General features: G+C 69.8%; 45 protein-coding genes and 1 pseudogene (1 of these 46 running past the window's edge). 20 read left to right on the top strand and 26 right to left on the bottom strand.

Annotated features, from left to right (window positions below):
* The 5 genes from AB0915_RS16515 to AB0915_RS16495 all read right to left on the bottom strand — a co-directional run.
* Positions 1-2,542: the 5' portion of a DEAD/DEAH box helicase gene (locus AB0915_RS16515; RefSeq protein ID WP_366691761.1), read on the bottom strand. It extends 251 nt beyond the left edge of the window; only the first 2,542 of its 2,793 coding nucleotides appear in the window; the start codon lies at positions 2,540-2,542; the stop codon falls past the left edge of the window.
* A gap of 153 nt (positions 2,543-2,695) precedes the next feature.
* Positions 2,696-4,936 carry a plasmid pRiA4b ORF-3 family protein gene (locus AB0915_RS16510; RefSeq protein ID WP_366691754.1) on the bottom strand — a complete coding sequence of 747 codons (2,241 nt, stop codon included), beginning with the start codon at positions 4,934-4,936 and terminating at the stop codon, positions 2,696-2,698.
* The gene (locus tag AB0915_RS16505; protein WP_366691760.1) at positions 4,894-5,361 is read right to left on the bottom strand and encodes a hypothetical protein; all 468 of its coding nucleotides are present in this window, start codon (positions 5,359-5,361) and stop codon (positions 4,894-4,896) included. The genes AB0915_RS16510 and AB0915_RS16505 overlap by 43 nt, the downstream gene beginning before the upstream one ends.
* A gap of 59 nt (positions 5,362-5,420) precedes the next feature.
* A complete protein-coding gene (locus AB0915_RS16500; RefSeq protein ID WP_366691753.1) occupies positions 5,421-9,590 on the bottom strand; it encodes a carboxypeptidase regulatory-like domain-containing protein in 4,170 nt (1,389 codons plus the stop codon).
* 99 nt (positions 9,591-9,689) lie between these two features.
* A complete protein-coding gene (locus tag AB0915_RS16495; RefSeq protein ID WP_366691752.1) occupies positions 9,690-9,911 on the bottom strand; it encodes a hypothetical protein in 222 nt (73 codons plus the stop codon).
* A gap of 262 nt (positions 9,912-10,173) precedes the next feature.
* Between AB0915_RS16495 and AB0915_RS16490 the strand changes: the two genes are divergently transcribed.
* Positions 10,174-10,695 (top strand): transposase, encoded by a 522-nt coding sequence (locus tag AB0915_RS16490; protein WP_366691751.1) that lies wholly within the window; start codon positions 10,174-10,176, stop codon positions 10,693-10,695.
* 77 nt (positions 10,696-10,772) lie between these two features.
* Here AB0915_RS16490 and AB0915_RS16485 read toward each other — a convergent pair whose 3' ends face one another.
* Positions 10,773-11,738 carry a LuxR C-terminal-related transcriptional regulator gene (locus AB0915_RS16485; protein WP_366691750.1) on the bottom strand — a complete coding sequence of 322 codons (966 nt, stop codon included), beginning with the start codon at positions 11,736-11,738 and terminating at the stop codon, positions 10,773-10,775.
* A gap of 293 nt (positions 11,739-12,031) precedes the next feature.
* On the opposite strand from AB0915_RS16485, the gene AB0915_RS16480 reads away from it, so the two are divergent.
* Both AB0915_RS16480 and AB0915_RS16475 read left to right on the top strand, forming a co-directional pair.
* A complete protein-coding gene (locus tag AB0915_RS16480) occupies positions 12,032-13,249 on the top strand; it encodes a hypothetical protein (protein ID WP_366691749.1) in 1,218 nt (405 codons plus the stop codon).
* Between the two features lie 123 nt (positions 13,250-13,372).
* Positions 13,373-13,723, top strand: coding sequence for a hypothetical protein (locus AB0915_RS16475; RefSeq protein WP_366691748.1), 351 nt, complete (start codon positions 13,373-13,375; stop codon positions 13,721-13,723).
* 21 nt (positions 13,724-13,744) lie between these two features.
* On the opposite strand, the gene AB0915_RS16470 is transcribed toward AB0915_RS16475, so the two are convergent.
* Entirely contained in the window at positions 13,745-14,407 is a 663-nt protein-coding gene (locus tag AB0915_RS16470; protein ID WP_366691747.1) for a response regulator transcription factor, read from the bottom strand.
* Complete coding sequence (locus AB0915_RS16465) at positions 14,404-14,928, bottom strand: ATP-binding protein (protein WP_366691746.1); 525 nt, start codon at positions 14,926-14,928, stop codon at positions 14,404-14,406. The genes AB0915_RS16470 and AB0915_RS16465 overlap by 4 nt, the downstream gene beginning before the upstream one ends.
* Here AB0915_RS16465 and AB0915_RS16460 point away from each other — a divergent pair.
* The 4 genes and pseudogenes from AB0915_RS16460 to AB0915_RS16445 form a co-directional block, all read left to right on the top strand.
* Positions 14,888-15,250: pseudogene (locus tag AB0915_RS16460) on the top strand (ABC transporter ATP-binding protein); the annotation flags it as partial. The gene AB0915_RS16465 and the pseudogene AB0915_RS16460 sit on opposite strands and share 41 nt — an antisense overlap.
* Positions 15,247-16,086, top strand: a complete 840-nt coding sequence (locus AB0915_RS16455) for an ABC transporter permease (protein ID WP_366691745.1) — start codon at positions 15,247-15,249, stop codon at positions 16,084-16,086. The pseudogene AB0915_RS16460 and the gene AB0915_RS16455, both read left to right, overlap by 4 nt.
* A 76-nt stretch (positions 16,087-16,162) precedes the next feature.
* The gene (locus AB0915_RS16450) at positions 16,163-16,540 is read left to right on the top strand and encodes a hypothetical protein (RefSeq protein WP_366691744.1); all 378 of its coding nucleotides are present in this window, start codon (positions 16,163-16,165) and stop codon (positions 16,538-16,540) included.
* 126 nt (positions 16,541-16,666) lie between these two features.
* Positions 16,667-17,548, top strand: coding sequence for a Tn3 family transposase (locus tag AB0915_RS16445; protein ID WP_366691759.1), 882 nt, complete (start codon positions 16,667-16,669; stop codon positions 17,546-17,548).
* Here AB0915_RS16445 and AB0915_RS16440 read toward each other — a convergent pair.
* The 4 genes from AB0915_RS16440 to AB0915_RS16425 are packed head-to-tail and all read right to left on the bottom strand — an operon-like array spanning position 17,491 to position 21,060.
* Positions 17,491-18,696, bottom strand: a complete 1,206-nt coding sequence (locus tag AB0915_RS16440) for an ABC transporter permease (RefSeq protein WP_366691743.1) — start codon at positions 18,694-18,696, stop codon at positions 17,491-17,493. The genes AB0915_RS16445 and AB0915_RS16440 overlap by 58 nt on opposite strands.
* On the bottom strand, positions 18,693-19,388 hold the full coding sequence (locus tag AB0915_RS16435) for an ABC transporter ATP-binding protein (RefSeq protein ID WP_366691742.1): 696 nt from the start codon (positions 19,386-19,388) through the stop codon (positions 18,693-18,695). Before AB0915_RS16435 ends, AB0915_RS16440 begins: the two co-directional genes overlap by 4 nt.
* A complete protein-coding gene (locus tag AB0915_RS16430) occupies positions 19,385-20,524 on the bottom strand; it encodes a peptidoglycan-binding protein (RefSeq protein WP_366691741.1) in 1,140 nt (379 codons plus the stop codon). Before AB0915_RS16430 ends, AB0915_RS16435 begins: the two co-directional genes overlap by 4 nt.
* Positions 20,521-21,060 (bottom strand): hypothetical protein, encoded by a 540-nt coding sequence (locus tag AB0915_RS16425; RefSeq protein ID WP_366691740.1) that lies wholly within the window; start codon positions 21,058-21,060, stop codon positions 20,521-20,523. The genes AB0915_RS16430 and AB0915_RS16425 overlap by 4 nt, the downstream gene beginning before the upstream one ends.
* 171 nt (positions 21,061-21,231) lie before the next feature.
* On the opposite strand from AB0915_RS16425, the gene AB0915_RS16420 reads away from it, so the two are divergent.
* Positions 21,232-21,888 carry a response regulator transcription factor gene (locus AB0915_RS16420; protein WP_366691739.1) on the top strand — a complete coding sequence of 219 codons (657 nt, stop codon included), beginning with the start codon at positions 21,232-21,234 and terminating at the stop codon, positions 21,886-21,888.
* Positions 21,885-23,177: a HAMP domain-containing sensor histidine kinase gene (locus AB0915_RS16415; protein WP_366691738.1), complete on the top strand. Its 1,293-nt coding sequence runs from the start codon at positions 21,885-21,887 to the stop codon at positions 23,175-23,177. The genes AB0915_RS16420 and AB0915_RS16415 overlap by 4 nt, the downstream gene beginning before the upstream one ends.
* Positions 23,178-23,204: 27 nt before the next feature.
* On the opposite strand, the gene AB0915_RS16410 is transcribed toward AB0915_RS16415, so the two are convergent.
* Together AB0915_RS16410 and AB0915_RS16405 are read right to left on the bottom strand one after the other, a co-directional pair.
* Positions 23,205-24,872 (bottom strand): amidohydrolase, encoded by a 1,668-nt coding sequence (locus AB0915_RS16410; RefSeq protein ID WP_366691758.1) that lies wholly within the window; start codon positions 24,870-24,872, stop codon positions 23,205-23,207.
* A gap of 88 nt (positions 24,873-24,960) precedes the next feature.
* On the bottom strand, positions 24,961-26,298 hold the full coding sequence (locus AB0915_RS16405) for an MFS transporter (protein WP_366691737.1): 1,338 nt from the start codon (positions 26,296-26,298) through the stop codon (positions 24,961-24,963).
* A 164-nt stretch (positions 26,299-26,462) separates the two neighbouring features.
* Between AB0915_RS16405 and AB0915_RS16400 the strand changes: the two genes are divergently transcribed.
* Complete coding sequence (locus tag AB0915_RS16400; protein WP_366691736.1) at positions 26,463-27,401, top strand: LysR family transcriptional regulator; 939 nt, start codon at positions 26,463-26,465, stop codon at positions 27,399-27,401.
* A gap of 301 nt (positions 27,402-27,702) precedes the next feature.
* On the opposite strand, the gene AB0915_RS16395 is transcribed toward AB0915_RS16400, so the two are convergent.
* A complete protein-coding gene (locus AB0915_RS16395) occupies positions 27,703-28,515 on the bottom strand; it encodes a hypothetical protein (protein WP_366691735.1) in 813 nt (270 codons plus the stop codon).
* A gap of 288 nt (positions 28,516-28,803) precedes the next feature.
* Complete coding sequence (locus AB0915_RS16390) at positions 28,804-32,619, bottom strand: S8 family serine peptidase (protein WP_366691734.1); 3,816 nt, start codon at positions 32,617-32,619, stop codon at positions 28,804-28,806.
* 592 nt (positions 32,620-33,211) lie between these two features.
* Between AB0915_RS16390 and AB0915_RS16385 the strand changes: the two genes are divergently transcribed.
* Both AB0915_RS16385 and AB0915_RS16380 read left to right on the top strand, forming a co-directional pair.
* A complete protein-coding gene (locus tag AB0915_RS16385; RefSeq protein ID WP_366691733.1) occupies positions 33,212-35,026 on the top strand; it encodes an ABC transporter ATP-binding protein in 1,815 nt (604 codons plus the stop codon).
* Between the two features lie 162 nt (positions 35,027-35,188).
* Positions 35,189-35,734 carry a DUF1697 domain-containing protein gene (locus AB0915_RS16380; protein WP_366691732.1) on the top strand — a complete coding sequence of 182 codons (546 nt, stop codon included), beginning with the start codon at positions 35,189-35,191 and terminating at the stop codon, positions 35,732-35,734.
* A gap of 207 nt (positions 35,735-35,941) precedes the next feature.
* Here the strand turns inward: AB0915_RS16380 and AB0915_RS16375 are convergent, their stop codons facing one another.
* The 4 genes from AB0915_RS16375 to AB0915_RS16360 all read right to left on the bottom strand — a co-directional run bounded on the left by AB0915_RS16375 (position 35,942) and on the right by AB0915_RS16360 (position 39,075).
* A complete protein-coding gene (locus AB0915_RS16375; RefSeq protein ID WP_366691731.1) occupies positions 35,942-36,397 on the bottom strand; it encodes a MarR family transcriptional regulator in 456 nt (151 codons plus the stop codon).
* A 138-nt stretch (positions 36,398-36,535) separates the two neighbouring features.
* Positions 36,536-37,243, bottom strand: coding sequence for a polysaccharide deacetylase family protein (locus AB0915_RS16370; protein WP_366691757.1), 708 nt, complete (start codon positions 37,241-37,243; stop codon positions 36,536-36,538).
* Between the two features lie 89 nt (positions 37,244-37,332).
* A complete protein-coding gene (locus AB0915_RS16365; RefSeq protein WP_366691730.1) occupies positions 37,333-38,199 on the bottom strand; it encodes a DMT family transporter in 867 nt (288 codons plus the stop codon).
* Positions 38,200-38,241: 42 nt separating this feature from the next.
* The gene (locus tag AB0915_RS16360) at positions 38,242-39,075 is read right to left on the bottom strand and encodes an SDR family oxidoreductase (RefSeq protein ID WP_366691729.1); all 834 of its coding nucleotides are present in this window, start codon (positions 39,073-39,075) and stop codon (positions 38,242-38,244) included.
* A 244-nt stretch (positions 39,076-39,319) separates the two neighbouring features.
* Between AB0915_RS16360 and AB0915_RS16355 the strand changes: the two genes are divergently transcribed.
* Positions 39,320-40,429, top strand: coding sequence for a galactosyldiacylglycerol synthase (locus AB0915_RS16355; RefSeq protein ID WP_366691728.1), 1,110 nt, complete (start codon positions 39,320-39,322; stop codon positions 40,427-40,429).
* A 102-nt stretch (positions 40,430-40,531) separates the two neighbouring features.
* Here AB0915_RS16355 and AB0915_RS16350 read toward each other — a convergent pair whose 3' ends face one another.
* Entirely contained in the window at positions 40,532-41,431 is a 900-nt protein-coding gene (locus AB0915_RS16350; protein WP_366691727.1) for a YihY/virulence factor BrkB family protein, read from the bottom strand.
* 385 nt (positions 41,432-41,816) lie between these two features.
* Between AB0915_RS16350 and AB0915_RS16345 the strand changes: the two genes are divergently transcribed.
* A complete protein-coding gene (locus tag AB0915_RS16345; RefSeq protein ID WP_366691726.1) occupies positions 41,817-42,236 on the top strand; it encodes a PPOX class F420-dependent oxidoreductase in 420 nt (139 codons plus the stop codon).
* Between the two features lie 433 nt (positions 42,237-42,669).
* Here AB0915_RS16345 and AB0915_RS16340 read toward each other — a convergent pair whose 3' ends face one another.
* Together AB0915_RS16340 and AB0915_RS16335 are read right to left on the bottom strand one after the other, a co-directional pair.
* A complete protein-coding gene (locus tag AB0915_RS16340; protein WP_366691725.1) occupies positions 42,670-44,115 on the bottom strand; it encodes a glyceraldehyde-3-phosphate dehydrogenase in 1,446 nt (481 codons plus the stop codon).
* Between the two features lie 385 nt (positions 44,116-44,500).
* A complete protein-coding gene (locus tag AB0915_RS16335) occupies positions 44,501-44,794 on the bottom strand; it encodes a hypothetical protein (RefSeq protein WP_366691724.1) in 294 nt (97 codons plus the stop codon).
* A 406-nt stretch (positions 44,795-45,200) separates the two neighbouring features.
* On the opposite strand from AB0915_RS16335, the gene nhaA reads away from it, so the two are divergent.
* On the top strand, positions 45,201-47,090 hold the full coding sequence (nhaA, locus tag AB0915_RS16330) for a Na+/H+ antiporter NhaA (RefSeq protein WP_366691723.1): 1,890 nt from the start codon (positions 45,201-45,203) through the stop codon (positions 47,088-47,090).
* Between the two features lie 277 nt (positions 47,091-47,367).
* Here the strand turns inward: nhaA and AB0915_RS16325 are convergent, their stop codons facing one another.
* On the bottom strand, positions 47,368-48,393 hold the full coding sequence (locus AB0915_RS16325; RefSeq protein ID WP_366691722.1) for a zinc-binding alcohol dehydrogenase family protein: 1,026 nt from the start codon (positions 48,391-48,393) through the stop codon (positions 47,368-47,370).
* Positions 48,394-48,606: 213 nt separating this feature from the next.
* Here AB0915_RS16325 and AB0915_RS16320 point away from each other — a divergent pair, with 213 nt between their 5' ends.
* The 3 genes from AB0915_RS16320 to AB0915_RS16310 all read left to right on the top strand — a co-directional run bounded on the left by AB0915_RS16320 (position 48,607) and on the right by AB0915_RS16310 (position 52,488).
* Positions 48,607-49,680, top strand: coding sequence for a zinc-dependent alcohol dehydrogenase family protein (locus AB0915_RS16320; protein ID WP_366691721.1), 1,074 nt, complete (start codon positions 48,607-48,609; stop codon positions 49,678-49,680).
* A gap of 19 nt (positions 49,681-49,699) precedes the next feature.
* Entirely contained in the window at positions 49,700-50,380 is a 681-nt protein-coding gene (locus tag AB0915_RS16315) for a pyridoxamine 5'-phosphate oxidase family protein (RefSeq protein ID WP_366691720.1), read from the top strand.
* A gap of 392 nt (positions 50,381-50,772) precedes the next feature.
* A complete protein-coding gene (locus AB0915_RS16310; protein ID WP_366691719.1) occupies positions 50,773-52,488 on the top strand; it encodes a GAF domain-containing protein in 1,716 nt (571 codons plus the stop codon).
* Between the two features lie 34 nt (positions 52,489-52,522).
* On the opposite strand, the gene AB0915_RS16305 is transcribed toward AB0915_RS16310, so the two are convergent.
* Positions 52,523-53,236 (bottom strand): response regulator transcription factor, encoded by a 714-nt coding sequence (locus AB0915_RS16305; RefSeq protein WP_366691718.1) that lies wholly within the window; start codon positions 53,234-53,236, stop codon positions 52,523-52,525.
* A 107-nt stretch (positions 53,237-53,343) separates the two neighbouring features.
* Positions 53,344-53,802, bottom strand: a complete 459-nt coding sequence (locus AB0915_RS16300; RefSeq protein WP_366691717.1) for a cyclic nucleotide-binding domain-containing protein — start codon at positions 53,800-53,802, stop codon at positions 53,344-53,346.
* Between the two features lie 501 nt (positions 53,803-54,303).
* Between AB0915_RS16300 and AB0915_RS16295 the strand changes: the two genes are divergently transcribed.
* Complete coding sequence (locus AB0915_RS16295) at positions 54,304-55,062, top strand: HAD-IA family hydrolase (protein ID WP_366691716.1); 759 nt, start codon at positions 54,304-54,306, stop codon at positions 55,060-55,062.
* Positions 55,062-57,524 carry a glycosyl hydrolase family 65 protein gene (locus AB0915_RS16290; RefSeq protein WP_366691715.1) on the top strand — a complete coding sequence of 821 codons (2,463 nt, stop codon included), beginning with the start codon at positions 55,062-55,064 and terminating at the stop codon, positions 57,522-57,524. The genes AB0915_RS16295 and AB0915_RS16290 overlap by 1 nt, the downstream gene beginning before the upstream one ends.
* The last annotated feature ends 147 nt before the right edge of the window (positions 57,525-57,671 follow it).

The raw sequence follows: 57,671 nt of genomic DNA, 5'->3' as shown, positions 1-57,671 counted from the left end.
CGACGTGGGTGGCGCGGGTGAGGTTGAGGCCGGTGCCCGCGGCCTTCAGGGAGAGCAGGAACACCGGCACCTCGCCGCGCTGGAAGCGATCCACCATCTCCTCGCGCGCGGTGACGGGGGTGCCGCCGTGCAGGAAGAGGGTGGGGACGCCTCGTTCCGCGAGGTGCTTCTCCAGCAGGGTCGCCATCTGTTTGTACTGTGTGAAGACCAGCACCGACTCGCCTTCGGCGGTGATGGTGTCGATCAGTTCGTCGAGCAGGTCGAGCTTGCCGGATCGGCCGTGCAACGGTGTGGACTGGCGCAGGTACTGGGCGGGGTGGTTGCAGATCTGCTTCAGCGCGGTGAGGAGCTTCAGGATCAGGCCGCGGCGGGCGATGCCCTCGGCTTCGGCGATCTTCGCCATGGTTTCGCGGACCACCGCCTCGTACAGACTTGCCTGCTCGGCGGTCAGTGGTACGACACGGTCGGTTTCGGTCTTGGCGGGCAGTTCGGGCGCGATGCCCGGGTCGGACTTCCTGCGGCGCAGCAGGAACGGGCGGACGAGACGGGACAGCCGTTCGGCGGCCCGCGGGTCCTCGCCCGACTCGATCGCTCGGGCGTGCCGGTCGCGGAAAACCGTGAGCGGGCCGAGGAGTCCGGGGGTGGTCCAGTCGAGGAGCGCCCACAGTTCGGAGAGGTTGTTCTCCACGGGGGTGCCGGTGAGGGCGACGCGGGCGCGGGCGGGCAGGGCGCGCAGCTCGCGGGCGGTGACGGCGTAGGGGTTCTTGACGTGCTGGGCCTCGTCGGCGGCGATCAGCGACCAGGCGTTGTCGGTGAGGGTCTCCCGGTCGCGGCGCAGGACGCCGTAGGTGACCAGGACGATCTCGTCGTCGGCGAGGTCCTTCAGGTGGCGGTCGCCACCGTGGTAGCGGCGCACGGGGATGGATGGTGCGAACCTGGTCGCCTCGCGCTGCCAGTTGCCGAGCAGGGAGGCGGGGCAGACGACGAGCGTGGGGCCGGCGGTGGCGGGGTCGGTCTGGCGGTGCAGATGCAGGGCGAGCAGGGTGATGGTCTTGCCCAGGCCCATGTCGTCGGCGAGACAGCCGCCGAGGCCGAGCTCGCACATCTCGGCCAGCCAGGCGAGGCCCCGCTTCTGGTAGTCGCGCAAGGTGGCTTTGAGCGCGGCGGGCTGGGCGGTGGGGGTGCGGGATTCGGGGTCGCGGATACGGGCGACGAGGTCGGCGAGCGGTCCGACCGGTGCGCAGCGAAGAGTCTCCCCGTCCCGCTCCACCTCGCCGGTCAGCGCGGCGCCCAGTGCCTCCATGGGAGTGAGCGGTTCCATCCTGCGGCGCCTGGCGCGGGCCACCAGCTTCGGGTCGGCGACCACCCACTGGTCGCGCAGCCGGACGAGGGGGCGGCGAGCCTCGGCGAGGGCGTCCATCTCGGTGTCGGTGAGCGGGTCGCCGCCGAGCGAGAGCTGCCAGCGGAAGTCGAGGAGGGTGTCGGCGTCGAGCGTGCCGGCCGCGCTGGAGCCAGGCGCGGTGCGATGCCCGATCTCCGCGGTCGCGGTGAGTGCCTTGACCAGCTCGCGTGGCCAGTGCACGTCGATACCGGCGGCGCGCAGTGTGTCGGTGGCGTCGCCCAGCAGGTCGAGGGCCTCGTCGTCGGTCAGCCGCAGCTGGTCCGGAGCCGCGTCCTTCAGCAGCCGGTCGAGCGGTGACCAGACGCGGGCGCCGCGGCGCAGCGCGAGCAGCGTCTCGGTCTCGGCGCGCGGGCCGAGCAGCCGCTCCACTTCGGCCGGTTCGGTCCACAGCCGTGCGGCCTCCACGACGAGGGCCGGATCCGCCGCGGTGTGCAACTGCAGGACGGCCCGGAACTGCCGACGTCGCCCCTCGGGTACGTCGACCCGCAGCGAGACCCTGACGTCGGCGGTGAACGCGGCGGCGGTCTCCTCGGCCCACTCACGCAGGGCGGGCACGGCACGCGTCTCGCGCCAGGCGTACGGCAGGGCTCCCACGGCGAGCGCAGCGGCGGGGGTGCGGACCAGTTCGTCGGCGACCGCGTCGCAGAACTGGCGTACCAGCGCGGCTGGTTCGGCGATCCGCAGTGGTGTGGGCCCGGGCTCGGGCAGGCAGTGGGCGTGGGGCGGGAAGGCGGCGGCGAGGGCGTCCAGAGTCTGCCGCTGGGCGGCGGTGAAGGGGCCCGCCTGCCAGGTGTCGTAGCCGGCGGGGGTGAGGGCCGGGTGGAGGCGGCCGTCGGCGAGCAGCCGGAGCGCGAAGCGGCAGGCGGCCTGCCAGGCGGTGGCGGAGGGATGCGGCGGCTGTGCCCCGGACAGCGCGGCAACGGCGAGGGCGACGGGCAGCGCGTAACCCTCCACCCTGCGCCGCCTGACTGAGCGGCCGTGCGGCAGCACGAGCTCCGCGGCCTCGGTCTCGACGCCCGTGGGTGCGATGCCCTCGGCGGCGGCTGCTCCGGCGGGCTGCCAGAGCAGCAACCGGCCGAGGCGGGCAGGCTCGCCGGGCAGGAACACCGCCGCCCAGCCGCCGTCGAGCAGACCCCGCACCCAGGCAGCCGACTCCGGTGCGGCCAGTGGTGGCACGCTCCTCGTGCCCGTGTCCTGCTCCCGTACGAGGGCTCGTGTCACTCTCTTTCGCCTCACCGTCGTCCAGGCGGCCTTCGCCGCGCCTTCGTCCACCAGCAGGTTCCGACCCTGCTGTCACCAGCGGGAGTGGGCCTTGTTCGCCGCGGTACGCATGCGTTTGGCCAGCCGCTTGTCGACGGCGCGCAGGCCCTCACCCAGTTCGGCGAGCACGTGGGCGGTGGCTGGGTGCTCCACTCGCCACAGGTCGTCCACCCGCTGTTCGAGCGCCTCCGGTACCGTGTTCCAGTTCTCCAGGAAGCCCCGGGTCAGCTCCTCGCTCTTCTGAGCACCGGCGAGGACCGACAGGCCGTCGATGAGCAGCCACAATCCGGCCTCCTCCGCCCGCGCCGGGTCCATGTGTGCTTCTGCCTCAAGGCGTGCGCCCAGGGTCGTGGTGGCTACCTGGCGGCACCCCTCGACGTCGGAGTCCGCTGCCTTGCGCAGCACGCGCAGTGCCCGCGGGTCGTCGAGGTCGGCCAGCACCAGTTGGGCGACGGCGCGTTTCGCCGCTGCCTCGGAGCCGTCTCCAGCGCATGCGTCGAGCAGCCCAACTGCGGCATCCGCTGCCGAGCGGTGCTCCAGCCACCCTTCGACCTCCCGGCGCATCTCCTCGGGGGAGTAGCCCAGGAGCCCCTGGAGCAGAGCGCCGGCGTCCGCTTCGGCGTACTCACCGAGCAGGGGCGCGGGCACACCGCACTGCATCAGGTAGGCGCGGAGCCCGTAGCGGCCGAGTGGAGTGAGCCGCATGCGGTGTCGGCACTTGCCGTCCCACGACCGGTCCGACGCCGCCGTCGAGCTTCCCGAACCGCCGCCCAGCTCCTGTCCGACCATGGCGAGGAGCGTGCGCAGAGTCTCCTCGGCCGAATCGTCGCTGTCACCGGGCTCGTACTCCACCGCGCCCAGCAGGGCGAGCCCTTTCCCGAGCTCCCGGAAGGACGCCGCGAACAGCGCCTGGAAGAGATCGAACTCCGGCCCGTTCTCGCCCACCTCACGGGCCTTCGCACGCAGGTCCTCGACATCCACCCAGGCGTCGTCCGGGGCGTCGTACAGCAGGCCGACCAGTCCGTCGGCGATCTCGGCCGTCAGCTCGCCCAGCTCACCGTGCCACCCGTCCAGCACCCCCGTCTCACCGATCTCCTCCAGCAGATCGCCCAGCGTGGCGGCCCAGAACTCCAGAAGGTCCGCGTCGGCGAAGCCGGTTGTCGCGCAGCCCCACGCGCGGCCCCCGCTGATCGTGATCATCCCGCCATCCACGGCGAGCCACCACGAATCATTGAGAACGGCCACGTCCTTGGCGCTGCGCAGGGATTTCAACGCACGAGCCCGCGCGACGGCATCGGCATACGGCGAGTCGTCGCCGGCCAGCTTCCACAGCTGGAGCTCCTCGACGGCCTCACGGGCGAGCGCGGGCCGCAGCACCCGGCCGGCGGTGACCTGCCGTCCCTCGCGGCACCAGGCGGTGAGTCGCAGCGCCGCGTCGAAGAGCGGAACACCCCGCACGGCAGCGACAAGGTCCTCCTGCGGAGCCAGGGTCACCGGGCGCAGCACAGGCACATCCTCGGCCGGTCCGCCGACTTCGGCATCGATCGGATCGCCCACCCCGCACTGCCCGCAGGTACACAACGCCACGTTCTCGGCGGTCAGCCGTCGGACACCGCCGCGCCCCGCCCGATCACCGGCGGGCGGCTTCGCTTTTCCGGACACCGTGTCCGGCGTCAACCGGGTCAGCCTCGCGGTGATCCCGTCCCGGTCGAAGGCCGCCGGATCGTAACCGGCCGCCCGCAGCTCGGCGACAAACTCACCGTACGGGCCATCCCCGGCCCCGTCGGGGGCGTCGAGACACTCCAGCACCTCGGCCAGCCCCCACACGCCGCCGATGTCCTCGGCCGGTACATCGGCGCGACGCCCGCCGACGCAGCGCACTGTCCGCTCCGCCCCGACCGGGCGCGGCAGTGTCTTCTCCAGCGTGATGCCGTGTTCCCAGTCATCGCCGAAGTCGTAGACGTAGCGCAGCCGTGTTCCCTCCTCGGCCAGCACGTCGCCGAGCGCGGTGGCGTCCTCGTCGCCGACCCCGCGACCGAAGCCGAGATCGATGTCGGTGAGTCGGGCCGCATCGCCGTACCCCCGGCCGAACTCGTCGGTGAAGAGGTGCAGATGGCCACCGTGCCATCCGAAGGCGACCTGGATGGCATCGTGCAGCGTCCCGAGCGAGGTATCGGACGGCAGCACCAGGCGCCGCCACAGGGGCGGTCTCGTGCCGTGCAGCACAATCTTCAGCTGGAGATCGGACGGGGCCGTCTTCCCGTCTTGCCGCATCTGTTGCTCCACCGTACCGGGGCTACTTGAACGGCCCCATCATGGCGTTGTCGGTGTGCCAGCTCAAACCCGGTTGTGGCGGCCACCGTCCTTTGCCGGGAGGCGAGCTGCGGAGAGGCGTCTTCCCACACGGTGCGACCGACCAGGGTGCGCAGCACCGGCCACATCTGGAGGAGCAGATCCTGGTCGAGGTAGCGGGGCAGGTCGTCGCGCAGGCCCTCGTGCGGGACGGCACGATACAGGCCCATGCGCTGGCGAGGCTTGCTCATCTCGTACGCGGTCATCCCCGACCAGGCGATGTGCAGCGGCAGCTCCACGACCCCCTGGGCCGGGCCGTGCAACTCGTCCAGCGACTCCGGCAGACGCCGCAGAGACTTCTCCTGTAAAGCCGACGTGCTCCGAGAATGACGGCCCCGCCATCGGATCGGTGGCGGGGCCGTCAGCTGCCAGTGCGGGCCGGGCCCCGGCCCGCACGAGCGTGAGATCAGGTGCAGGTCGGGTCGGGTTTGAGAGAGAAGTCGGCCGCCGTCGCCTCGCGCGGCTCAACCTCGGCCGATGCGGTCTGCGACGCCCAGCCGTCCTTGGACGCGGTCACCGTGAGCGGGTTGCTTCTGACGTCGAGCCAGAGCGAGTAATGACCGTTCTGGTCGGTCTTCAGCGTGTAGTTCGCCGTCTTCTTCGAGGTGATCTGCACGGTTGCTCCGGCCAGCGGCGTCGGCGTTCCGGTGCAGTCGGTTCCGGTGACCGTCCCGGTGATCTTCCCCCAGGTCTTGGGCGGGTTCACCACGAACGTCACCGGCACCGGCGCGATCCCGTACGGGGTCTTCGCGCTGATCAGGAGCTGCGCGGTGAACGTACCGGGTTGGGTGATCTCGGCGAGGTTCGCGTCGAAGCTCACGGTGACGTCAACGCTCTCGCCCGGCTGAAGCGTCACGTCGGTCTTGTCCTCCGACAGCCAGGGGACATCGGTGGTGTCAGCGCACTGGTCGAAGCCGGGCAGCAGCTCCGAGGTCGTAAAGGCGACAAAGCTTCCGGTGCTACCTCCGATCTTATAGAAGCCGCAGGCGGAGCCACCACGGTAGAAAGTGCGGCTGGAGTTGGGCAGTGCGGTCCAGGTGTTGGAACCCGGGTCGTAGGCGGAGCCCTTGTTGGTGAGCGTCCTGGAGCCGTTGGTCACGCCGCCGGACACGAGGAGCTTCCCGTTTGCCGCTGAGTAGCCCATCCCCCACACGTCGGTCGGCAGGTCGGCGATGGGAGTCCAGCTGTCGGCCGCCCGGTCGTAGCTGTAGGCGTGCTCGGTGGTGGTACTTCCCGACAACCCGCCCGCGCAGTACAGCTTGTTCGCGATGGCGCCGCAGCCGAGCCAGGAGATCGACTCCGGGTAGGCCTTGCTCGAACTCCAGGAGTTCGTGGCCGGGTCGTACACCTGCACGTCCGTCGTGCCACAGGCGGACGCGCAGCCGCCGACGATGTAGATCTTGCTGCCCAGCACGGTCACGGCGGCGCCGGCATACGGCTTCGGGTTGTCGGCGCCGGTGGACCAGGCGCCGGTCAGCGGGTCGTAAATCTCGGTCTTGGCCACCGGATTCCCGTTCGCGCCCCAGCCGCCGAAGACGTAGAGCTTGCCGCCGTAGGAGGCCGCCTGCGGCGCTTCCCTGGCGACGCTCAGGTTCGGCAGGGCACTCCACCCCTGGGCGCCTGGATGGTAGACGTATGCCTTGCTGAGGATATGCGTGCCGTCGGCTCCGGCGACTGAGTAGACCTTGCCGTCGATGGTCGCCACGGCGTTGTCCATGATCGGGACGGGGTAGTCGGGCACCGTCGTCCACGGTGCCTCGTGCGGCGTCGCCGAGGGCTTGGCGGTCGCCTTCCGCGTGGTCTTGCCGGGCCGAACCCGCAGGGGGCTGTAGTTTCCCTTCACCTCCTGCAGCGGAGCGCCCTGCTGTGCCGCGGCGGGCTGGTAGACGCCCGGCAGCTCATCGATTTTGGCGGTCACCGGGGCTGTTCCGGTGTTCTTCAAGGTCAGGGTGGAGCTGCCCTGGCCCTTCCAGGGGACCGTCTTGCTGAGCTTGGCCGGGCTGACCGCGATCCGGGGTGCGGGCAGGGCGAACGTGCCGTCAGTTGCGTGGTTCGGGGCCGCGTTGACGGTGATGTCCTGTGCGACGTAGTAGTTCCCCACCGTGGCCGAGAACGTGTGCTCCCCGGTGAGCGAGGAGAACATCCAGTAGAAGCCGTCGCCCAGCTTCGGGTCGTTCGGCGTCGCCGCCGAGGTCGTCTTCTCCGCGGGCTTGTCAGCCGAGGTCACCAAGGCGCCGTTGAGCCCGGCCCCGGTGTTCTTGTCCGTCACCTGGCCGACGACCAGGGAGCCGTCCACCGGGTCGCACGTGCGGTCGCCGATGAAGACGTCGTCGACCTGCCACCACCACCCCCACTTGGCGGTGAGGTGGAACCGTACCTGGACGTTGGCCTTGCCGGCGGCCTGGGACAGGTCCACGACCTCGGTCCGCGGCCCCCGGGCGCTGTCCTTGGTGTGGTGCCAGGCGTTGGTCCACGTCTGGCCGCCGTCGACGCTGAAGTCGACGTCCCCGGTCTGGCCGAACGCGAAGCCGTTGTAGTCGGTGTGGAAGATCAGGGACGGGTGCGTTCGCTGGCTGAAGTCCATAACTGGGCTGATCAGCGACGTGTCCTGGGTCTTTCCGTAACCGTAGTAGCTGCTGTCGACGGTGGCGAAGCCGCGGGACCCACCGGTCCTGTTGCCGCGCCTGCCGAGGTCGCTGAACACCCAGGTCTGGCCGTTGCCCACATTGTCGTCGACGGTCCAGCCGGACGGCGCGGTGTCGCCGTCGAACGGCTCGGTGGGGCCGGCGTAGCGGTAGCCGTATCCGGCCGCGCTGCAGGTCGCCGCGTCGACCGATGCATTGACGTCATGCGTCACATCCGCCGAACCCACCTGAACATCCTGAGAATCCTGCTTGTAGCCCGGATACAACGGGTCGACCTGCAGGGTGTACCTGTTCCCGGCGGGCAGGCTCAGGGTGTACTTCCCCGTCTTGGGGTCGGTGTAGGCGACCGCCGTCGGCTCGTCCTTGACCCGCACGGTCGCGTACAGCGGCCAACCCTGACCGGAATCGTCATGGACCGTGCCGATGACATTGACACGCGGCTTCGCGGTCAGCGCGAAGTCTTCGGTCACCGTCTGCCCGTCAGCGATCGAGACACCCGGCACGGTCTTGCCGGCGTACCCGAACTTGCTCGCGCTGACGTCATACGTTCCCGGTGGCACGGTCAGGGCGAAGCGCCCCTGCCCGTCCGTCATCGCCGTGACGTCACCCACGGTGACCTTGGCCGCCGCCAGCGGAGCCGTGCCGTCGGTGACGGTGCCCGTGACAGTGCCTTGCGGCCCGGAACGGAACGCGGCGAGCCCGTTCGGAGTGCCGAGGCCGGTCGGCCCGTCATAGCCCGGCCCCGCAGCGCACAGGTAGCCGGCAGGCCAGCAGCTGCCGTTGCTTCCGGACGTCACATCGTTGAGCGCGGACGGCTGGGCATACGGGTAGGAGTTCGGGGCCGAACCCGTCGCCGGTGTCCCGGCCAGCGCGTAGGCCGAGGCGATGATCGGGGCGGACGCGCTGGTGCCGCCGAAGACCTGCCAGCCGCCGTGGTAGACCGCGACACCGGTGTTCGGGTCTGCCACCGCGGACACATCGGCGACCGCACGGCGCGCGCAGCCGGTGTCCTTCTGGAACGACGGCTTGGTCGCATACTCCGAGCAGCCACTGCCCGCACCCCTCCACGCCGCCTCGGTCCAACCGCGGCTGGTGGAGGCGTTCTTGACCAGCGAGGTGCCACCGACCGCCGTCACATGCGGCGACGAGGACGGATACGAGACGCCGTAACCGAAGTCACCGGTGCTGACGGTGATGGCGACGCCGGGATGGTTGAAGTAGGCATCGTCGGCCTGGGTTTGATCGGAACCCTCGCGGCCGCCGTAGCTGTTGGAGACGAACTTGGCGCCCTGGGCCACCGCTTGGTTCACGGCCGTACCGAGGTTGTCCACGTTGCTGTCGTCGGCCTCGACCAGCAGGATCTTGCAGGTCGGACATATCGCGCTGACCATGTCGACGTCGAGTGCGATCTCCGCGGCCCACCCGGAGTCCGGTGGCGGAAAGTTCGTGCCGCCGCGCTGGTCGATCTTCTTGAAGCAGCCGTTGGCCGTGGTGCACGGCGGCAGCCCGTACTGCTGACGGTAGACGGCCAGGTCCGCCTCGGCGCTCGGGTTGTCGAACGCATCCACGATCGCGACCGTCTCAGTGGATCCGCCAGAGGGCAGGTTGTACGCGCTCTGCAGGTCGGCCGGGCCGAAACCGGCGGGAGCGGCCTCAGCCTGGAGACCCTTCGTCGCGACGATATCGGTGCGGACCATGGCGAGACAGGACATCTCGCCGGCTTTTGACGGTGTGGCACACACCTGATTGGTGGGGTGCTGGCCAGGCGAGGTGGCGTCGGCGGCTTTTGTGGTCGGGACAGGGTTCTTGGCGGAGGCGGCGGCGGAGGTCGCGGCCGGCACAGTGATCACCGTGAGTGCGGCGACGGCGAGCGCCACGATCAGCGTGCAGACACGTCCGACCATTGTGGCCAACGCGAACGGACGCGACATGCGGCGGAATGGTCGCACGGAGGGGGGATGAGACACGTACAGCTCTCCTCTGGGTACATGCAAACCAAAATCGTGAATTCCTAAGCAGGCGGATCTCGGTCAGTCGTACTTGTGCAGCTGCGACTTGTTTCCGCTTCCCGGCGTGCTTTGGTACCGACTGGTGTCCGTGATCAGGGGGAGCTTGAGGCCTTGCTCGGGCTCTTTCGGTCGGATGGTGTTTGCTGCGATCACGTCGGGCAGCGCACCGGGACTCTTCCACTGCGCCGCGATGGCGACTAGGGGCTGCGGATGGCGGAATTCGACATGGCGGTCATCCGCCAAGCACGAGGGCTAAGTTCGGCGCCACACTCTGGGGGTCGCGCCCTGGGCGTGGACATTGGTGCGCAGCAGGCGGCCACGGAGGAGTTGATCCCCCGCCATATGAGCATTCGCGAAAGGGCGGTGCTTTCTGCCGAAGCGTGACGATGTCCATATGGAAAAGACACGGCAGCTGTATTTCTTGATCGTTGATGCGTGCGTGCTGGTCAGGATGTTGCGAGGGTGCCCGTGGGTAAGGGAACGGCCACCGTGATCATGAACGTTTGTGACGACGATCAAGGAACAGGTGACCGTGGAGGCTGCGATAGCCCAGCAGGCGTGGACGGCGGCGCTCGGGGCGGCGATGGGCGAGATCGCGGACTGCTTTCCGCGCCGGGAACCGCTGCTGGTGGCACGGGAGATGACCCAGGCGATGCTGATGGAGCTGGACACCCGCAACTGCTGGACGCTCGCCGAGGCTTTTGACCACTATGGCCCGCACCGCCTGCAGCACTTCCTCTCACGCTCCGGCTTCGACCACGATGTGGCCCGTGACCGGCTCGCCGCCTGGACTGCGGGTGAACTGGCCGACGAGAACGTGGTGTTGATCGTGAATGAGGCCGGCGATGCGAGGCACACGTATCTGGTCGTCCGCCGCCACCGCTACACCGGCGAACTCTCCTTCTACCGCTGCTACTCCGCCCCGTCCGTCACACTGGCGACCCTGATCGACGTGATCACCCGCCGCTGGAAGATCGAAGATGAATTCCAGCTCGCAAAGGGCGCCTGCGGCGACTGGGATGGATGACCGATCGGTGACCGGGCCGGAGCCGGGACGGCGGGCGATCGCGCCGGAGGTGGCGGTGTTCCTCGGCGTCGGGGCGCTCAGAGCCAGCCGCGACGGCCGGCCTGGACGCCGAGCTGGAAGCGGGTCTGCGCGCCCAGGACTTCTTGGAGACGGGCGATGCGGCGCGCCACCGTCCGTTCGCTGACGCCGATTTCGCGGGCGATGGACTCGTCGGTGAGTCCGCCGCTGAGGTAGGTGAGGAGCTGCCGGGTGTCGTCGGTGGGGGCGTCGCCGACGTCGTCCACGGACTCGTCGCCGGCGGGCAGCGGAACGGCCATCTGCCAGTACGACTCGAACACGCCGATGAGGCCGTCGAGCAGGGGCGATTGCTCCACGGCGATGTAATGGCGCCGCTGGGGGGCGTGCGCGGGTGGGGAGACGAGGGCGAGGCGGTCGTCACAGACCTTCAGGTTCAGCGCGACATTGGGAAAGACGCGGGCGCGTTCACCGAGGTTGACGCAGGTCTGGATGATCTCCCGGCCTATCGGGTCACGCAATGACTGGGCGCCGTAGACCACTGAGTACACGACGCCGCGCGCGAGTGCCTCCAGACTGCCGGGCGCCACTTCCAGGGGCGCGGTGCGGCGGGAGGGGCCGATGGACAGGGCGCGGATCTGGTGCACCGCCTCGTCCTGGATGCGCCGCTGAAGCGCCTTACGGGCCTCCTCCGTCTTGACGATTTCGATGTATCCGGGGCCTTCGGGGTGGTGGTCGCGCCAGAACCGGGAGAGTTCGTCGGCGCTGTCGCGCAGAGCGCCGAGTTCCTTGGCGCGGATCTCCGAGAGGGCGTCGAGCGCGGCGCGCGGGGGGCGGGCGACAAGCCGCTCGCCGTCCGGTTCCACCAGGCCCAGGACTGTCAGTTCGCCGGCTGCCGCGCCGATGGCGTCCGGGGTCACCCGCAGGATGCTCGCCAGCTCGGCCGGCGTTGTCGGGCCGCGCTGGACGAGCGCGAGATAGGTGTCCTCAGCGGTCGCGGTGAGCCCGATGGACCGAAGTGGATGCATATCCCAATCATTGCACCGATCCACTCCATGTCGAGATCGTGTCCACGTGGTGACCACCGTCGGGTGGGGCGTTGCCCGGAGTGACGATTGATCAGGTGAGAGATGGTCACATCGAGCGTTCGCATAGGCGCAGGGAGTGTGTCAGGTTCCTGCCATGCCGGATTCGGACAGTGCAGACGGCTTTCTCTCGAAGTGGTTCTCCACACACTCTGGCCCACGGCATGGCCGACCGCCTCTCCCGCCCCACAAGGGAAACAGGCGCGTCGGCTCCGGCACACTCACGAGGAGTTCTTGTGAAGAAGACGCTCGCCTGGGCCGTCACCGCTGTCACCGCTGCCACCTGCGCCCTCGGCGCCACCCTGCCGGCAGCGGCAGCGGACGACATGACGGCCACCGCCGCCACGTCCCCTGGCTCCGGGATCGACACCTCGCTCGAGGCGCATCAGCAGGAACTCATCGACAAGATCATGGCCGCGCTGCCGGCCGATTGGCAGGAGCGCGCCGACGCCGCCGCCGCCGAGTTCGGCATGGGCGACACCCCGTGGGCGGAAATCCGCAACAACGCCATCAACCCGGGCGACTACCAGTGCCAGGACACGGCGCTGTCGACCTACGCGAGCGATCTGGTCAAGGACGTCAAATTTCGGCCCATACTCTCGGCCTTCAGTCAGCTCAGGGTGTGGGATATCCCCGCGTTCGACGCGATGCTGAACGATAGCGATCCGAAGTCCCAGACCTTCGGCGTCAATGGCGAATACACCAACGAGCTGACACACGAAGGGAGGGACCTCAAGAAGTTCTGGGACATCCCCTCCGAGGACATCCAGATCAAGGCGATGCACAGCGCCGAGGTCCTCAACTCCCCGGAACGAATGGCCCGCGTCCTTCAGACGTGGATACCGGTAGGCCCGATCGAGGGCAAACTCACCGTGGCCCGGTGGGTCATCGAGCTCATGCGCTCGGAGCCCGCCTTCCAGGACGGCGCCAACCCGATCTTCACCTTCAACGCGATCGCCTACACCGACAGGTACAGGCAGCGTCCGTACGGCGTCTCCGACCACATCGTCATGGGCGACGGCATCCTGCAGGGTATGGAGGCCGTGGGCCTGGGCGACACCGCCCCGCGCGGCATCCTCGCCCACGAGTTCAGCCACCATGTTCAGTTCGCGGACAACCTGTTCAACAGCACACTGCCCGCACCGGAGGCCACCCGCCGCACCGAGCTGATGGCGGACGCGTTCGGCACGTACTTCCTCACCCACTCGCGCGGCGAGGCCCTCAACACCAAGCGGGTGCTGGACTCCGAGGAGTCCTTCTATCAGGCAGGCGACTGCAACTTCCGCAGCGGCGGCCACCACGGCACGCCCAACCAGCGCCTCGCGGCCTCCTCGTGGGGCGCGAGCGTGGCCGATGACGCCGCCAACCAGGGCCATATCCTGCCCTCGCTGAAGCTCGACGAGCTGTTCGAGGCGAAGCTTCCGGACATCGTGAAGCCGGACGCGACGAACTGAGGACGTCACCCCGGGTGCACGGCCCGGTGCCGGTGCGCGGCCATGGGGCCGCGCACCGGCCGCTCCATGGCCGCGCACCCGGGCCGCCGGCGTGCGTGTCCACCACGACGAGACGCCCTACGCATGGTCGCCGATCCGGACGCGGCGTCGCGGAGCCGGATCAGCGCGCACACCCACATGAACCACTCTCGCTTCCTGCACGACCGCGGCGGGTCCTTCGCCGTTACTGCCAAGGAGCTGGATCCGGGCGGCGGCGAAGGGCGCCTGGTCGCCTCGTCCCCGGGCGGACCCTTCGGAGCGAAACTGGCGACCGTGCAGAAGGGCGACATCGTCGCGGGCGCGGCGATGCAGGTGCTGCTCGCCTCCGTCGGCAGCTTCACCTTCGCACCCACCGCTGAGGCGGGCCGGGCCGACGCCGTGGTGACTATTTCGCGTACCCGCTCGGCGCGTCGGGCCGGTAGGCGGCCTGGTTGACCGATGTCACCCGAGACGCGCTCAGCGAGCCGGCGTGACCAGCCCCATCTCATAGGCGGTGATCACGAGCTGAACCCGGTCCCGGGCGCCCAGTTTGGCGAACAGCCGTGACACGTGCGACTTGGCAGTGGCCACCGTGATGAAGAGATCCTCCGCGATCTCGGTGTTCGACCGGCCGCGTCCGACCAGGGTCAGCACTTCCCTTTCCCGCTCGGTGATGCCCTCGACCGGCCGTGGGGAGCGCTCCAGGGCGGCCCCGGGGCGCCCGACGAAGTCCGCGATCAGACGGCGCGTCACACCCGGCGCGATCAGTGCGTCGCCGGCCGCGACCACGCGGATCGCCGCAAGGATGTCGTCCAGTGCCATGTCCTTGACCACGAAACCGCTCGCGCCGGCCCGGAGCGCGCCGTAGACGTGGTCATCCTCGTCGAAGGTGGTCAGGATGAGGACGCGGGTCGTTGCCGGACCGGCCGTGATCAGGCGAGTGGCCTCGATCCCGTCCATGCCAGGCATCCGGATGTCCATCACCACGACGTCGGGGCTGACATCCCTGACCAGTTGGACGGCCTCGGCGCCGGTGGCGGCCTCACCGACGACCTCCAGGTCGGGGTGATCGGCCATGATCACGCGCAGTCCGGACCGCACCAAGGGCTGGTCGTCGGCGAGCACGACCCGGACGGTCATCGGGCCTCCACCGGAACTCCGACGGGATCGGGCAGCGGCAGCCGCGCTGCCACCCGGAAGCCGCCCTCGGGACGCGGCCCGGCGCTGAGGTGCCCATGCAGCAGGCCGACCCGCTCCCGCATGCCCACGATGCCGAAGCCATGGGCCGAGCCTCTATCGGTGACGCGGCGCCCGTCGTCGACGACCTCCACGGAAAGCTCCTCGTCCCCGTAGTCGATGGCCACCCGACAACGCCCGGTGCCCGCGTGGCGGACCACGTTGGTCAGCGCCTCCTGCACGATACGGTAGGCGGACAGGTCGACGTCGGCCGGCAAAGGACGCTGCTCCCCACTGCGGCGCACGTCGACACGTACCCCCGCGTCCGCGGTCGCCGCCGCCAGCCGTTCGATGTCCGCCAGACCCGGCGAGGGCGCAAGCGGCGCGTGCCGCGAGGCCGCCGCGCCGAGGTCGGCCTGACGGAGCGCCACCAGCGTGCGTCGAATGTCGGAGATGGAGAACACCGCCGACCAACTCGTCGTCATCGGCCGGGGCAGGCTCATCGCAGCCGAGTCGGTACGGGACTTCGCGGCCCGCAGCACCCGCTTCACCGTCGTGGTGCGCACACCGCAGGCCGCCGAGCTGGCAGCGGTGCTGACCGCCGCAGGCGCTTCGGTCGAGCCGGAAGGCTCGGCAGGCGCCGAGAAGCTCGCCGTGACCGGGCTTCCGGCGGACCGGATCGGAGCACTTGCCTTCGACCACCAGATCATGCTGCACGAGCTGTTCACCCGAACCGCCTCACTGGAGGATGCCTTCATGGAACTCACCGCCGACAGCGTCGAATATCTGGCAGGACAGCCCCGATGACCCCACTCGCCTCCGCCCCCATCACCACCTCGACTGCGCCCGTCGCCGAGCCGCCCGCCCGCTTCCGCGACCTGCTCGCCTCCGAGTGGATCAAGATGCGGTCCCTGCGCTCCACCCCGTGGACGATCGCACTCACCACCCTGTTCGTCATTGGGTCCGCCGCCGCAGCCGCGCTGGCGGACTACAACAACCTCGCGGGCCTCAGCCCGAGCACGCGGCAGCCCCCTGACTTCCTGCCCTTCGACGCCTATCCGACGGCCGGCTACTGGACGCTGATGCTCGTCGCCGGCAGCATCGGCGCCATCACCGTCGTGAGCGAGTACAGCAGCGGCCTGATCCGCACCACCACCGTGGCCGTCCCTGCCCGCGGTTCGGTGGTGCTGGCCAAGGCGGTCGTCGTCGCCGCGCTCTGGACCGCGGTCGGCACGGCCATCTCCACCGGTTCCTTCCTGGTCTCTCAGGCCATCCTGAACGGGCGGCACGCCGGGGTCCCGATCACCCACCCCGGGGTGCTCAGGGCGCTGCTGGCACCGGTCTGCGCACTGATCGGCCTGGGCCTCGGCGTCCTGATCCGGCACAGCGCCGCGACCATGGTCACCAGCGCCTTCACGCTGCTGATGCTGCCGACGCTCTTCTCACAGAGCAAGCACTGGTCCGCCGACATCAACCACGCGATGGTCATCAGCGCCTGGAGGCGCCTGGTCCAGAACTGGGGGCCGTCGCCCGACTCGCACATGTTCACCGCCACGGTCCCCGGATCCTGGATCGTGTACGCGCTCTGGCCGCTCGTCGCGGTCGTGCTCGCGGTGGTCGTCGTGCGACGCCGCGACGTGTGAACGTGCCTCCGGGGAGCGGATATCGCGCCCCGAGGCACATGCCAGGGCGAGGCTCCGGAAGCTTGTCGCAGCCTCGATGAGGGCGGTGATCCTGTCCGCCTGGATCACAAGGCGGGTACTGCTGCCGGGGATCACGACGCTGACCCGGCTGGTGGCCGAGACCCACGCCCAGAAAATGGCCGAGCTGCACCGGACGTCGGACGCCGCGGTGCCGGACGACCTGCGGCAGGCGATGCGTGAGCTGCTGAAGGTGCCGCCCGGGAGGCGGGTGTCGGAACTGGAGCGGCTACGGACCGCGCCGATGAGGGTGTCGGGGACGGCGATGCGCAAGGCCCTCAACCGGCCCAAGAGATCCGTGGCCTGGGCGCCGGCCAGGTGGACACCGGCGAGGTGTCGGCTGCCCGCATGGCCGCGCTGGCCCGGTACGGGATGGCCTCGAAGGCACCGACACTGAGGTATCTGCAAGAGACCAGGAAGACCGCGACGATGCTGGCCACCGTACGGCACCTGGAAACCGCCTTGGTGGACGACGCCCTGGACCTGCTGGACGTCTTGATGGGCTCTCGGCTGCTGGCCCGGGCTGAGCGCCGACTACGGGCCCTTGCAGGTCGCCTCTCGGCACACGGTTCGCCTGGACCGGATCCGCGCGCACTGGGGCGACATGCTGCGCGTAGCCGGCTCCCTGATCCTGGGTGAGGTCCGCGGGCACGATCTGATCCGCATGCTGTCCCGGGACGGGCGCCCGACCGGGCTGGGCGACGCCTTCGCCCACTACGGGCGGATCTTCAAGATCCTGCACCTGCTGCAGTTCATCTCCGACGACGGCTACCGCCGCATGATCGGCAAGCAGCTGAATATCACCGAGGCCCGCCACCGCTTGGCCCGGCGAATCTTCTTCGGCCGGCGCGGCGAGCTGCGGCAGAACTACCACGAGGGCATGGAAGACCAGCTCGGCGCGCTCGGCCTGGCCCTGAACGCCGTGGTGCTGTCGAGCAGCCTCTACCTCGACCGCGCGGCCAAGCAGCTCGCCGCCGACGGCTTCCCCGTCGCCGACGACCTGCTGGCCCGCTTGTCCCCCTGCAGTTCGACCACACCAACTTCCTCGGCCGCTACGCGTTCTTCCGGCCTCAGGAGGCCGGCCGCAGGCCGCTGCGTGAACCCTCGATCGGCGAGAAGGACGATGGCGAGGGGTAGGAGCGGCCGATCATACGAGGGAGAAATTGCGCGCGCGGCTGCTTTGAGGAAGGACTGCGCAGCCGCGCAGTCCGACGTTTCACGGGATCGTATCGGGCCGGGGGCGGTCGGAGCCGCCCACGCGGGGCGTGCGACGCCGAGCGGAGCGGCGGCCCCGACCCCGGCGGCCAGCGCGGCTGCGAGTACCGGCGCACGGGCCGGTGCACGGCACTACGGTGTCGCGAGCGCTTCCGTAGGGGAGAGGCGGGAGGCACGGACGGCCGGGTAGACGCCTGCCAGTCCGCCGATGGCGAAGGTGGCGGCGACGCCTCCGGCCACCGCCCACGGCGGAACGACGGTCGGCCAGCCCTGGTACAGCGCGTATCCGGCGGTGACGGCGGTTCCCAGCAGTGCCCCGCCGGCTCCGCCCAGGCCGGAGAGCAGCAGTGACTCGGCGAGGAACTGGGTGCGGATCTGGCCCCGGGTGGCGCCCAGCGAGCGGCGCAGGCCGATCTCGGCCCGGCGTTCCAGAACCGAGATGACCATGGTGTTGGCCACCCCGACACCGCCGACGAGCAGCGCCACCGCGCCCAGTCCCAGCAACAGGCCGGTGAACGCCTTGCCCGCCGCCTGCTTGGCGGCCAGCGCGTCGGAGGGACGGGAGACCTGCACCTCATTCGGTGCCTCCGGGTTGGCGGTGGCGCCCAGGACCGACTGGACCCCTGTGACGTGCGCATCCGCGGCGCGGGTGTAGATCGTGGTCGCGTGGCCGTCGAAGCCCAGCTCGGTCCTGGCCGCCTGCCAGCCGATCAGAGCCGCGACGTCCAGCTCGGGGGCGAGCGGAACCCGCTGCAGGATGCCGACGACGGTGAACCACCGGCCTCCCACCAGCACCCCGATGCCGGGTCCGGCATGGCTGATCCCGAGACGTTCCGCCGCGGTGGCGCCGAGGACCGTGGCCGGGTAGCGGCTCGTGGCGGCGTTGAGCCAGGTGCCGTCGGCCAGCTTGGCGCCGGTCGTGGAGCGCAGACCGGTGCGGGCCGCGTACGCCGCGATGCCACCCGTCTCGACCTTCGGGATCTTCTCCGTCCGGTAGACCTTGGCATCGGTCAGTCGTCCGATGGCCGACACCGATTCCACCGGGCCGATCCTGCCGACCATCGACTCGGCCGGCAGCGGCAGTTGGGCTTCCCCTCCCGTCAGGGTGTTGCCCGGTGAGACGGTGAGCAGATTGGTGCCCAGCGAGGCCAGCGTATGGTCGAGTTCGGCGCGGGAGGAGGATGAGATCCCGACCACGGCGACCATGGCCGCGATGCCGATGGCGATGCCCAGCGAGGAGAGGAACGCCCGTAGCGGGCGGGTGCGCAGGCCCACCGCGCCGACCTTGGCCACGTCGAGCGACCGCAGTCGGGCCGGCCGCAGTGCTTCCGTGGTCATCGGCCCGCCTCCGAGAGGGCGAACCCGGGCTGTGCGGTGTCGGCGATCACCTGGCCGTCGCGCATCCGCACCTGGCGGGACAGGGACGCGGCGATCTCCTGGTCGTGGGTGATGATGACCACCGTGGTGCCGCCCGCGTGCAGTTCGCGCAGCAGCTCCATCACCCCGGCCCCGGAGGCGGAGTCCAGGGCACCGGTCGGTTCGTCGGCGAGCAGCAGGGACGGGTCACCGGCGACGGCTCGGGCGACCGCGACCCGCTGGCGTTCGCCGCCGGACAGTTCGTGCGGCCGGTGCTCCAGGCGGTGCCCGAGGCCCACCCTGGCCAGTGCCGCCGCGGCGCGGCGGTTCCGCTCGTGGGTCCGCAGCCCTGAGTACAGCAGCCCGTCGGCCACGTTCTTGAGAGCCGAGGTGCCCGCGGCAAGGTGGAACTGCTGGAAGACGAAGCCGATATGGCGGGCGCGCAGTGCGGAGAGCTTGTTCTCCGACAGGGTGCCCACGTCGTATCCGCTGATCTGCACGCTGCCCGAGGTGGGACGGTCCAGGGTGCCCAGCATGTTGAGCATCGTGGACTTGCCGGAGCCGGACGGGCCGACGATGGCGACCAGCTCGCCGTCGGCGATCGTCAGCGTTACTCCGGCTAGGGCGGTGACGCCACCGCCGTAGACCTTGGTCACGTCCGTCAGGGTGATCACTCCGGCATCCCCACCTTCGTGCCCTCGGTGACACCGTCGCCGCTGACCTCGACTCGGCCGCCGGCGAAGAGGCCGGTGGTGACGGGGACGTAGGAGGTCGTCGAGCCCTTGACGACCTCCACGCCGAAACCGCCCTCCTCGAGCGCCAGCAGTGCGGCGACCGGAACGGTGAGGACGTTCTTGCGCCTGCCCGCGGTGAAGTCGACGTGCACCGCGGCCAGGGCGTACTTGTCCGCCGCCTTCTGTGCCTTCGCACCGTCGAGCGCGACGACCACTTCCACCTTGGTCTTCGCCTCGTCCTGCTCTCCGCTGCCCGCCTCGATGATCGTGGAGACCTGTGCGATACGGCCGTCGACCTTCGTGTCGTCCGGAAGCGTCGCGGTGACCTTTCTGCCTTGCTCGGCCAACCGCTGGTCGGTGGTGTCGAGTTCCACGGTGACGACCTTGGTGGTGCCGGTGTACGACAGCACCTTCTGGTTCGGGCCGGTCCGGTCGCCCTTCGCGGCCACGAGGGTGTCCACGCGGACGGGGCCGGACGTGAACACCACCTGCCCCGGCTCCACGGTCCCCGTTTCTTCCAGGCCCCGGTCCTTCTGCCACTCCTCGACCGCTGCGGCCGTGCTGTCGGTGTACTCGTCGTCAACGGCGAAGCCGGTGTAGCCGAGCGCTTTCAGGTTCTTCTCCAGTTGCTTCACGTCGGTCCCCTCGGTGCCCGTCCTGAGTACGCGATACGCGGGCACCGAGCCGTACATCAAGGTCACCGGGTGTTCGTCCACCTCGTACAGCGCCTGTCCGCGGGTGATCTTCCGGCCGGCGGCGGGCAGTTCGGTGAGGGTGCCGGACAGATTGCCGGTCGCAGTGATCGTGGATCCGTAGCCGAGCTCTGCGTCCTCGCTCCGGGAGTCGGTGAGTGTCTGCCGGGTCACCTCGGCGGTCCTGGGCGGCAGCGCGTCGTGCGGCTCGTCCGCGGACGAGCCGCCGCCCAGGCCGAGGCCCGCGGCCGCTGCCCCACCGGTGGCGACCACGAGGAGGGCGGTGGTGGCGGCGATCTTCCCGCCCCGTCGCTTCCGGCGGGGTGCCTCTTCCGTTCCGGGCGACGGCTGGTCCGCCGCAGTGGCGGCTGCGGGCTCGCTCATCCCTGCTCCTTCTTCTGCACGTTGCCGTTGCGCAGTCGCTTGATGATGTCCTGGCACGCCTTGTCGGCCTTCTTGAAGTCCGGGTCCCCGGTGATCGAGTTGTCGAGCCGCATGCCGCCGTCCCCGGGGTCGGGGAAGTTCTCCACGCCGTTCTTGCGCATGCACTGCGCGTACTTCCGCATCTGCTCCTGGGCCTTGGGGTCCTCGTTGGGGGAGCCGGGGCCTCCCTGGGGCATGTACTTGCGGCATGCCTGCATGGCCTTGTTCAGGTCGGTGCTGCCGTCCCCCATCACACGCATGGGCTTACCGGGCTGTGGGTCTTCCACGTCCACGCCGTTCTCCCGCATGCACCGGGCGAACTTCACGCCCGATTCCTGCTTTTCCTTGTCGGACTGGCTGCTGTCGCTTTTGCTGTCCTTCTTGTTGCCGCCTGCCGAGGCCACCTTGGCGCCGTCGTCATCGGAACCGCATCCGGTCAGCACCAGGGCCAGGGCGAGCGGCAGTGCCGCAAGCACGCCGCGGTTGAATGTGCGCACGTCGTCGTCTCCTCTTCGTCGCGGCCGGCTGCAGTGCCGGTCTGGAAGGGAATGGAAGACGGTGGCGCGTTTCCTTGTTGTTTCCTGACGAAAAGGAAACAACCCGACCCGCACCATGGGCTGTTGTGAACGTCGGACGGTCCGTACACCGAGGAGAAGGGCAGGGGACGTATGCGGGTGCTGGTGGTGGAGGACGAGCCGGTCCTCGCCGACACGATCGCGGAATGGCTGCGTCAGGAGGCCCACGCCGTCGACGTCGCACACGACGGCGCCGCCGCCCTGGAACGCACGGACGTCCATGCCTACGACGTCGTCGTCCTGGACCGGGACCTGCCTCTGGTCCACGGCGACGAGGTCTGCCGCCGGCTCGTCGCGAACGGGGCGTCCTCGCGGGTGCTGATGCTGACCGCCGCCGCGGACGTCACCGACCGGGTCGTCGGGCTCGGTCTCGGCGCCGACGACTACCTCACCAAGCCCTTCGCCTTCCCCGAACTCGCCGCCCGCGTCCTGGCCCTGGGGCGGCGCAGCCGCCCCGCGGTGCCGCCGGTCCTGAGCCGCTCGGGAATCACCTTGGATCCGGCGCGCCATGAGGTCTTCCGGGACGGGCGGTACGTTCCGCTTGCACGGAAGGAGTTCGCCGTACTGGCCGAGCTGCTGCGCGCGGACGGGGCCGTGGTCTCCGCCGAGCATCTGCTGGAGAAGGTGTGGGACGAGCACGCCGACCCGTTCACCGGTGCGGTCCGCCTCACCGTCCTCAAACTGCGCCGCAAGCTGGGAGACCCGCCCGTCGTCGAGACCGTCACCGGGGTGGGGTACCGCATCCCATGACGCCCGGAGAGCCCGTGAAACCCCTGAAGCCCCGGAAACTGCTGCCGCGCCGCATCACCCTGCGAGGCCGGCTCACCCTGATCTACAGCGGTATGTTCCTCGCCGCGGGGGTGGTCCTGCTCGGTGTCACCTATGTCCTGTTCAGTCAGCAGCTGAGCCCGCAGGGCCCCAAGGTCTTCAGCGGTCGCAGCCCGGCCACCCCGCCCGCCACCGTCTTGCCTCCTGCCGACGGCGCCGTACGCATCGGCAGCGATCCGGGGAAGTGGATGAAGGCCCAGGAGGACAAGCTGCGCGACGCCGCGACCACCTCCCTGATCACCCAGGGCGGCATCGCACTCGCCGTCGTCGGCAGTGTCGCTGCGGGATTCGGCTGGCTCATCGCCGGCCGTGTCCTGGCCCCGCTGCACCGGGTCACCGACACCGCCCGGCGTATCGCCGCCGCTCCGGTCGCCGACCGCGGGCTGCACGAACGCATCTCCCTGCGCGGCCCCGACGACGAGGTCAAGGACCTCGCCAACGCCTTCGACACCATGGTCGAACGCCTCGACCGCTCCTTCGACGGCCAGCGACGCTTCGTGGCCAACGCCTCCCACGAATTACGCACACCTTTGACCCTGGGCCGCGCCCTGGTCGAGATGGCCATGCACCGCAGGACCGCCTCGCAGGACGTCAAGCGGCTCGGCGAAGACCTGCTGCAGATCAACGCCCGGCATGAGCAGCTGATCAACGGCCTGCTGCTGCTGGCCACTTCGGAGAACGAGGTCATCGAGCGGCGTCCGGTCGATCTGGCCGACGTGGTCGCCCATGTGGTGACGCAGACGGCCCCGGAGGCGCAGCAGGCCGGGGTCACCCTGCACGAAGAGGCGCACGAGGCGGTCACCGCCGGCGATGCCCTGCTGCTCGAACGACTCGTCCAGAACCTGGTGGAGAACGGCATTCGGCACAACTCCGGCCACGGCGGCTGGGTACGGGTGGCCAGCCGCACCCGCGACGACGGCAGGATCGAGATCGACGTCGCGAACACCGGCCCCGTGGTGCCTGCGTACGAGATTCCGGCCCTCTTCGAGCCCTTCCGCCGCCTGGGCAACGAACGTCTGGTCACCGCCAAGGGAGCGGGCCTCGGCCTGTCCATCGTCCGCTCGATCGTCCGCGCCCACGGCGGCGACGCCACAGCCCGCCCTCACGAAGGCGGTGGCCTGGTCGTCATGGTCACCCTGCCACCCGACTCCACTCCACCGCACCCCGAGGCATGGACCGCCCCGCCCCAAGGCCCGACTCTCCGGATGTGAACACCAGTCCGAAGGCGGTGATCCCTTCTAGGATTCCTCTGCCGCGGAGACTTTCAGCGCCCCCGAGTCGTGGGCGACTCGTCCGCCGACGACGGTCGCCCCCACGGTCAGCTCCCCTATGCGTTCGGGGGCCACCCCCAGCAGGTCGTCGCTGAGGACCACGAAGTCGGCGAGCATGCCCCGGGTGAGGGTTCCCTTGATGTGCTCCTCGTGGACGGCATGGGCCGAGCCGACCGTGTACGCACGTAGCGCATCCTGCGCCGTCACTGCCTCGTGCGGGCCGATCGGCATGCCGGAGGCGGTGCGCCGGTTCACCATGTCGTGGATGCTCAGCAGCGGGTCGGAGGTGACCACGGGGGCATCCGAGGAGCCGGGCAGCACTACGCCCGCGTCCAGGAACGATCGCATCCGGTAGGCCAGTTGGCTCCGTACGGGGCCGAGCGCCGCCAGCAGGCCGTCACCGGTCTCCGACAGGAACCGGCCCTGCGGTACCGGGATCAGGCCCTGCGCCGCGATCCGGGCGACCTGCGCGTCGCTCGTCACCGCCGCGTGCTCGATCCGGTGGCGCACATCGGCGCGCGGATACAGCCGCCCCGCCTCCTCGTACGCATCCAAGACGATGTCCAGGGCGGCGTCCCCGATGGCGTGCGTGGCGACCTGCCAGCCGCAGCGGTGCGCCTCGACGATGTACCGGCGGATCTGTTCGCGCTCGTACTGGAGCAACCCGCTGTTGCCGGGGGAGTCGTGGTAGTCGCAGCACATCGCGGCCGAACGGCCGATCAGCGAACCGTCCGAGAGGATCTTCGTCGGCCCGATGCGGAGCCACTCGTCGCCGAAGCCGGTGCGCAGACCGAGGTCGAGGCCGTACCACCTGGCGCCCGGTTCGAAGACGCCGCAGTTGCGCAGTGCGGTGATGTACGGCATGACCGTCATCCGGACGCCGAGCTGGCCCCGTTCCCGTGCCCGCATGAAGGCGTCCAGGTCGGCGGGCCCGTTGCCGATGCCGTCGGTCACACCGATGCCCGGCTCGGTCGCGCTGGTCAGGCCGACCGCGAGGGCAGCCTCTGACCCGGCGGCGATGTTCGCGATCCACTCCTCGGCGGGCGCCGGCCGGAGCACTCGCTCGACCAGTTGCATCGCGGTCTCCTGGAGCAGGCCCTCCGCGCGCCCGTCCGCGCCACGCACGACCATGCCGCCGGGCACCTCGGGCACGGTGCTGAGATCGGTGAACCCGGCCCGGGCGAACGCCTCCGTACTGGCCACGGCCATGTGGTGCGAGGTGTGCACCAGCCAGACCGGACGGCCCTGGGCTGCCCGGTCGAGCGCCTCGGCCGTCGGATGGGCGCCGATCTTGTTCTGGTCGTAGCCCGCGCCCAGCACCCAGGCGTCGGCCGGCAGCGTCGCGGCCCGCTCCGCCACGGCCCGGTACACCGCGTCGAGGCCGGGCGCGGCGGCGTACGAGACGTCCAGCTCGCGCAGCCCCTTGCCGACCATGCTCAGGTGGTGGTGCGCGTCGTTGAAGCCGGGCACGGCGTGCGCCCCGCCGAGGTCGACGACCATGTCGGCGGTGCAGCCCCGCAGTTCTTCGTCGAAGGCGGCGATCCGGCCGCCCAGGACGCCGATGGAGCGAGCCGTGGGGCGGTCCGGGTCGAGGGTGGTGAACCGTCCATTGTGGAACACGGCGTCGAGGCGCACGATGGTCAACTCCTTGGGGGATGGGGTCCGGCGGCCGCCGCGGCCGGGAAGGCAGCGCGGCGCCACCGAAGGTCTGGTGCGGTGGAGGTCAGACGGCTGCCGGGACGGGCCGCTCCTGAGGCGCGCGCCGTTCGGTGAGCCGGGCGAGAGCGGCGACGCACGCCGTGGTGACCAGCAGCAGGACCGTGTAGAACCCGGCCACGGGCCAGACGGAGCCGCCGCCGGACGTCAGCAGGGACTGGGCCACCAGCGGGGTCGTACCGCCGATGAGGGTCGAGCACAGCTGGTACGAGAGCGAGATGCCGGTGTAGCGGACCCGGGAGGGGAAGGCCCGGGCGAGGAAGCCGGCGAGGACGGCGTAGTACCCGGAGCCGCTGATCGTGGCGAGCGCGATGCCGCAGAAGACAAGGACCGGCCGCGCGGTGTTGATCAGCAGGAACATCGGGACGGCGGCGACGGCGTTGGCCAGCAGCGAACACACCATGAACCGGGCCTCGCCCACCCGCTCGGAGATCAGCGCGGCGATCGGCTGCCAGGTGAACTGCACCACCGAGAGCGCCAGGAGGATGTACAGCATCGTCTGCCGGTCCATGTGCAGCTCATTGGTGGTCCAGGAGAGCACGAACGTGTTGGTGAAGTACGCGGCGGAGATACCCATGATCGAGGCGCCGATGCCGAGCAGCACGGTCCGCCAGGCGGTGCGCAGCACCTCGGCGATCGGCAGCTTCACCACGTCGCCGCTCTCCCTCACACGCTCGAAGTCGTCCGATTCCTCGACCTTCAGGCGGATCACGAGGCCGACCACGACGAGCAGTCCCGACAGCAGGAACGGCACGCGCCAGCCCCACGACAGGAAGGCCGCGTCGTCCAGGGTGCCCGCGGCGAGGAAGACCAGCGTGGACAGGATCGCCCCCGCCGGGGAGCCCTGCTGCACCAGCATGGCGAAGAAGGAACTCCGGCCCTTCGGTGCGCTCTCGGACGCCATCAGCACCGCGCCGCCCCATTCGCCGCCCACGGCGATGCCCTGGACGGCGCGCAGCAGCGCCAGCAGCACCGGCGCGGCGACCCCGATCTGCGCGTGGGTGGGCAGTACTCCGACGAGGAAGGTGGCGGCGCCCATCAGCAGCAGTGTGGTGACCAGGGTGCCCTTGCGGCCCATGCGGTCGCCGAAGTGGCCGAAGATGATCCCGCCGAGCGGCCGGGCGAGAAAGCCGACCCAGAACGTCGCGAAGGAGGCGAGCACACCCGCGGCGGGCGACACGTCGGGGAAGAACAGCTTTCCGAAGACCAGCGCGGACGCCGTTCCGTAGATGTAGAAGTCGTACCACTCGATGGTGGTGCCGACGAACGAGGCGAGACCGGCGCGGCGGGCCTGGCGCGAAGCACGGGTTCTCCCGGCGGCAGCGGCAGGGCGTGGGACGTTCATGGATCCTCCGGCGGGGACATGCAGACTTCGGTGAAGGGGCCGCCGGACGGTGCGAGAGGATCGGGCGGGGAGGCCTTCGGTGAAGGTGTCAGGACGGTGAACAGGACAGTCACAGTTTGAATTCGGCCACCCATGCCGTCTAATACTTGATTACTAACATTCCCATGCCTTTGAGGCATGGCACCTCGCGAGGCGTCCGGGAGGTCGTCATGGAACTACGGGTGCTGCGCTATTTCCTCGCCGTCGCCGAGACCGAGTCGGTCACCGCCGCGGCCCGCCAGGTGCATATCGCCCAGCCCTCCCTTTCTCGCCAACTGAGTTCTCTGGAAAGGGACTTGGGTGTCTCTCTGTTTGCTCGCCGCCCCGGTTCGCTGACCCTGAACGCTGCCGGCCGGCGCTTCCGCCCCATCGCCCAGGACCTGGTGCGCCGCGCCGAGCAGGCTGCCGAGACGATGGTCGCCGTCGGCCGGGGGGAGGGGGCGGCGCTCACCGTGGTCGCTGCCCCCTCCACGGTCGCGTACCTCCTGGCCCCGTTCATGGCGGGCGGCGCCGCCGCCGGGCCCGCCCTCCGCGACGCCATCCAGGAGGAGCCGAACAAGGTCTTCGACACGCTGATGCGCAGCGACGCCGACCTCGGTCTCTCCACCACCCCGGCGCCGGCCCCGCTGGAAACGGCGTTCCTGGGCCGCACTCCCGTCATCGCCCAGGTTCCCGCCGATCACCCCTGGAGCGGACGCACCGCGATCACCCTCGCCGAGCTGGTCACCGAGCCGCTGATCCTGATGACTCGTTCCAACGCGGCCCGGCTGGTTGTCGACGAGGCTGTCAGCCGGACGGGCCTCACCCCTGCGGGTGTCACCGAGACCGGCTCCTCGGCCTTCGCCCAGGCGCTGGCCGCGGCGGGCCGAGGGGTCTGCCTGGTCACCGACGGCGCCCGCTTCGGTCTCGAGGAACTGATCGTGGACACGCCAGACGGCCCGCTGACCGTCCCCCTGTACGCGGGCTGGGACGCCTCCCACTACGCCCGCTCCTCCATCCACGCTCTGGTCGACGGCCTGCGCGCCTTCTGTGACCGACATATGCGGCGGTTCCCAGGACTGTGACCCCGGCTGCGGCCCCAACTGTGACCTGGGCCGACCGGGACGGGACCGGGCGCGATGCACTGCGGGCGTGCTCCGACGGGTCCGCCGCACGCGCGGCGCGTTTCGGGGCGGTCAGTGAGCATCGAAGCGCCTTACGGCTCTCCGATGCCAAGGCCGAACAGGAGTCCCCAGTGCTTTCGGGCCTGTTCTGAGTTCCCCGTCGTCCGCGCGAAGCACGGGCGCAGCGGTGGTCGGTGCGTGCGCCGTGCGGCGAGCGTGCGTGCCGGGCGTCGGGGCGCAGGCGGGGAACTCAGAACAGGCCCTAGTTGGCCCGGCCGTGCTCAGCGCCAAGCTGAGCGGCGGCCAATGAGGTGCGAGACTGATCGCGGTCCCAGAGCAGGGCCGCGATCGTGGCCGGGAGCGCGATCAGTGCCCAGAAGGCCACCGTCATCACCACTGCCGTCCAGGCGTCCCAGATACTGCCGGCGACGAACCCCGCGGCGAGCGATGCGGCCACCACGCCCACGCACTTCGCCAGACTGAATCGGACCGGCGGTGGGAAGGGGCGGCCGGTGGCAAGGCAGCGGGCCCGCCGGGCGCTGCCGAACGCGGCGATGAAGCCCAGGATCGCTAGCCAGACACCGGCCAGCGTGAGCCCGACGAGCATGGTGGCCTTCTCGTCCGGCAGTCCGGGGAGCGTCTCGCTCACCCCGTCGTGGCTGACGGCGACCTGGACATTCCGCCAGGTGGTGACCTCCACCTCGTCCCCCGGCTTGAGGAGCTCCGACAACTCGCCGTGCGAATCGAGGTGCATCGGCCGATCGGCGGGGGCCGGAACAGGAGCCCGCAACTGCACGCGGAACACCGTCGCTTTGCCGCTCTTGACGCGCTCGGCGGAGAGAGCCGTCCCACGGATCGTGTGCAGGCAGCCTGCCGTGCCCCCTGCTGCCTCCCCGCTGCCGCACGGCTGTGCATCCAGGAAGGCTCTCTCATCGGCGATCCGCTCGGGGACCGGAAGGCTCGGGGCCACCGAGACCGCCAGCAACACCAGTCCGAGCAGCGCCCAGGCCACCGCACGCAGCCACGCTTTCCCGGACCGGGTCGACCCCAACTGCTCCGCCGTCTGCACAGCCATTTCCGTTGTCCCCCCGTCGCTCCGGGAGCATTGAGCCACACACCACTGATCAGGCAACAGGCCGGGGTGCGGCAGCGTCATACCTGCGCCTGGTTGCCGGGATACGGCAATCTCGGGTGCTCAGAGACGGGTTCCCACCCCACGCGGCACGGTCGGGCCCGACTCGCACGCAGCCGCCCGGGTGCGGTCGCGCGGCTCGGCCAGGATGCGGCTCATGCGATGGTGCCAGTGGCGCGAAGGGCGCCGCGCGGGAGTTCCCGTGCGGCGCCCCGCTGTGGGCATGTTGCGTTACTTCAGCGCGTACGCCCGGGTGACGGTCTGGACCGTGCGGTTGCCCGCCTCGTCCCAGACCTCGGCCTTGGTGCTGACGTAGCCGTTCGAGTCGGACAGTTCAGCGTTGGTGAACCGGGCCTTGAAGGAGTTCTCGTCGGTGCGGTCGACGTCGACGCTCTTCCAGGTGGCGCCGTCGTCGTAGCTGACGGAGAACTTCGCCCCGGCCATCCGGCTGTCGCCGGTGAAGCCCTTCGCGCGGGAGGCGTCCACGGTGATCGTGGAGTGGCTGCCCGCGGCCACCTCGTTGAGCAGGGAGGCCTTCATCCGGTAGTGGAGCTGGACGACGGGCAGTGTCTCGCAGGCGGTCGCCTGGGGGATGACCGCCTTGCAGTCGGGTGCCTCCATCGACGTCGGCGCCTCGGAAGTGAAGCCGTACTCGGTGACGACCTTGCCGCCGAGCCTTGTTTCGCTGTCGGCATGGGTGTCGGTGGAGACGAAGGTGTAGTCGGCCTTCTCCGGCACGAACACCTTGGAGTCGGTGACGTCGATCTGCTCACCGTTGCGGTAGAACGCCCAGGTCCGGCGCACACCGAAACGCGTCGAGTGCGTCGGGTCGCTGTCACCGCCGAGAGCCGGAGAGAAGAGGGTGCCCACGTCGGAACGGCAGAACGAGCAGGCGAAGCCGGGTGCGACGGACGGATGCTGCACAGGCGCCCACCAGTGCGCGGTGACCGCGGTCCCGGGCCGGTAGCTGCGCGCCGACTCGAGCATGGCCATTGCCCCGGCGCTGTCGGAGGAAAGGACCCGGGCCCGGTAGGTGACGTCCGGACGGGCCAGCAGGTAGTCGTCGCGTTCGGTGCCCAGTTGGACACTCCGCCAGAACCGTCCGGCGCTCCAGGGGGCCGGACCCGAGGAGTCCAGGGCGTAAAAGCCTATCCTTTCGGCGCCGTCGCTGTGGAACGAGCTGCGGACCTTGGCGTAGTCCTCCTTCGTGCTCGGGGTCGACAGGTTCGCCGGGATACCGGTGTTCCAGTCGTACTGGCCCGCGTACTGGTAGCGCGACTCCTTGATGCCCCGGACGTCGAGCGTGGTCCGGCCGGCCGCGACATCGGCAGTGAGCCTGCGGCCTTCGTCGTAGTCGACGCCGAAGTACGGCACGTTCACCCCGTCGACGTACACGCTGAGGGGCTCGTCGACGGTGGGAACGAGGACGATCACGGCGGCGCCGGCCGCCTCCACGCGCTGGATCACCGGGTTGTTGCTGAGGAAGTTGTCCAGGTGCAGAAGGGCCGCCTTGCCCTTGAGGTCGAGTCCCGCCAGGTCCTCCTCTGTCCCCGCGCCTACGTCCACGACGTCATATCGGCCGTGGCCGTCGAACCGGTTGAGATAGTCGGTGGGGATGGGCGTCAGTGCATGCGAGTCCGGCCGGGTCACCGATGCCCGGATCAGCGGCTCGCGGCGTGACTGGTAGAACGTGGCCCACAGCTCGCCGTCGCCCTTCTTCGGCGCCTCGACCGGGATGGCGCCCGCGTGCTGCTCACTGTAGGCCACGTACGCCAGGCCCCAGCCCTGCAGCAAGCTCTTGTCCACTCCCGCGCGGGTGAGGGCGTACGCGTAGTCCGCGGTCTCCAGGGGCCGCTCCTCGTCGCGCACGTCCAGCTTGAAGTCGGTGGCTGTGGTGCCGTCGACGGTCAGCTCGACGTCATGGGAGGTGAGGTCGATCGCCGGAAGGGCGAAGAGATCGAGGGCGTAGTTCGTGAAGTTGTCCCCGCTGGTCTGGGTGTTGATCGAACCCATCATGCTGTAACGCTCCGCGGGCAGGCTCACTTCGGCGTTCCCTGTGTTGGCGCCGAACCCGAACTTGAAAGTGCGGGTGCTCAGCCCCGTGAGGACGTAGCCGAAACTGCTCGGTGCCTGGCCCTTGCGGTCCTTGAAGTGGACGGTGAGCTTGTGCTGTTCGCGCTGCTTGTCCAGGCCGACGGCGGTGTGCGCGATGGCGCCCGACGCGCTGGTCAGGGTGAGGGTGCCGCTCGTCAGACCGATCGGGACGAGGTTCGGGTCGAGAGTGACGGTGATCTCGGCGCTGGCGCCCGCGGCCACCTCGACCGGTCCCGGGACGGTGACCGCGCCCTGCGGGATGTTCCCGCTGAGTGCCGGGGTCACGGTGGTGGCACTGTCTGTGGTGTTGGTGACGGTGACGGTACGGGTCTCCTTGTCGTACGTCCCCGGGTGCCACTCGACCAGACCGAAGTCGGCCGTACCGGACAGCTCCAGCGCCGGGTCGAGCGCGGCGGGGACATCCACCCGGCCGTTGCCCTGCTCGTAGACTGAGTAGGCGCTGCTGGGCTTGGCGTGCGTGACGAGTGCCGCCTTGATGCGCTGACCGGTCCAGTCCGGGTGGCGCTGGGCCAGCAGCGCGGCGGCGCCCGCGACATGCGGAGTCGCCATCGATGTGCCGCTGTCCGCGGTGTAGTGCGCGTCGACGGGCGCGCCCATGGAGGTGCCGGCGGCGCGGGCCGCGACGATGCCGACGCCGGGCGCGGTGATCTCGGGCTTGATGGCGCTGTCGCCGACGCGCGGGCCGCGGCTGGAGAATCCGGCGAGGACATCGGACTTGTCGACCGCGCCCACGGTGAGCGCGGAGGCGGCCGTACCGGGGCTGTTGACGGTGGTCGCGCCGGGGCCGGTGTTGCCGGCGGCGATGACGAACAGGGTGCCGGTGGTTGCCGACAGCCGGTCCACCGCCTGCGTCATCAGGTCCTGGGGAGTGCTCGTGGCGCCGCCGAGGCTCATGTTCACCACATCGGCGCCCTGGGCCGCGGTCCACTCCATGCCGTTGATGATCCACGAGTTCTGGCCAAGGCCGTCGTCGCCGAGCACCTTGCCCACGAGGAGGTCGGCGCCGGGGGCCACACCCTTGTACTTGCCGCCCGAGTCGGCGCCGCTGCCCGCGATGATGGAGGCGACATGCGTGCCGTGGCCGAATCCGTCCTGGACCGTGTCGGCGCCCGGCACAAAGCTCCGGGTGGCTGTCACCCGGTCCTTGATGTCGGCGTGGTTGAGGTCCACTCCGGTGTCGAGGACGGCGACCTTGACGCCCTTGCCGTCCACGCCCTTCGCCCAGGCCTCGGGAGCGCCGATCTGCGGCACGCTCTTGTCGAGGGATGCCCGGACCTTCCCGTCGTACCAGAGGCGGGAGACCTTCGATGCGTTCGGGGCGGTGACCGTCCTGCCGTTCCGAGGGGTCCTGGAGACCGGTTTGACGGACCGCCAGAACTGTCCGGCGTTCTTCTTGTCGATCTTCACGCCCGCCATGTCGACGGTCTCCAGCAGCGCACCGGGGTCGGCGTCAGGCAGCTTGTCGACGCGCGCCTTGAGCGTGGCGTCCGACGGCTTGTCCGCATAGCCGACGATCACCGGCAGACTGCCACTGCGGGAGTCGGCGTAGCCGTCCTTGATGAGCCGGGTGACATTGAACAGCTCTCGGTCGACGACGTCGGAGGCGATGGCGTCCATCGCGTCCTGGGGGATCACATACAGGGCCCCGTCCGGGCCGGACATCGTCTCGAAGTGCTTGCTCGCGCTGTCGGTGTCGGCGAAGTGCACCGACTGTCTGCCGCCTGCGTCCTTGACGACATCGACGGTGTCGCCGGTGACCAGGGTGATCCGGGTCGTGGTGGCCCGGCCGGCCGAGGCTGCGGGCGACACCAGCCCTGTGTACTTCTCCGAAGCCCCGGCGGCACCTGCCAGGCCGGGCAGCGCGGCGACAGCGGCCAGGACCACCGCCGTCGCCGCAAGTCGTCTGTACCGGGTTGCTCTTGGGTTGTCCACGTGCTCCCCTTAACTCCGTTTACAGGCTGGAGCCGACGCGCCTGTTGCCCTTGCGGGGTGGGAGGGGCGGTCGGCTGTGCCGGGCCAGGGTCTACGGAGATCGCTTCCCGGAGAAAGACGTCGGCGCTGTCAGAATCCGGCATGGCGGGAACCTGACAAAATCCAAGTGCCTGAGCATTCTTGTCAAGGCCGCACATGACGGTCACTCACCCCATGAAACTTCACACCGGGCAGGCGGATCAGCCGTCTCGATGCGGCGGTGACGTTCTCGGCGAGGCGCTGAGGGCTGCGGGCGGGGTCTTACAACCTCCCCCTGGCCGTTACCTGTATGCGGGGTTGCCGCCGGTTGAGAAAAACGCTTGGACTCCGCGGGCGCTGTCGCGGGACACTGAGGTTCCGGGCCTGGCCTCCCCGTACTCGCACATGTGCGTCGCCACGAGCTGCGCGGGGGCTCTGCGGCCGTTTCCCGCCTGTCGCACGACGACCCGAGCGACGCACTCACCCGAACTGAAGCTCCGCGCGGCCACTGACGCAAGGGCCTCACCCCCACAGAAGCGCGAGGCGGACCGCCGCACGACCACACGGGGTTGGTATGGGATCGCCTGAATCGCGCGAAGCGCCGGGCAGGGGCTCGGTGCTCCTCGCACTTCGTTACTACGGCCGGGAGTTGGCCAGGCTCCGGTGGCTGACGGTGCCCGGGATGCTGTTGCCGGCGCTTGGCAATATCGGCATTGCCTACATCGCGCCGCTGGTCGTCGCGAAGCTCGTCGGTCGAATCGCCGGCGACGCCGGTACCTCCATCGGTTCGACGTTGCCCTACGTACTTGCCTTCGCCGGCGTGCTGCTCCTCGCGGAGACGCTGTGGCGTATCGGCCTGCACTTCCTGAACCGCCTCGATGCCCTCGGCATCGAGCACCTGTACGTGATCGGCATGGATGAACTGTTCGCCAAGGACGCCGCGTTCTTTCACGACAACTTTGCCGGCTCGCTGACCAAACGGGTTCTGAGCTTCGCCTCCCGCTTCGAGGATTTCGTCGACACGCTGACGTTCTCGGTCGTGGGCAGCTTCGTCCCGCTGGTCTTCGGGTCCGTGGTGCTGTGGTACTACGAACCGCTGCTCGTTGTCGGGCTGTTGGCGATGATCGCGCTGACGGCGCTGTGTGTGACGCCCCTCATCCGTCGCCGCCAGTCGCTCGTCGACCAGCGCGAGGAGGCGATCGCCCGGGTGTCGGGCCACGTCGCCGACAGCCTGATGAACATGGACACGGTCCGGGCGTTCGCCGCCGAGAAGCGCGAGGCCGCCGAGCACCGGTCCCGCGTCGCCCAGTCACGGCGGCTCACGCTGAGGTCGTGGGACTACGGAAACCTGCGCATCGACACGCTGGTCGCGCCGATGTCCGTGCTGACCAACGCGTTGGGCCTGCTGCTCGCGGTTACTCTCGGCGGTGGTGGGCACGGCGTGGAGACGGTTGTTGTCGCCTTCACGTACTACACCAACGCGACGCGGATCATGTTCGAGTTCAACCAGATCTATCGCCGCCTGGAGAGCTCGATGACGGAGGCCGCGCAGTTCACCGAACTGCTCCTGACGCCGCCGACCGTGCTCGACCCGGTGTCGCCGGAGCCGCTGCTGTCCCGGGCCGCCGATGTCCGCTTCGAGCAGGTGACTTTCGCCCACGCGGGTGCGGAGCCGCTCTTCGAGCGCCTTGACCTGGCCGTGCACAGCGGGGCGAAGATCGGCCTTGTCGGCCGGTCCGGCGGGGGCAAGACCACGCTCACCCGGCTGCTGCTGCGGATGACGGACATCGACGCCGGCCGGATCCTGATCGGCGGTCAGGACATCAGCACGCTGCGTCAGGCCGATGTGCGCAGCCTGATCTCCTACGTGCCGCAGGACCCGGCGATGTTCCACCGCACGCTGCGGGACAACATCGCGTTCGCCCGGCCGGACGCCACCGACGCCCAGATCCGCCGCGCGGCCGAGGCGGCGCATGTCACGGAGTTCGCCGACGCGCTGCCGGACGGCTTCGACACCATGGTGGGTGAGCGCGGTCTCAAGCTGTCCGGCGGACAGCGCCAGCGGGTCGCCCTCGCCAGGGCGATCCTGCGCGACGCGCCGATCCTGCTGCTCGACGAGGCGACCAGCGCCCTGGACTCCGAGAGCGAGATCCTCGTCCAGGAGGCGCTGTGGCGGCTCATGGACGGGCGAACGGCGCTCGTGGTGGCGCACCGGCTGAGCACGGTCGCCACGATGGACCGGCTCGTAGTCCTGGACCGCGGTCGGATCGTCGAGCAGGGCACGCACCAGGAGCTGCTCGCGTCGGACGGCGCCTACGCGAAGCTGTGGCAGCACCAGTCGGGCGGCTTCCTCGACGACACTCCCGCGCCGCAGGCCGACCTGCGCTGAAGGCCGGCCCGGTGGCAGGCGGCATCATTCACGGCGGCGGGCAGGCGGATACCGTCGGCGGCCATCCGCGCGAGGTCGTCGAGCTCGCCCGTCCGTCCGTCACCGCTACGCTGGCGGACACACGCCGAGGTTCCCCTCCTTCTTGCGGACAGGTGGTTGGATTTGCTGTACATCGCGTTCCTGCGCGGGATGAATGTGCCGGGCCGTTCGGTGAAGATGGAGTACTTGCGCAGCCTGTTCACGGACATGGGATTCGACTCCGTGCGCAGCTACATCCAGAGCGGGAACGTCTTCTTCGAGTCCCGCGAGACCGACCGCGCCGTGCTCAGTGACCGGATCGGTGACCATCTGGGAGAGACGCTCGGCTACGAGGTCGCGGTCTGTCTGCGTACGGTCCCGGAACTGGAGGCGCTGATCACGCTTGACCCGTTCAAGGACGTCACGGTCACCCACGACATGCGCTGCTGCGTGGTGTTCACGACCGAGCGGATCGATCCGGACCTGGCTCTGCCGCTGATCTCCCCGAAGAAGGACATGGAGATCATAGGCAGCACCGAGTACGACGCCTTTGTCATCTGGTATCTGATCAACGGCAAGGCGCCCGCGGCCAAGGGCTTTCAGGAACGCGCGCTGGGACGCGACGCGACGACGCGCTACTTCCACACCGTGGTGAAGATTCTCGACGCGGCCAAGAAGGGCGCGTCCTGACGCTCAAGTCCGGGCTTGGCCGAGGCCGGCATCCCCTGTCCGATTCTGGACGGGGAATCGCGGATGGGAGACGCATGGCGAATTCGCCGGGATGCGCTGGAGCTGTTCACGATCGCCCCTTCTCGCGTGAGCCCGGGCCCGATCGGCAGCCTCACCGGCATCGCCCTTTGACCCTCGCAGCCCACATCTGTCTCAAGGTGCCCGCGTCTACAGGCGCGGCCACGGCCGGGCCCCGAGACGTTCGATGTCGGTGTTGAAGCGCCTCAGACAGGAAGCGAAGGCGGCGATGTCTTCTTCCGGCCAATCGACCATGACCTGTTCCAGGGAGCGGACGATGCCCTCCCTTTCCCTGTTGAGTACGCGTGCGCCCTCGTCGGTCATGCGGAACTTGCGGGCCATTCCGCCGTCAGGGTCCGGGATGCGCTCCACGAGTCCGGTGCGCATCATCGCAGCCGTCTGCCGGTTCAAGGTGGAGGCGTCCAGTCCGAAGGCGTCGCTCAGTTCGCCGATGGACATCGGTCCCTGCACGTGAATGCGGCTGAGCAGGATGTAGGCGCTGCGCTCCAGGGACCCGTCCCTGCGGTGTTTGCCTCGCTGGTTCACGAACGTGTGGCGACTGAGGAGCATCTGCTCGTACTCGACCTCGTGTGTTGCCCGGGCCATGCGCCTGTCGCCTCCTGACTGTCGCCGGGCCGCTCTCGCTCTCGTCCGGGCGGCCCGCTCTCCATTCTCTCATAGGCGTGCATCATGCATGTAAAGTGCTCGATGCATAAAAAGTGCGTGATACACATCCAATGATGGTCACCCGTGGCGTTGTGTCCGGCGAAGGTGTGTACCGGTTTCGACGTGTCCGATGCCGTGGTCGGCCAGCGGGCCGACGCTCAGACCGCGTCGACGGCACTCGGCGAGCAGGCCGGGCAGCGCATTCAGCGTGGCTCGCCACGCGCCCGGCGCGCTCCATCCGTCCGCGTCGTGCAGCAGCACGGTGCCACCGCCGGTCAGACCTGCGAGGACCGATGCCCTCACGGAGCGGGCATCGGCGTCCGCCCTCCAGTCCCGGCCCCATGCCGACCACAGCACCGGTCGCAGCCCGGCGCGCCGGGCTGCAGCCAGGCGGCCGCCGGTGAGGATGCCGTAGGGCGGCCGGTACCACTGCGGGACGGTCCCACAGATCTGCTGCACCGCGCCGACGGTTCGCTTCACCTCCCGTACGTCGCGCAGCGGTGTGGGGAACCAGGGGCGCTCGTGATGCCAGCCGTGCACCGCGACCTCGTGACCACCCGCCACAAGCGCAAGGCCAAGGGCGGGATGACGTTCCAGCGAGTCGCCGACGACGAAGAAGGTGGCCCGCACCCGGTACTCGTCCAGGACGCGCAGGACGTGTGGGGTGCTGGCCGGGTCCGGCCCGTCGTCGAAGGTCAGTGCCACGTGGGAGGGATGACCGCGGCCGTCCAGCGCGGGGCTGAGGATCCTCCGTACGGGCGGCAGCCATGTGGCGGCGGGCCCCATGTGCCACGCGGCAGTCACCCCGGCGGCCGCACCCAGAGCGCCGACCACCGCGCCGGATGACACCGCCGTCCGCCCTGCGGCGGAGCGTCTTACCATCGTTGTTCGTCCTTTCCGGAAACCACGGGGGAACTGCTCAGATGCACGCTGGCGAACGCGATGAGCCCGAGCGCCGCGGCCTCCGGCAGCACCCGCCAGCCCAGTTCGATCCGCTCCTCGAACAGCAAGACGCCCAGAATGACGCTCAGCAACGAGTCGCCGAGAGTGAGCGCGGGCTGCGAGGCGCCCAGCGAGCCCGCCCGCAACGTGGCTTGCAGCATCAGGAACGAGCCCAGGCCGACGGCCGCGGCCGCGTAGATCTGCCACGTGGTGAACAGCACCCCGACTCCGCCGGACAGCAAACCGAGCGTGTCCTTGATCAGCGCCGCGGTGAAGGAGAAACCGATGGCGGTCGCTGACCCCAGCACCACCGCACGGGCGGAGCCCCGCAACCCCGTTCCCACCATGATCAGCACGGTCGACACGGCGACGGTGGGCACAGCACTGAGCAGCCACCTCTTCGGCGGCATGGTGTCCACGCCAACGGTCGGACTGGCCAGCAGGAGGAAGGCCGCCAGGCCCAGCGCCATACCGAGGAACGCCCCCCAGGTCCGCGCGCCGGGCGGCCGCCGGAAGACGGCCGCAGCCAGCACCGACGTGAACAGCAGCTCCGTCGTCATCACCGGCTGCACCACAGCCAGTGGCCCGGTCGCCAGGGCGAGGGCCTGCGCCAGCCCCGAGACGAGCAGTAGTCCCGCACCCCAGCGCCAGGCCGGGCGGCGGACGAAGCTCAGGCTCCTGAGGCGATGGCTGCCTGTGAAGCCGGGCAGGTCCGCTGCCGCAGCGCGGCGCTGCAACACGGAGGCTGCCGCGTTCCCGAGCGCGGCGAACAGCGCCAGCACCACGGAGACGATGATCACGTGTCACCCATCCTGCGCGCCTGTCCGTTACCGGGGGCCCGTTCAGCCGAACCGCATGGCCAGCTTGCGGAAGAGCTGCGGAGCCACGCCCTGCAGTCGCCCCGGCACGCCCAGCCAGCGCGGCACGGTGATCTCGTCCCGGCCACCGGCGAGTGCCTTCTCGACTGCTGCCGCGACCCGCCCGGCGGGCACCGGCCGTGGCCAGGACCGGGTGTACGGGGTGCCACGGCGGGTGAAGAACGGCGTGTCCACGGGGCCTGGCAGCACCAGGCAGACGTGGACGCCTGTGCCCCGCAGTTCGTAGCGCAGGCTCTCCGCGAACGCGATCAGCGCGCCCTTCGTCGCCGCGTAGACCGCCTCGTCCCGTACACCGAACCGGCCGGCGACAGAGCCGATCAGTACCAGCCGGCCCGACCTGCGGGACACCATCTGCGGCAGCACCAGGCGGACGAGGTGGAGTACGGCGCAGATGTTGACACTCACCAGACGGTCCACTGTGGCGGGCGGCATGTCGGTGTACGCGCCGGCCCAGCCGAGCCCCGCTCCGGCGACGAGCGCGTCAACTCTTCCGCTGTGCGCCAGTGCCGTCTCGGCCAGTTTGCGGCAGCCCTCCTCGGAGGCCAGGTCCATCGGCAGCGCGGCACCGGCGGTGCGGGCGGCGACACTGCCGAGCCGGCCCTCGTCCCGCCCGTTGAGCAGCAGTTCCCATCGCCCGCCGGCCGCGAGCCGTGACGCGATTTCGGCGCCGATACCGGAGGAGGCCCCGGTGATCAACACGACCGGCCGCGGGCCGGGGGCGGGCGGACCGGCCGCAACCGACCGCGTCGCGTCGGTCCCGGTTGCCGGGGTGCCGCGGGCTGGGTGGCTCTTGCGCATGGGCTTCCGTCCTCCGGGGCCGCCGACATCCTGGTGAAGCACCAGCCGGTAGCGGCCCGTAACGAGTCATCCTTCATGCAACCAGCGCACTGGCAATCGCGCTCGTCCGCACCTGGGCCAGGGCGAACTTCGAAAGGAGCGTCGACCGCCCGCAGGGCGGGCCAGGCGGGACTTTCGAAACACGCCCTAACGGCCCGCCCGTCCGGGGTTGGCGCACCGGCCACGATGCGAGGAATATCCAAGAATGGGACGCCGGATTCTGATCGTCAGCGCGAGCATGGGCGCCGGACACGACGCCGTGGCCGCCGAACTGGCCGGACGGCTGCGGGCCGGCGGCCACCTGACCGCGCGTGTGGACCTCCTCGACATACTGCCCCCCGGCGCCGGGCGCGGGCTGCGCGCCGCATACCGCACGGCACTCCGCCACTGCCCAGGGGCCTACGCGGCGGTCTACTCGGCATTCTTCCGCGACCGCGGAGACCAGCGTGACCGGAACGGCTGGGCGCCGAGCACCGGGCCGCTGGCCGCAGCCCTGGAGCCACGCCTGCGCGACGTCGTCGAGCGTTGGCGCCCGGATGCGCTCGTCTCCACCTTCCACCAGGCTGCTCAGGTCACAGGGCGGCTGCGGGCCCAGGGGGGTGACTGCCCGCCCAGCACGGTCGTGGTCACCGACTTCGCCGTGCACCGGCAGTGGCTCCATCCCAGCAACGACCTGCACCTGTGCCTGACCGAGGCCGCCGCGGCACGCGTCCGTGCCAGGACCGGACGCCCGGCGGAGGCGTGCGGCCCGGTCGTGCCTCCGGCCTTCGCTGCGGCGGCCCACGCGAGTGCGGGCGGGCGGCCGTCGCGCTGGGCGCGGGAGTTCGCGCGGCGTGCCCCCGGTCGGCCTGCCGTGCTGCTTTCGGCCGGTGCCTGGGGCGTGGGACAGGGGCTGACCGACACCGCGCTCCTGCTCGCCGGCGCAGGCCACCTTCCGGTGCTGCTGTGCGGAAGGGACGAACGTCTGCGGACCCGCGCTGCGATGCTTCCCGGTGTCCTGGCGCTGGGCTGGGTCGAGGACCTGCCTGAGCTCATGGCGGCATCGAGCGCCCTGGTGGACAACGCCGCCGGGCAGACGGCCGTGCAGGCCCTCGCCGCCGGCGTACCGGTCGTCGGATACCGGCCGATCCCCGGCCACGGCGCCGAGGGCGTCGGTGAGATGGCCGCCGCAGGCCTCACCGAGCACGCTGCCGACACGATCGGGCTGCTCAGCTCACTCGACCGGCTGCTGCGCCCCGGCCCCGAGCGGGACCGACGGATCGCCGCCGGGCGGGCTGTCTTCACCGCAGACGCGGCGGAACTGGTCGCCTGGTGAGCGGCGTACGGCGGGAAACGTACGGATGCCAGTGCCGCTCCCGGGAGGCTTTGCCCCGTCGCGCCGCCCGGCATGCCCGGTCGACACCCCGGGGCGACGCTGTTACCGAGCTTCGTGCACCGGACGTGCCAGCTCGACATTGAACTGGGCCCCGGTCAGCAGAGCGAGATTGGTGAACCAGACCCAGATCAGGAAGATGACGAGCCCGGCGAGCGATCCGTACAGCCGGCTGTAGGAACCGATGTGGGTGGCGTACAAGGTGAATCCGGCCGATGCCACGAGCCACAGGGACGCGGCGAGTACTCCGCCGGGCAGCCCCCGCCGCAGCCCCTTGGCCGCCGCCGGGCCGGTACCGAACAGCACCGTGATCAGACAGGCGACGAGAAATATCAGGAGGGGCCACTTCAGCAGCGTCCAGACCGTGGCACTTGCGTGTGCGAGGCCCATCCGGTGTCCCAGCCAGTGGGCCGGCGGCCCGGTCAGCACCAGCGCGAACGCGCTGGTCATCAGCAGCAGAAGCAGTCCGACGGCGGTGGTCACGATGATGTGCGCCTTGCGCAGTGCGGGCCGCGTGTCGCGGACGCCGTACAGGGCGTGCAGAGCACGGCGGAAGACGGCCAGATAGCTGGAGGCGGACCACACGGCGCTGACGGTCCCCGTCGCGACCAGTAGCCACACCGGGCCGCGTTCCTGGGTCGCAGCCTCCAGGGGTTCGCGCAGGGCGGCGCCGGACTCCGCGGGAGCGAAGGCTGTGATGTCGGCGATCAGCGCGTCGGTTGCTCGGGGGTTGGTCAGGCCGATGAGGGCAACGGTGACCAGGAGCGCCGGGAGGAGGGCGAGGATGGCGTAGTACGTCAGGGCGGCGGCCCAGTCCGAGAGGTCGTCGTTCCACAGGGAGACGGGGGTGCGGCGCAGGGCGGCCCGGTAGTGGGCCGCCCGCCCCGAGGGCGCGCCCTGGCGGGGGACGGTTCCCGAGGCGGTGGGTGTGGTCTTGCTGGGCACGCTGGTCTCCGGGGGGACGTGGTCAGGCACGGCGCGGCCTGGCGGCGCCGGGGGAGGCAGCGGATCCCCCGGGGTACGGACGTCCTTTGCTACCACCTTTCCTCGTGCCTCCGATCATGGGTCGTACTCCTGCCGTGTCCAGGGCCACCTGCACGACCGGACGAGTCCGTCCCGGCAGCCCAGATGCGGGACGCGCGCGCCTCGACCCCCTGCGCCACCAGCCCATTCGTGTACTCGGCGCGGGACGCGATGCCGTCCATTGACCCGAAGCTGCGGCGCGCGGACCGACCTGACGGGGCGTGAGGCCTCAGGCACGCCGGGATGTGGCACGGTGAACACGCAGCCCGATGGATCACCCGGAATGGATCACCGAGGAGGAGATTCCGTGTCGAAGCCACCGCTTTCCGAGACCGCGATCGCCATGCTGAAGAAGCCCAACCCGGCCGTCATCGCGACGCTTCGGGCCGACGGCCAGCCAGTGTCCACGGCCACCTGGTACCTCTGGTGCGACGGCCGGATCCTGGTCAACATGGATGAGGGCCGCAAGCGGCTCGAACACATCCGCAACGACCCCCGGGTCACGCTCACCGTGCTCGACGAGGCGAACTGGTACACCCACCTCAGCATCATCGGGCACGTCGCCGACGTACGTGAGGACAAGGACTTCACCGACATCGACCGCCTGGCCCAGCAGTACCTCGGCACGCCGTACCCGCAGCGGGACCGCGGCCGGGTCAGCGCCTGGATCGAGATCGACCGCTGGCACGGCTGGGGCACGCTCAAGGAGAACAGCCAGCCCGGCTGACCCGCGCGCCGCGGCGTTCGGCACGCACGCTCACCGCCGTGTCGGGATCACCCACACACGACCTGCACAAAGGCGGCCCTGCGCCTCGCGATCGCACGCACCAGACGCCGAGCGGGGGGTGGCAGTCGCCGCCGATCCGGCGCAACCAACGCCTCGTCACCCAGGCGCGGCTTTGACGTCCGTACCGACATCAGTCGCACAGGAGGCCTGGCCTGCCCCTGTCCGGGCGAGGCGAGCTCGCCGCCTGTCAGCGGGTTGCGCGGAGGGGCGTACGTCGTGACCAGAGGCCACCCTGGGGTAACCGGGCGTACGGCCCACTCCGCTGCCGGTGGCGGCCGGCGGTGGGAGAGCAACCTGATGCCGATCGGTATCAGGTTGCCGCCCTACCGCCGCCCCGCCTGCCGTGGCACCGGACCGGACAGTCCGCCGAGAATCAGACCGCCGGGGCCGGGAAGGTCGGGTACTCGACTCCGGAGACGTGCTGGACGACGCGGATGACCTGGCAGGAGTAGCCGAACTCGTTGTCGTACCACAGGTAGAGGATCGCGTTGTCGCCGTCGACCTTGGTGGCGCCGGCGTCGACGATCGAGGCGTGGCGCGAGCCGATGAAGTCGCTGGAGACCGCATCGGGGGCGGTGGTGAAGTCGATCTGTCGCTTGAGCGGCGAGGTCAGCGACACGTTGCGGAGGTAGTCGAGGACCTCCTCGCGGTTGGTCTCGCGTCCGAGCCGCAGACTGAGGATCGCGATCGAGACGTCCGGAACCGGGACGCGGATCGAGCTGCCGGTGATCGGCGCCTTGAGGTCGGGCAGCGCCTTGGCGACGGCGGAGGCGGCACCGGTCTCGGTGATGACCATGTTGAGCGGCGCCGAGCGGCCGCGGCGGTCGGCCTTGTGGTAGTTGTCCAGCAGGTTCTGGTCGTTGGTGAACGAGTGGACGGTCTCCACGTGGCCGCGCAGGACGCCGTACTCGTCGTCCATCGCCTTCAGCGGCGGGACGATCGCGTTCGTGGTGCAGGAGGCGCAGGACAGGACCTGCTCGTCCGGCTTGATCGTGTCGTGGTTGACGCCGTGGACGATGTTGGGGACGTCGCCCTTGCCCGGCGCGGTCAGGACGACCTTGTCGATGCCGGGGCGCAGGTGCTTCGAGAGGCCCTCGCGGTCACGCCACTTGCCGGTGTTGTCGATGAGGATGGCGTTGTCGATGCCGTACGCCGTGTAGTCGACCTCGGACGGGTCGTTGGCGTAGATCACCTTGATCTCGTTGCCGTTGGCGACGATCGTGCTGTTCGCCTCGTCGACGGTGATCGTGCCCTGGAACTGGCCGTGGATGGAGTCGCGGCGCAGCAGCGAGGCGCGCTTGACGATGTCCTGGTCGCCGCCCTGGCGGACGACGATGGCGCGCAGCCGCAGGCCGTTGCCGGAGCCGGCCTTCTCGATGAGCAGGCGGGCTACGAGACGGCCGATGCGGCCGAAGCCGTAGAGGACGACATCGCGCCCCTCGCGGCGTTCGATCTTGTTGTCGCCCGTGGCACCGGCGACGGCCTGGGCGGTGAACTCCTCCACCGAGAGACCGCGGTCGTCGGTCTTGTACGTGGCGGCGAGCATGCCGATGTCGATCTGGGAAGGGCCGAGATCGAGCGTGGTGAGAGCCTGCAGAAACGGCATCGTCTCGGTGACCGAGAGTTCCTCACCGGCGATCTGCCGGGCGAATCGGTGGGTCTTGAGAATACTCACCACCGACTTGTTCACCAGGGAGCGGCTGTGAAGCAGGACCGTGACGTCCTGCTCCCGGTGCAGCTTCCCGATGATCGGGATCATCGACTCCGCGATCTCCTCGCGATTCTTCCAGTTGGTGAACGAGTCCTCGTTGACAGTCACAGGCGCATCTTTCGAGCTAGGCGGTGCTCATATGCTAACCGCCCGCCGATTCGATCATTCACCCGGTGCCACCTGAGCGGGATTCCGCGATCGGGCCCCATGGCCACATCAGGACAAGGAACGGGCTGCCGTGCCGGGTAGGGGCGCTCGATGTGCGGGGATCTGTCCCGGCTTGTCCCGTACCAGGAACGCACCCGGGCCGCCCGTCGCGCTCCTGCGGCACGGGGCACGGGGCACCGAGAAGAGTCAGTGGGGGAAGCGGCCCGCCCGGTCGACGTGCGAAGGACTCCCGGGCGGGCTACGTCGTCCACGCTGCCCTGAACGTGTCCGCACGCGCTGCCGACGGGCCGGTGCCTGAGCCGAACGAGGGTGCAGAATGCGGCAGTCAGGCGCTGAGCGCTTGCCCATGGGTGTCGATGGCCGCGGGCAGAACGCCCAGGTGCCCATGGAGATCGGCGGCCGCGCGGACGGTCCGGTCGGCGAGAAGCGTGTCGAGGTGGGTCGGCCCGGGGCCCGGCAGACACCCCTGAACTGCGGCGACCGTCGGCAGGGCACGTTCTTCGAGCCGGGGCAGCACCGGGAGGCTTCGGCCGGACATGACGCGCGCCGGGGCCGCGGACTTCTCGTGGAAGCCGCGGACGTCTGCGGCTTCCACGACATTCTCGCCCTCGGCGCCCATGAGCTGTGCCTTCGCCCTCGCGTCGCGGCGGCAATCACCGTGTTCTCCGGCGCGCACATGGTCTTATGGGACACGAGGATCAGTGGCGGGTTGTCGACGGTAAGGACTTCGAGGGGATCTTCACCGGTGAAGGTGACAGCAGACATCGTGCGGGTCTTCACCAGTCGCTGCGGCGGGGACCGTCTCGCCCGCCGGGCTGCAGGCGGAGCGGCCTCAGCCGGTGTGCCAGTCACCGACTCGGCCACTGCGCTCTCCCGCTCCCCTCACCATGGTGGTCGACGCCGCGCTCGATCCCACCCGCAGCCTGTCCCGGGAGGAACCCGGAAGCGTGAGGCGGCTGAGCGCCGTGCGGCCGCTCGTGGGCCATTGCGCTGCCGACAAGGCCATGGCACACGGTGATGTTCCCGTGACACATGATCCCTCCTTCCCTTCTCCGTTCCGGGAGCAGAGCACACGTGCCCCGGAGACCCGGACCCCGCTGCGCGCGTTCCTCAGGACAGAGGCCGGCAGCGCGGCGGTGCTGTTGGCCGCCACGGTGGCGGCACTGGTGTGGGCGAACGCGGCTCCCGGGGCGTACGCATCCTTCTGGGAGGTGCGCCTGTCGGTGACGGTGGGATCGGCAGGGGTATCTCTGGATCTGCGTGAGTGGGTGAACAGCGGCCTGATGACGTTCTTCTTCTTCGTCATCGGGCTGGAGGCGCGACGGGAGTTCGACATGGGCGAGCTCCGGGAGCGGCAGCGGGTCATGCTGCCCCTGACCGCAGGGCTCGCCGGCATGATCGTCCCCGTCGGGGTCTACCTCGCGTTCAACTCGGGCGGTGCCTCGGCCCACGGTTGGGGCGCGGCCATGTCCACGGACACCGCGTTCGCCCTGGGCATGCTGGCGATTCTGGGACGACGGTTCCCCGACGCCTTGCGCACGTTCATCCTCACGGTGACCGTCGTCGACGACCTGCTGGCTCTGGTGGTCATCGCCCTCGTCTACAACAAGCACGTCACCGTGCCCGCCCTGCTTTCCGCCGTGACCCTGTTCGGCCTGATCCTGCTGGTCAGGGCAGCGGGCGTGCGCCACGGACTGACGTACCTGCTGATGGGGGCCGCGACCTGGGTCGCCCTGCTCAAATCCGGTGTCGATCCGGTGGTCGTGGGTCTGGCCATGGGACTGCTGACCTATGCCTACCCGGCGGCGCGCAGCGACCTGGAACGCGCGAGCGATCTGTTCGTCTCATTCCGCGAGCAGCCCACACCTGAGCTCGAGCGCTCGGCACGCCGGGGACTGGCGTCGGCGCTGTCGCTCAATGAGCGGCTGCAACGGATGTACCACCCGTGGACGAGTTATGTGATCGTGCCGGTGTTCGCCCTCGCCAACGCAGGCATCACCATCGACGCGGGACTGGTGTCGCGGGCGGCAACGTCCCCGGTCACCTTGGGTATCCTGCTCGGCTATCTGGTCGGCAAGCCGGTGGGCATCACCGGTGCCTCCTGGCTGCTTGTCCGGCTGAGCCGTAATCGGCTGAGGCCTCCGGTCGGTTGGGGCGCCCTCGCCGGAGGCGGCACGATCGCCGGGGTCGGGTTCACCGTCGCCCTGCTGATCTCCACGCTCGCCTTCGAAGGAGACCGGCTCGAAGAGGCGAAGGTGGGCATCCTGGGCGCGGTGGCCTGTTCCTTCCTCGCGACCTGCGCCGTCGCGATGGCGATCAGGCTCCTGCCGCCGCAGCGGCGTGCACGGGTACTGCTCGGCACGGCCGAGAGGGTGATCGATCTCGCGGTCCCGGTCGACCCCGATCGTGACCATGTCCGGGGCCCGATGACCGCTCCGGTGACTCTGGTCGAGTACGCCGATTTCGAATGCCCCTACTGTGGCCAGGCCGAACCAGTGGTCCGTGACCTTCTCGCCGACTTCGGCGATCTGCGCTACGTGTGGCGGCACCTGCCGCTCACCGACGTCCATCCCGGCGCGCAACTCGCCGCCGAGGCCGCCGAGGCCGCGGCGGATCAGGGGGCCTTCTGGCAGATGCACGAACTTCTCCTGAAGCACCAAGGCGCGCTCCTGGCGCCCGACCTGATGCGCTACGCGGACGAACTGGGCTTGGATGCCGAGCGCTTCCGGCGCAGTCTGCGCACCCACGCGGGAGCCGGCCGGGTCGCTGAGGACGGGGAATCGGCTGATCTGAGCGGGGTGACAGGAACCCCCACCTTCTTCATCAACGGCCTGCTGCACCGTGGCGCCTACGACATCGACGCGCTGTCTGCCGCGGTACGAACAGCCCGTGCGCGCGCGGGACTTACGGGGTGATCCGCCGGATGCAGCCGTGACAGCGCGGTGTTCCGGCAGCAGGCGAGTCCGGGGAAGGTTTCGTGGATGCCGGCTCGGCGTTTCCGGCGGGTACGGAGGCGTCTGAAGCCGTTGGAGCCGGGCGGAGGTCGCTTCCCGGACTGTCGGGCCCCCGGATCGACCCCGTCGGCCCACCGCTGGTTACGGCCTCCCTCGCGATAGGGAGTGGGCTCCCGACGCCCTGCGACGCCGCCTCCCATGTGCCGATCGGTCTGAGTGGCGCCGGGCCGGGTTCCTGTCAGTCCGGCGTGAGCACCGCGGCGCCGTTCACGCGGTCCGCGGCCAGGTCGGCCAGTGCCTGATCAGCCCGGTTCAAGGGATAGCGGCTGACGGTGACCTGGATACCGATGCGTTCGGCGAGTTCGAGAAATTCGCGGCCGTCCTCGCGGGTGTTGGAGGTGACGCTCCGCAGATTCCGCTCCTGGAAGAGATGCCGCTGATAGTTCAGCGTGGGAATGTCGGAGAGATGGATACCGGCGATCGCGAGGGTGCCCGACCGGTCGAGTCCCTCCAGGGCCACCGGGACCAGATCACCCACCGGAGCGAACAGGATCGCCGAGTCCAACGGCTCCGGTGGGCTGTCGTAGGTGCCACCGACCGATGAAACACCCAGGGACAGAGCGAGTTCACGTGCCTGCGCGGAACGCGTCATCACATGGACGGTCGCGCCGTCGGCCAGCGCCACCTGCGCGGCCAGATGGGCCGACGCGCCGAAACCGTAGATTCCGAGCCTGCCACCCTTCGGCAACGCACTGCGGCGCAGCGACCGGTAGCCGATGATTCCCGCGCACAGGAGAGGGGCGAGCAGGGCCGCGTCCTGGGACTCGGGGAGCCGGTAGGCGAACGCCTCGGGAACAAGTACCAGGTCGGCGAAGCCGCCGTCCGCATCCCACCCCGTGTACGTGGACCGGGGGCACAGGTTCTCCCGTCCGGAGCGGCAGTAGCGGCAGGACCCGCAGGTACCGCGCAACCAGGCACCGCCGACCCGGTCGCCGACCCGGAACACGCCGGTCGCCTCGCCGACCGCTGCCACGCGGCCGACGATCTCGTGTCCGGGAATCGTCGACGGACGGTGGGGAGTGAGGTCCCCCTCGGCGAGATGCAGGTCCGTGCGGCAGACGCCACAGGCTTCCACCCGCAGCAGGAGTTCGTCCGGGGCGGGCGCGCTCACCTGGCGGTGTCTCCGTATCAGGGGACCGGTACCGATCGGTCCCGGTGTCCCGACGGCCCAGCCGCTGAGCATCTGTGGGTGGGGGAGCCCCATACCTCCAGCCTGCGGCCGCTGGGTGGGTCCGGCAAACCGGCCGGTTTCAACGTGCGCCTCGGGAACCGCAGACCAGGGCCGCTGCTGCATCGGCGGGAGTGGGTGGCCCGCCAGGTCCTCGCCCGGGGACCATCCGGCCCATGTGCCCCGAACTTCCGCCGAGTCAGCCTGGCAGTGCCCCGTACTGGACCTGACAGGAAGAAGGGCGATGTCATGAAGGCACTCGTCTTCCAGGGCCCCGGCCGGACCGCGTGGGGGGATGTACCGGATCCCGGCATCAAGGACGCCGCGGATGCGATCGTTCGCGTCGACACGGTGACCATCTGTGGCACCGATCTGCACATCGTCAAGGGCGACGTGCCCGAGGTGGTTCCGGGCCGTGTGCTCGGGCACGAAGCGGTGGGCACCGTGGTCGAGACCGGCGGCGATGTCCGGACGGTGCGGCCCGGTGACCGCGTGCTGATCTCGTGCATCTCCGCCTGCGGACGGTGCCGGTTCTGCCGCGGCGGACAGTACGGTCAGTGCCGCGGGGGCGGCGGCTGGGTGCTGGGCCACACGATCGATGGCACCCAGGCCGAATATGTGCGGGTGCCGTTCGCCGACCTGTCCGTCCATCCGCTGCCGGGTGCCGTCGACAGTGACGACGCGGTCCTGTTGGCCGACATCTTCCCGACGTCGTACGAGGTCGGGGTGGTGAACGGCAACGTGGGGCCCGGCGACACGGTCGCCGTGGTCGGTGCTGGGCCCATCGGTCTGGCGGCCATTATCACCGCGCGTCTGTACAGTCCCGGCCGCATCATCGCGGTGGACCTCGCGGAGTCCCGGCTGGCCACCGCGCGCGCACTCGGTGCGGACGCGACCGTCAGCGCGAGCGAGGAACCCGAGCGCCTCGTCGAGGACCTCACCGATGGACTCGGTGCCGATGTCGTCATGGAGGCCGTGGGCATACCGGAGACATTCGAGATGTGCACCCGGATGGTCCGCCCGGGCGGTCGGGTCGCGAACATCGGGGTCCACGGCAAGCCCGCGGTCCTGCACCTCGAAGACCTCTGGATCAAGGACGTCACGATCACCACCGGGCTGGTGGACACCCACTCCACGCCCATGCTGCTGGGCATGATGGCCGCGGGGCGTCTCCCGTCGGATTCGCTGATCACCCACCGTTTCGAGCTGGGCCAGATGGAGGAGGCGTACGACATCTTCTCCCGCGCCGCCGAAACCGGTGCCCTCAAGGTGGCACTGGGCGGCCCGCAGCACAACGCCGTCTCCGTCCCCGACCTGCCGTGACCCGAAGGACGTGAGGACCATGAGCGAGGGCACGCCTTCATCCGCTTCCAGCGAGTCTCCGACCGGCCGTAGCGACCTCGGACGGCGCGTGGCAGCGCGCCGTCAGGAACTCGGACTCACCCGTGAGGAGGTGGCCGAACGCTGCGGCGCCGCTCCCTCGTACATCGCCTATCTGGAGGACCGGGCTGCTGTACCGGCCGTCGGCGTTCTCGTGAGCCTCGCCGATGCGCTGGAGACGACTGTGGCCGAGCTGACCGGTACGACGGTGGAACGTCCCCCCGGCAGGGCAGCGGCGCTGCCGGGCGCCGAACTGGTCGCGCTCAGTGACACAGAGTGCCTTCGACTGCTTGCCGGCCACGGTGTGGGCAGGATCGCGATCGTCACGGCGGACGGGCCGGCCGTCTTCCCGGTCAACTACGTGCTGACGGGCAACGAGATCGCGTTCCGGACCACCGGCGATGGACTTCTGGCCGCGTCTGCGGGAACCGAGGTGGCCTTCGAGGCCGATCACATCGACGACGCGATGAGCCAGGGCTGGAGTGTGCTGGTGGTGGGCGATGCATCAGGTGTCACTGGTGCCCAGGCCATCCAGCGACTGGACCGTGGGGCCCCCTCCCTTCCCTGGGCGGGTGGCCCCCGCACCCACTGGATGGTGGTCACCCCCACTCGTATCACCGGGCGTCGCGTGGTGCAGAAGTGAGAGAGCTGCGTGTCGTCGCCGGCACGCAGCTCGCGCGGCAAACGGTGTGCGGCGGGCGGGCATGCGAGCCGGCTGCGACTGCCCGGTGCCTGGGTGCGCGGGCGGAACCCGCGGACCGGCCAGGACACGGCCGTAGTCGCGGAGCCATCGGGATGGGGTGAGACATGGCGATGGGGTGAGACAGGGAGGATGACGGGGGCGTCCTCCCGGGGATCTGGGTCATTCGTCCCTCGAACGGGCTTCTCGGCAGGGCCGTTCAGGACGCGTCGGCCGGCAGGTTTCCGTACCAGGACGTGTTCCCCCGGGCGCGCTCCACCGGGTGCCTCGTGGTGTTCGGCCGCTACGGTGGACATATGGCCCGCCCGTGACGCGCGGGCCACGGCGGAGGCACCGTGGGCGACAAGGGCACTCACCGCAACGGCGAGGAACGCCGTCGGCTGGGCACACTCCCCGGCGACCTCCAGGACCGCCTCGATCTTTCGGAGCGCGGCCCCGCCGAGGCGGCGCTGCTGCTGGACGCCGTCATGTCGGTGGGAAGGGGGCTCGATCTGCCGCAGGTGCTGCGCCAGATCGTCGAAGCCGCGGTCGTCGTGGTCGATGCCGAGTACGGAGCCCTCGGGGTGCTCGGTGAGGGAACCCGCCTTGCGCAGTTTCTGCCCGTGGGCATCACGGACGAACAGAGGGAAGCCATCGGCTCGCTGCCCGAGGGGCACGGCATCCTCGGCGAGCTGATCCGCCACCCCGTGCCACTGAGGCTCAAGGAACTCGCCGACCACCGGTCGTCCCACGGGTTTCCGCCGAACCATCCCCCCATGCACTCGTTTCTGGGGGTGCCCATCCGGGTCCGCGACGAGGTGTTCGGCAACCTGTACCTGACCGAGAAACGGGGCGGCCGCGCCTTCGACGCCGAGGACGAGACGGTGCTTTCCACCCTCTCTGTGGCAGCCGGGGTCGCCATCGAGAACGCACGCCTGTACTCGGAGACGCGTGACCGGCAGCGTTGGCAGGAGGCCAACAGCGAGATCGTCGAGGGTCTGCTGAGCGGGGTGGACGAGGCGTACGTCCTGCAGATGATCGTCGACCATGCCTCGCGCATCCTCTCCGCCGACCTGGGAGTTCTGGCGCTCCCCGAGGGCGAGGGCGCCCTGCGGGTGGCGATAGCCTCCGGCGTGGACGCCGACACGCACCGCGGGCTGGTCCTGCCACGCGAAGGTTCGTTCGTCGGCACAGCTCTCCACACGGGCGAGCCGATCATCAGCCTCGATGTCGAGTGTGATCCGAGGATCACCGCCGGGCCCCCGCGATGGGCAGGGCTCGGCCCGGCCGTCGCGGTGCCGATGAAGACGGGGGGACGGGTCCTGGGGGTGCTGCTGCTGGCCCGTGTACGGGAGCGTCCCGCATTCACCGAGTGGGAGACCGCGCCCCTGCTGACGTTCGCCGGGCAGGCGGCACTGGCGATGGAACTCACGGAACGGCGTGAGTCCGCCGAGCAGATCGCCCTGCTGGAGGACCGCGACCGGATCGCCCGGGACCTGCACGACCTCGCCATCCAGCGGCTGTTCGCCACCGGTATGACCCTGCAGAGCGTGGTGCGGTTCGTGGACCATCCCCAGGCCGGTGAACGGCTGCTGCGTGCCGTGGACGATCTCGACGAGACCATCAAGATCATCCGGTCCACCATCTTCGGCCTCCGCGCACGCGAATCGGGCCGTGCCGAACAAGGTCTCCGCGTCCGCACGCTGACCGCGGTGGAGCAGGCCGCGCCTGCCCTGGGCTTCCAGCCGTCTCTCCGCATGGCAGGGCTCATCGACACAGATGTGCCGACTGAGACCGCGGACCAGGTGATCGCGGTGCTCGGCGAAGCGCTCAGCAATGTCGCACGCCATGCCCGGGCGACCTCGGTGGACGTCTCGATGGTGGTCGGTGAGGGAGCACTGACGTTGGTCGTGTCCGACAACGGAGTGGGCATGCCGGAACACGACGGCGCACACAGTGGGCTGGACAACCTCGCGCAGCGCGCCAAGAACCTCGGCGGTGACATGACGGTCGAGCCATCGGCGGAGGGCGGCACCCGGGTGAGGTGGCGCGTGCCGCTGCGACTGACGTGATCCGCGGACCGCGCGGCGGGCCGCGGCGTCGGCGTCAGTACTCCCGACCGCTCGCCGAGGGCGGCGAGGAGGGAGCCGGTCTGTGCGCGGCGATCACGGCTGCCTGGATACGGCGCTCCACGCCGAGCTTCGCCAGGAGGCGGGAAATATGGTTCTTGACCGTTTTCTCCGACAGGTAGAGGCGTTTGCCGATCTGACTGTTGGTCAGTCCTTCACCGATCAGGGCAAGAACGTCCTTCTCCCGTGGAGACAGTGCGGAGAGCGCGTCCTCGTCCTCGGCCTTGGTATCGGAACTCTCTCCGCGCAGGCTGTGCATCAGCCGAGCGGTGGTCGCCGGATCGAGGGTGGAGCGCCCGGAAGCCAGTGTGCGGACGGCTGTGACGAGGTCGGATCCCTTGATCTCCTTGAGTACGTAGCCTGCTGCGCCCGCCATGATGGCGTCGAGCAGTGCTTCGTCGTCGTCGAACGAGGTGAGCATCAGGCAGGCCAGTTCCGGCATCCGTGAACGCAGTTCACGACAGACGCTGATCCCGTCGCCGTCCGGGAGCCGCACATCGAGAATCGCGACATCCGGGCGCAGCGCAGGGCCACGGGCCAGCGCGTGATCGGCCGTACCGGCATCGCCGACGACCTCGATGTCGGGTTCCGCGTCGAGCAGATCCTGCACCCCGCGCCTGACCACCTCGTGGTCGTCCAGCAGGAACACGCGGATAGGATGCTGTGCGGAGAACGCGGCTTCGCCGCTCATGGCGCCCACCTCGCTTCTGCAGGGCTCTGCCACCGGCCCCATGTTCATCGTGGCCCGCACACCGACGGTGCACCAGAGCCGATCGGCCCCTGCACCACCCGGGCCGTTCAGTCCTCGGCGATGTCGGGCTGGGGACCGTAGAGCTGGAGCAACCTCACCCGCGTTCCGTTCAACCGCTCCGCCACTGTCTCGGCCACGTACTTGTACACCGCCCGGCCCAGCACCGCATCGGCCGCGCACAGCGCGCGCACGGTCGCGGCCTCGAACTCCAGGGCCTGACCCGCGTGGACCACGTGTGCGCCCATGTGCCACACGTGCGGGGAGCAGAGCCAGGACCAGCCCAGCAGGTCGTCCTGGCCCAGGGTCTCGACGACCGCCGGGCGGCGGCCGGGCAAGCGGAGGTCGATCTCGACCCGGCCGGAGCGGATGATCCAGAAACGGTCGGCCCGCCGGCCCTCTTCGAAGAGGCGTGAGTCGAGGACCAGCGGCACTTCGTGCGCCGCAGTGTCGACAAGGCGCTGCCGGCTCTCGGGCGGGAGCGCGTCGAGCAGACTGTGCGTCGACATGGGGTCCTCCGTCCCTGGCGGGCGATGGCGGCTCCGCGCGTGACAGCCCGGCCACGTGCCCGACCGTCTGGTGTGAACGATAGGCGGGGCTCCGGGGGGAGGCTCGGTCATCGGGCACCCCCGGGGTCTGCCGTACCCGAACCCGCTGAACGGCATCAGCCCGTTGACCGGAATTCCACGTGATTTTCACGGTGATCCGCTCAGCGACCCGCCCGCTTGGGCCGTACGGGGGCGGTCCGGGACCGATCGGCCCATGGGCTCGGATCTCACGCCGCAGGATTGTGGAGCACGCACCTGGGCACATACCCGGTGAGCGCCAGGAGGTGGTGGCAGTGAGCCGCATCAGAATCGTCCGTCGCCCACCGCCTCCCTCGGGGCCTCCGCCCCTCGACCTGCGTACTCCGTCCGGGCGGCCGCTGCCCTACTGAGATCCACGACGCGCCGGTGTCCCGGAACCGTGATGCCATGAAAGGAACCCCTGGCGAAGGGACCTCCCCGCTCATGGCAGCCGTACCGTCTCTTGCTGCGTGCCTGCACTCCGTGCGGGCCGTGGTCTTCGACACCGACGGAGTGATCACCGACTCCGCCCGGAGCCACGCCGCGGCCTGGAAGAAGGCATTCGATGCCTGTCTGTCGGAGCGGGAGGGACAGCGGCCCTTCGATCCGGTCGACGACTATCTCCGCCACGTCGACGGCCGTTCACGGCAGGACGGCGCGGCGGCCTTCCTCGCGTCGCGAGGCCTGAACCTTCCCGAAGGCAGCCCGGACGACCCGCCCGGCACCGCGACGGTAGGGGCCGTCGCCGCACGCAAGGACGAGCTGTTCACGGAAACGCTTCGCACCCACCCGGTCGATGTCTGGCCCGGCACGGTGTGTCTCCTTCACGCGCTGCGCAGTGAGCGGATCCCCTGTGCTGCCGTGTCCGCCTCCCGCCACGCGACGGAACTCCTGTCGGGGGCCGGCCTCATCGGGCAGTTCGGTGCCGTGGTCGACGGAAATGAGGCACGGCGGCTCGGGCTCGCGGGAAAACCGGATCCCGCGCTCTTCGTCGAGGCGGCGCGACGCCTCGGTGTTCCCGTTTCGGACACCGCTGTGGTGGAGGACTCCCTGGCCGGTGTCGAGGCCGGCCGCCACGGCGGATTCGGACTTGTGGTCGGCGTGGACCGGACAGGCGATCCCGGCAAGGCCGCGGACCTGCGACGCCGTGGCGCCGACATCGTGGTGTCCGATCCCGGCGAACTGCTGATCGGCGACGGCTGATGGCGAGGGCCTGGGAGTGGTCGTACGAGGGGTACGTGCCGGAGGAGGAGCGGCTCCGCGAGGCGCTGTGCACGCTCGGCAACGGTTACTTCGCCACCCGTGGAGCCGCACCCGAGTCCATCACAAGCGGGTCTCACTACCCCGGCACCTACATTGCGGGCTGCTACGACCGGCTGACCTCATCGGTCCAGGGCCGGCAGGTGGAGAACGCCGACTTGGTCAACCTGCCGAACTGGCTGCCGCTGCGCTACCGCATCCGCCCCGCCGGCACAGCCCCCGGACCGTGGCTGTCACCGGACCACGAACATCTCGCCGAATACCGGCAGACGCTCGATCTGCGCCGCGGCACGCTGACCCGCCGGTCCGTCTACCAGGACCAGGCAGGCCGTCGCCTGTACGTCGAGCAGTGCCGTCTGGTGCACATGGGCAACCCGCATCTCGCCGCCCTCCACACGGCTTTCACCGCGACCGGGTGGTCGGGGGCGATCGAGGTGGAGGCGGCGATCGACGGCGACATCCGGAACGCCGGTGTCGCGCGGTACCGGGATCTGTCGGGCTGCCATCTGACCGGCTGGTCGACCGGAACGGAACAGGACGACGTGGTGTGGCTCAGATGTCGCACCGTGGAGTCGGAGATCGCCGTCGCGCTGGCGTCCCGCATCGTGGCCACGTCCGGCGGTCATACGTGGCAGCCGGATGAGTCCGGCCGGCGTCCTCGTCAGCGGCAGACCCCACGGAAGATCTTCCAGACACTGGTGCTGCCGCTGGATCCGGGATGCGACGCCGTCGTGGACAAGACGGTGGCGCTGCACACGTCGCGTGACCCGGCGATCGGCAACCCGCTACGGGCTGCTGTGGCCGGTGTGCGGACGGCCCCGGAGTTCTCCGAGCTGCTGGCCTCGCACCATCGGGCGTGGGCCGGCCTGTGGCAGCGGAGCCGAATCGAGGTTCCGGGCGAAGCGGGCAGGATTCTGCGACTTCACCTCTTCCACGTGCTGCAGACGCTGTCCCCGCACACGGCAGAGCTCGATGTGGGCGTACCGGCGAGAGGACTGCACGGGGAGGCATACCGGGGCCATGTCTTCTGGGACGAGCTCTTCGTGCTGAGGTTCCTGAGTCTGCATTTCCCGGAGGTTTCCCGGGGGCTTCTGGACTACCGCCACCGGAGGCTGCCCGCAGCCTGCCGCGCGGCACAACAGGTGGGGCGGGCCGGGGCCATGTACCCCTGGCAGAGTGCCGACGACGGCCGGGAGGAGACCCAGGAACTCCATCTCAACCCGCGTTCGGGGCGCTGGCTGCCCGACCATTCACGTCTGCAGCACCATGTCGGTTCGGCCGTCGCCTACAACGTGTGGCAGTACTGCCAGGCCACTGCGGACACGGACTACCTGCATTCCAAGGGCGCGGAAATGCTGCTGCAGATCGCCCGGTTCTGGGCGGCCAGCGCCGCATGGGATGCGCCGCTGGCCCGGTACCGCATCCGCGGTGTGGTCGGCCCCGACGAGTATCACGACGCCTATCCGGGAGCCGGGACCGCAGGCATAGACGACAACACGTACACGAACGTGACGGCGGCGTGGGTGCTGGCACGGGCCACTGAGCTCTACCGCGACCTGCCCGAGCCGCGGCGCAAGCTCCTTCTGGAGCGCATACGCCTCGACCCCGCGGAGCTGGAGCGTTGGGAGGACGTCTCCCGTCGGCTGCATGTTCCGTATCACCGTGGTGTCATCAGCCAGTTCGCCGGTTACGGAGAACTGGAGGAACTCGACTGGGCCGCTTACCGGAAGCGCTACGGCGACATCCGGCGGCTCGACCGCATCCTCGAGGAGGAGGGCGACACGGTCAACCGCTACCAGGCATCCAAACAGGCTGATGTTCTGATGCTCGGCTACCTGTTCTCACCCGGAGAGCTCGGCGGCCTGTTCCAGCGTCTCGGACATGTGCTGAACGACGACATCTGGCGCGCCACCGTCGACTACTACCTCGCGCGTACGAGTCACGGTTCCACCCTCAGCTCCGTGGTTCATGCCTGGGTGCTGGCACGTGCGCACCGTGAGGAGGCGTGGGCGCACTGCGAGGAGGCGCTGACCGGTGACGTGGTCGACATCCAGGGCGGCACCACGGCGGAAGGCATCCATCTGGGGGCGATGGCCGGCACCCTCGATTTCGTGCAGCGCGGAATGACCGGGCTGGAGATGCGTGACGACGCACTGTGGCTCTCCCCGGCCCCGCTTCCCCAGCTCTCGAAATTCGGCGTACGCATCGGATTCCGCGGGCACGAAGTGGACCTGGGCATACGGGCACAGCGGCTCCGGATCGCGGTATCGGACTCGTACCACCCAGCCGTCCGGCTGGTCCTGGGCGGCCACACCCACATGATCGCCCCCGGCACGCTGCGATGGCTCGATCTGCCATCGGGCCGACGCCCCGTCCGCGGTCACAGGAACGGCCGTCAGGACTAGGGCCTGTTCTGAGTTCCCCGCCTGCGCCCCGACGCCCGGCACGCACGCTCGCCGCACGGTGTCGCAGGACAGGTGGCTCCGCAACATGACCTGCGACACCGCACGCCGATCGCACGCACCGACCACCGCTGCGCCCGCGCTTCGCGC

The organism is Streptomyces sp. NPDC048411 (assembly GCF_040704695.1).
Taxonomy (GTDB): domain Bacteria; phylum Actinomycetota; class Actinomycetes; order Streptomycetales; family Streptomycetaceae; genus Streptomyces.
Note: the sequence above shows the minus strand (reverse complement) of the source record. Positions and strands in the feature narration are given on the sequence as shown.

Excerpts from the sequence above, each read along its gene's own strand:
- AB0915_RS16510 (WP_366691754.1), bottom strand. The coding sequence starts at position 4,936 with ATGCGGCAAGACGGGAAGACGGCCCCGTCCGATCTCCAGCTGAAGATT.
- AB0915_RS16500 (WP_366691753.1), bottom strand. The coding sequence starts at position 9,590 with ATGTCGCGTCCGTTCGCGTTGGCCACAATGGTCGGACGTGTCTGCACG.
- AB0915_RS16485 (WP_366691750.1), bottom strand. The coding sequence starts at position 11,738 with ATGCATCCACTTCGGTCCATCGGGCTCACCGCGACCGCTGAGGACACC.
- AB0915_RS16475 (WP_366691748.1), top strand. The coding sequence starts at position 13,373 with ATGGTCGCCGATCCGGACGCGGCGTCGCGGAGCCGGATCAGCGCGCAC.
- AB0915_RS16470 (WP_366691747.1), bottom strand. The coding sequence starts at position 14,407 with ATGACCGTCCGGGTCGTGCTCGCCGACGACCAGCCCTTGGTGCGGTCC.
- AB0915_RS16465 (WP_366691746.1), bottom strand. The coding sequence starts at position 14,928 with ATGACGACGAGTTGGTCGGCGGTGTTCTCCATCTCCGACATTCGACGC.
- AB0915_RS16455 (WP_366691745.1), top strand. The coding sequence starts at position 15,247 with ATGACCCCACTCGCCTCCGCCCCCATCACCACCTCGACTGCGCCCGTC.
- AB0915_RS16450 (WP_366691744.1), top strand. The coding sequence starts at position 16,163 with ATGAGGGCGGTGATCCTGTCCGCCTGGATCACAAGGCGGGTACTGCTG.
- AB0915_RS16440 (WP_366691743.1), bottom strand. The coding sequence starts at position 18,696 with ATGACCACGGAAGCACTGCGGCCGGCCCGACTGCGGTCGCTCGACGTG.
- AB0915_RS16430 (WP_366691741.1), bottom strand. The coding sequence starts at position 20,524 with ATGAGCGAGCCCGCAGCCGCCACTGCGGCGGACCAGCCGTCGCCCGGA.
- AB0915_RS16420 (WP_366691739.1), top strand. The coding sequence starts at position 21,232 with ATGCGGGTGCTGGTGGTGGAGGACGAGCCGGTCCTCGCCGACACGATC.
- AB0915_RS16415 (WP_366691738.1), top strand. The coding sequence starts at position 21,885 with ATGACGCCCGGAGAGCCCGTGAAACCCCTGAAGCCCCGGAAACTGCTG.
- AB0915_RS16405 (WP_366691737.1), bottom strand. The coding sequence starts at position 26,298 with ATGAACGTCCCACGCCCTGCCGCTGCCGCCGGGAGAACCCGTGCTTCG.
- AB0915_RS16400 (WP_366691736.1), top strand. The coding sequence starts at position 26,463 with ATGCCTTTGAGGCATGGCACCTCGCGAGGCGTCCGGGAGGTCGTCATG.
- AB0915_RS16395 (WP_366691735.1), bottom strand. The coding sequence starts at position 28,515 with ATGGCTGTGCAGACGGCGGAGCAGTTGGGGTCGACCCGGTCCGGGAAA.
- AB0915_RS16385 (WP_366691733.1), top strand. The coding sequence starts at position 33,212 with ATGGGATCGCCTGAATCGCGCGAAGCGCCGGGCAGGGGCTCGGTGCTC.
- AB0915_RS16375 (WP_366691731.1), bottom strand. The coding sequence starts at position 36,397 with ATGGCCCGGGCAACACACGAGGTCGAGTACGAGCAGATGCTCCTCAGT.
- AB0915_RS16370 (WP_366691757.1), bottom strand. The coding sequence starts at position 37,243 with ATGGGGCCCGCCGCCACATGGCTGCCGCCCGTACGGAGGATCCTCAGC.
- AB0915_RS16360 (WP_366691729.1), bottom strand. The coding sequence starts at position 39,075 with ATGCGCAAGAGCCACCCAGCCCGCGGCACCCCGGCAACCGGGACCGAC.
- AB0915_RS16355 (WP_366691728.1), top strand. The coding sequence starts at position 39,320 with ATGGGACGCCGGATTCTGATCGTCAGCGCGAGCATGGGCGCCGGACAC.
- AB0915_RS16335 (WP_366691724.1), bottom strand. The coding sequence starts at position 44,794 with ATGGGCGCCGAGGGCGAGAATGTCGTGGAAGCCGCAGACGTCCGCGGC.
- AB0915_RS16325 (WP_366691722.1), bottom strand. The coding sequence starts at position 48,393 with ATGGGGCTCCCCCACCCACAGATGCTCAGCGGCTGGGCCGTCGGGACA.
- AB0915_RS16320 (WP_366691721.1), top strand. The coding sequence starts at position 48,607 with ATGAAGGCACTCGTCTTCCAGGGCCCCGGCCGGACCGCGTGGGGGGAT.
- AB0915_RS16315 (WP_366691720.1), top strand. The coding sequence starts at position 49,700 with ATGAGCGAGGGCACGCCTTCATCCGCTTCCAGCGAGTCTCCGACCGGC.
- AB0915_RS16305 (WP_366691718.1), bottom strand. The coding sequence starts at position 53,236 with ATGAGCGGCGAAGCCGCGTTCTCCGCACAGCATCCTATCCGCGTGTTC.
- AB0915_RS16300 (WP_366691717.1), bottom strand. The coding sequence starts at position 53,802 with ATGTCGACGCACAGTCTGCTCGACGCGCTCCCGCCCGAGAGCCGGCAG.
- AB0915_RS16295 (WP_366691716.1), top strand. The coding sequence starts at position 54,304 with ATGGCAGCCGTACCGTCTCTTGCTGCGTGCCTGCACTCCGTGCGGGCC.
- AB0915_RS16290 (WP_366691715.1), top strand. The coding sequence starts at position 55,062 with ATGGCGAGGGCCTGGGAGTGGTCGTACGAGGGGTACGTGCCGGAGGAG.